This window comes from Desulfitobacterium elongatum, from assembly GCF_055378975.1.
In genome coordinates, this window is sequence record NZ_AP038772.1 from 4,670,587 (window position 1) to 4,728,257 (window position 57,671).

The 57,671-nt window shown below is 45.1% G+C and carries 39 protein-coding genes, 9 tRNA genes, 5 rRNA genes and 2 other annotated features (2 of these 55 only partly in view); of the genes, 2 read left to right on the forward strand and 51 right to left on the reverse strand.

The window, feature by feature from the left end:
* The 3 genes from ACZ42W_RS21960 to tyrS all read right to left on the reverse strand — a co-directional run.
* Positions 1–2,118, reverse strand: a 23S ribosomal RNA gene (locus tag ACZ42W_RS21960) (it extends 797 nt beyond the left edge of the window).
* 436 nt (positions 2,119–2,554) lie between these two features.
* Positions 2,555–4,218 (reverse strand): 16S ribosomal RNA (locus tag ACZ42W_RS21965).
* The 16S and 23S rRNA genes sit together here, the layout of an rRNA operon.
* A gap of 518 nt (positions 4,219–4,736) precedes the next feature.
* Positions 4,737–5,999 carry a tyrosine--tRNA ligase gene (tyrS, locus tag ACZ42W_RS21970; protein ID WP_464167379.1) on the reverse strand — a complete coding sequence of 421 codons (1,263 nt, stop codon included), beginning with the start codon at positions 5,997–5,999 and terminating at the stop codon, positions 4,737–4,739.
* Positions 6,000–6,384: 385 nt separating this feature from the next.
* On the opposite strand from tyrS, the gene ACZ42W_RS21975 reads away from it, so the two are divergent.
* Positions 6,385–9,009 (forward strand): transglycosylase domain-containing protein, encoded by a 2,625-nt coding sequence (locus tag ACZ42W_RS21975; RefSeq protein ID WP_464167380.1) that lies wholly within the window; start codon positions 6,385–6,387, stop codon positions 9,007–9,009.
* A 148-nt stretch (positions 9,010–9,157) separates the two neighbouring features.
* Here the strand turns inward: ACZ42W_RS21975 and ACZ42W_RS21980 are convergent, their stop codons facing one another.
* The 30 genes from ACZ42W_RS21980 to ACZ42W_RS22125 all read right to left on the reverse strand — a co-directional run bounded on the left by ACZ42W_RS21980 (position 9,158) and on the right by ACZ42W_RS22125 (position 38,274).
* On the reverse strand, positions 9,158–9,532 hold the full coding sequence (locus ACZ42W_RS21980; RefSeq protein ID WP_464167381.1) for a hypothetical protein: 375 nt from the start codon (positions 9,530–9,532) through the stop codon (positions 9,158–9,160).
* Between the two features lie 281 nt (positions 9,533–9,813).
* Entirely contained in the window at positions 9,814–12,183 is a 2,370-nt protein-coding gene (locus ACZ42W_RS21985) for an endonuclease MutS2 (protein ID WP_464167382.1), read from the reverse strand.
* Positions 12,184–12,299: 116 nt separating this feature from the next.
* Positions 12,300–14,933, reverse strand: coding sequence for a U32 family peptidase (locus ACZ42W_RS21990; protein ID WP_464167383.1), 2,634 nt, complete (start codon positions 14,931–14,933; stop codon positions 12,300–12,302).
* A 15-nt stretch (positions 14,934–14,948) separates the two neighbouring features.
* Positions 14,949–15,839 carry a metalloenzyme gene (locus tag ACZ42W_RS21995; protein ID WP_464167384.1) on the reverse strand — a complete coding sequence of 297 codons (891 nt, stop codon included), beginning with the start codon at positions 15,837–15,839 and terminating at the stop codon, positions 14,949–14,951.
* Between the two features lie 185 nt (positions 15,840–16,024).
* Entirely contained in the window at positions 16,025–16,282 is a 258-nt protein-coding gene (locus ACZ42W_RS22000; protein WP_464167385.1) for a cell division protein ZapA, read from the reverse strand.
* Between the two features lie 19 nt (positions 16,283–16,301).
* Entirely contained in the window at positions 16,302–18,707 is a 2,406-nt protein-coding gene (pheT, locus tag ACZ42W_RS22005) for a phenylalanine--tRNA ligase subunit beta (RefSeq protein ID WP_464167386.1), read from the reverse strand.
* Between the two features lie 12 nt (positions 18,708–18,719).
* The gene (gene pheS / locus ACZ42W_RS22010; RefSeq protein WP_464167387.1) at positions 18,720–19,742 is read right to left on the reverse strand and encodes a phenylalanine--tRNA ligase subunit alpha; all 1,023 of its coding nucleotides are present in this window, start codon (positions 19,740–19,742) and stop codon (positions 18,720–18,722) included.
* A gap of 538 nt (positions 19,743–20,280) precedes the next feature.
* A complete protein-coding gene (locus ACZ42W_RS22015; protein ID WP_464167388.1) occupies positions 20,281–21,075 on the reverse strand; it encodes a TrmH family RNA methyltransferase in 795 nt (264 codons plus the stop codon).
* 114 nt (positions 21,076–21,189) lie between these two features.
* Positions 21,190–21,552 (reverse strand): 50S ribosomal protein L20, encoded by a 363-nt coding sequence (gene rplT / locus ACZ42W_RS22020; RefSeq protein WP_464167389.1) that lies wholly within the window; start codon positions 21,550–21,552, stop codon positions 21,190–21,192.
* A 30-nt stretch (positions 21,553–21,582) separates the two neighbouring features.
* A complete protein-coding gene (gene rpmI / locus ACZ42W_RS22025) occupies positions 21,583–21,780 on the reverse strand; it encodes a 50S ribosomal protein L35 (RefSeq protein WP_464167390.1) in 198 nt (65 codons plus the stop codon).
* 20 nt (positions 21,781–21,800) lie between these two features.
* Entirely contained in the window at positions 21,801–22,316 is a 516-nt protein-coding gene (infC, locus tag ACZ42W_RS22030) for a translation initiation factor IF-3 (protein ID WP_464171137.1), read from the reverse strand.
* Positions 22,317–22,342: 26 nt separating this feature from the next.
* Positions 22,343–22,476: a sequence feature (ribosomal protein L20 leader region), on the reverse strand.
* 332 nt (positions 22,477–22,808) lie between these two features.
* Entirely contained in the window at positions 22,809–24,731 is a 1,923-nt protein-coding gene (gene thrS / locus ACZ42W_RS22035) for a threonine--tRNA ligase (RefSeq protein WP_464167391.1), read from the reverse strand.
* Positions 24,732–24,809: 78 nt separating this feature from the next.
* Positions 24,810–25,062: a binding site (T-box leader), on the reverse strand.
* A gap of 78 nt (positions 25,063–25,140) precedes the next feature.
* The gene (gene ytxC / locus ACZ42W_RS22040) at positions 25,141–26,016 is read right to left on the reverse strand and encodes a sporulation protein YtxC (protein WP_464167392.1); all 876 of its coding nucleotides are present in this window, start codon (positions 26,014–26,016) and stop codon (positions 25,141–25,143) included.
* 256 nt (positions 26,017–26,272) lie between these two features.
* Entirely contained in the window at positions 26,273–27,127 is an 855-nt protein-coding gene (gene speE / locus ACZ42W_RS22045) for a polyamine aminopropyltransferase (RefSeq protein WP_464167393.1), read from the reverse strand.
* 3 nt (positions 27,128–27,130) lie between these two features.
* Positions 27,131–28,582 carry an aminotransferase class I/II-fold pyridoxal phosphate-dependent enzyme gene (locus ACZ42W_RS22050; protein WP_464167394.1) on the reverse strand — a complete coding sequence of 484 codons (1,452 nt, stop codon included), beginning with the start codon at positions 28,580–28,582 and terminating at the stop codon, positions 27,131–27,133.
* A gap of 408 nt (positions 28,583–28,990) precedes the next feature.
* Positions 28,991–29,605, reverse strand: coding sequence for a nitroreductase family protein (locus ACZ42W_RS22055; protein WP_464167395.1), 615 nt, complete (start codon positions 29,603–29,605; stop codon positions 28,991–28,993).
* A 362-nt stretch (positions 29,606–29,967) separates the two neighbouring features.
* On the reverse strand, positions 29,968–30,807 hold the full coding sequence (locus tag ACZ42W_RS22060) for a hypothetical protein (RefSeq protein ID WP_464167396.1): 840 nt from the start codon (positions 30,805–30,807) through the stop codon (positions 29,968–29,970).
* Positions 30,804–32,504: a hypothetical protein gene (locus ACZ42W_RS22065; protein ID WP_464167397.1), complete on the reverse strand. Its 1,701-nt coding sequence runs from the start codon at positions 32,502–32,504 to the stop codon at positions 30,804–30,806. The genes ACZ42W_RS22060 and ACZ42W_RS22065 overlap by 4 nt, the downstream gene beginning before the upstream one ends.
* Before the next feature lie 246 nt (positions 32,505–32,750).
* Positions 32,751–33,038, reverse strand: a complete 288-nt coding sequence (locus ACZ42W_RS22070; RefSeq protein WP_464167398.1) for a hypothetical protein — start codon at positions 33,036–33,038, stop codon at positions 32,751–32,753.
* A gap of 26 nt (positions 33,039–33,064) precedes the next feature.
* Entirely contained in the window at positions 33,065–34,138 is a 1,074-nt protein-coding gene (locus ACZ42W_RS22075) for a tyrosine-type recombinase/integrase (protein WP_464167399.1), read from the reverse strand.
* Between the two features lie 624 nt (positions 34,139–34,762).
* Positions 34,763–34,839 (reverse strand) — tRNA-Val (locus ACZ42W_RS22080).
* 5 nt (positions 34,840–34,844) lie between these two features.
* Positions 34,845–34,933, reverse strand: a tRNA-Leu gene (locus tag ACZ42W_RS22085).
* Between the two features lie 15 nt (positions 34,934–34,948).
* Positions 34,949–35,022 (reverse strand) — tRNA-Cys (locus tag ACZ42W_RS22090).
* A gap of 8 nt (positions 35,023–35,030) precedes the next feature.
* A tRNA-Gly gene (locus ACZ42W_RS22095) sits at positions 35,031–35,105 on the reverse strand.
* 1 nt (position 35,106) lies between these two features.
* Positions 35,107–35,182: transfer RNA gene (locus ACZ42W_RS22100), tRNA-Phe, on the reverse strand.
* Positions 35,183–35,187: 5 nt separating this feature from the next.
* Positions 35,188–35,263, reverse strand: a tRNA-Asp gene (locus ACZ42W_RS22105).
* A 17-nt stretch (positions 35,264–35,280) separates the two neighbouring features.
* Positions 35,281–35,356 (reverse strand) — tRNA-Val (locus tag ACZ42W_RS22110).
* 201 nt (positions 35,357–35,557) lie between these two features.
* Entirely contained in the window at positions 35,558–36,433 is an 876-nt protein-coding gene (speB, locus tag ACZ42W_RS22115) for an agmatinase (RefSeq protein WP_464167400.1), read from the reverse strand.
* A gap of 108 nt (positions 36,434–36,541) precedes the next feature.
* A complete protein-coding gene (locus ACZ42W_RS22120; RefSeq protein ID WP_464171139.1) occupies positions 36,542–37,777 on the reverse strand; it encodes a glycosyltransferase family 2 protein in 1,236 nt (411 codons plus the stop codon).
* Positions 37,778–37,956: 179 nt separating this feature from the next.
* Complete coding sequence (locus tag ACZ42W_RS22125) at positions 37,957–38,274, reverse strand: hypothetical protein (RefSeq protein ID WP_464167401.1); 318 nt, start codon at positions 38,272–38,274, stop codon at positions 37,957–37,959.
* Between the two features lie 1,120 nt (positions 38,275–39,394).
* Here ACZ42W_RS22125 and ACZ42W_RS22130 point away from each other — a divergent pair.
* Positions 39,395–39,700 (forward strand): zinc-ribbon domain containing protein, encoded by a 306-nt coding sequence (locus ACZ42W_RS22130; RefSeq protein WP_464167402.1) that lies wholly within the window; start codon positions 39,395–39,397, stop codon positions 39,698–39,700.
* Between the two features lie 209 nt (positions 39,701–39,909).
* On the opposite strand, the gene ACZ42W_RS22135 is transcribed toward ACZ42W_RS22130, so the two are convergent.
* From ACZ42W_RS22135 to folK, 18 genes are all read right to left on the reverse strand, one after another.
* A complete protein-coding gene (locus ACZ42W_RS22135) occupies positions 39,910–40,452 on the reverse strand; it encodes a GNAT family N-acetyltransferase (protein ID WP_464167403.1) in 543 nt (180 codons plus the stop codon).
* Positions 40,453–40,963: 511 nt separating this feature from the next.
* Positions 40,964–41,080, reverse strand: a 5S ribosomal RNA gene (gene rrf, locus ACZ42W_RS22140).
* Between the two features lie 137 nt (positions 41,081–41,217).
* Positions 41,218–44,132: ribosomal RNA gene (locus ACZ42W_RS22145) — 23S ribosomal RNA — on the reverse strand.
* 118 nt (positions 44,133–44,250) lie between these two features.
* Positions 44,251–44,326, reverse strand: a tRNA-Ala gene (locus ACZ42W_RS22150).
* Positions 44,327–44,342: 16 nt separating this feature from the next.
* Positions 44,343–44,419 (reverse strand) — tRNA-Ile (locus ACZ42W_RS22155).
* A 202-nt stretch (positions 44,420–44,621) separates the two neighbouring features.
* Positions 44,622–46,187, reverse strand: a 16S ribosomal RNA gene (locus ACZ42W_RS22160).
* Positions 46,188–46,667: 480 nt separating this feature from the next.
* Positions 46,668–48,134, reverse strand: coding sequence for a lysine--tRNA ligase (gene lysS, locus ACZ42W_RS22165; protein WP_464167404.1), 1,467 nt, complete (start codon positions 48,132–48,134; stop codon positions 46,668–46,670).
* 297 nt (positions 48,135–48,431) lie between these two features.
* The gene (gene greA / locus ACZ42W_RS22170; RefSeq protein WP_464167405.1) at positions 48,432–48,902 is read right to left on the reverse strand and encodes a transcription elongation factor GreA; all 471 of its coding nucleotides are present in this window, start codon (positions 48,900–48,902) and stop codon (positions 48,432–48,434) included.
* 220 nt (positions 48,903–49,122) lie between these two features.
* Positions 49,123–50,088: a tRNA dihydrouridine synthase DusB gene (gene dusB, locus ACZ42W_RS22175; protein WP_464167406.1), complete on the reverse strand. Its 966-nt coding sequence runs from the start codon at positions 50,086–50,088 to the stop codon at positions 49,123–49,125.
* A gap of 26 nt (positions 50,089–50,114) precedes the next feature.
* Positions 50,115–50,891 carry a type III pantothenate kinase gene (locus ACZ42W_RS22180; protein ID WP_464167407.1) on the reverse strand — a complete coding sequence of 259 codons (777 nt, stop codon included), beginning with the start codon at positions 50,889–50,891 and terminating at the stop codon, positions 50,115–50,117.
* 109 nt (positions 50,892–51,000) lie between these two features.
* Positions 51,001–51,978 (reverse strand): biotin--[acetyl-CoA-carboxylase] ligase, encoded by a 978-nt coding sequence (locus tag ACZ42W_RS22185; protein ID WP_464167408.1) that lies wholly within the window; start codon positions 51,976–51,978, stop codon positions 51,001–51,003.
* 3 nt (positions 51,979–51,981) lie between these two features.
* Entirely contained in the window at positions 51,982–52,857 is an 876-nt protein-coding gene (gene nadC / locus ACZ42W_RS22190; protein ID WP_464167409.1) for a carboxylating nicotinate-nucleotide diphosphorylase, read from the reverse strand.
* Positions 52,823–54,460 carry an L-aspartate oxidase gene (nadB, locus tag ACZ42W_RS22195; RefSeq protein WP_464167410.1) on the reverse strand — a complete coding sequence of 546 codons (1,638 nt, stop codon included), beginning with the start codon at positions 54,458–54,460 and terminating at the stop codon, positions 52,823–52,825. Before nadB ends, nadC begins: the two co-directional genes overlap by 35 nt.
* Positions 54,461–54,567: 107 nt before the next feature.
* Complete coding sequence (gene panD / locus ACZ42W_RS22200; protein WP_464167411.1) at positions 54,568–54,951, reverse strand: aspartate 1-decarboxylase; 384 nt, start codon at positions 54,949–54,951, stop codon at positions 54,568–54,570.
* Positions 54,952–55,803 (reverse strand): pantoate--beta-alanine ligase, encoded by an 852-nt coding sequence (gene panC / locus ACZ42W_RS22205; protein ID WP_464167412.1) that lies wholly within the window; start codon positions 55,801–55,803, stop codon positions 54,952–54,954. It lies immediately after the preceding gene.
* Positions 55,804–55,833: 30 nt separating this feature from the next.
* Complete coding sequence (locus ACZ42W_RS22210; protein WP_464167413.1) at positions 55,834–56,073, reverse strand: hypothetical protein; 240 nt, start codon at positions 56,071–56,073, stop codon at positions 55,834–55,836.
* 139 nt (positions 56,074–56,212) lie between these two features.
* Positions 56,213–57,070 carry a Rossmann-like and DUF2520 domain-containing protein gene (locus tag ACZ42W_RS22215; RefSeq protein WP_464167414.1) on the reverse strand — a complete coding sequence of 286 codons (858 nt, stop codon included), beginning with the start codon at positions 57,068–57,070 and terminating at the stop codon, positions 56,213–56,215.
* Positions 57,071–57,328: 258 nt separating this feature from the next.
* Positions 57,329–57,671: the 3' portion of a 2-amino-4-hydroxy-6-hydroxymethyldihydropteridine diphosphokinase gene (folK, locus tag ACZ42W_RS22220; protein ID WP_464167415.1), read on the reverse strand. 128 nt of this gene lie beyond the right edge of the window; only the last 343 of its 471 coding nucleotides appear in the window; its start codon lies beyond the right edge, outside the window; it ends in the stop codon at positions 57,329–57,331.

The window sequence follows — 57,671 nt, forward strand, 5'->3', positions numbered from 1 at the left end:
TACCAAAATCCAATGTCAAGCTACAGTAAAGCTCCATGGGGTCTTTCTGTCCTGTCGCAGGTAACCCGCATCTTCACGGGTATTACAATTTCGCCGAGTCCCTCGTTGAGACAGTGTCCAGATCGTTACGCCTTTCGTGCGGGTCAGAACTTACCTGACAAGGAATTTCGCTACCTTAGGACCGTTATAGTTACGGCCGCCGTTTACTGGGGCTTCAATTCAAAGCTTCGCCTTGCGGCTAACCTCTCCTCTTAACCTTCCAGCACCGGGCAGGCGTCAGCCCCTATACTTCTCTTTTCAGATTGGCAGGGACCTGTGTTTTTGTTAAACAGTCGCCTGGACCTCTTCTCTGCGGCTCCACTTGCATGGAGCACCCCTTCTCCCGAAGTTACGGGGTCATTTTGCCGAGTTCCTTAACGAGGGTTTTCTCGCGCGCCTTAGGATTCTCTCCTTACCTACCTGTGTCGGTTTGCGGTACGGGCACTCTCTTGCTCACTAGAGGCTTTTCTTGACAGCTTGGAGTCGGTTACTTCGCTACTTATTTTCGCTCCCCGTCACCTTTCAGGCTTCTCGCGAGACGGATTTACCTGTCTCACACCCTACGGGCTTGGGCGTGCTCAACCAACGGCACGCTTAACCTATCCTTCTGTGTCACCCCATTGCTCAAACGCTTAAGAGTGGTACTGGAATCTCAACCAGTTGTCCATCGCCTACGCTTTACGCCTCGGCTTAGGTCCCGACTTACCCTGGGCGGACGAGCCTTCCCCAGGAATCCTTAGGTTTACGGCGGGTGAGATTCTCACTCACCTTTTCGCATACTCATACCGGCATTCTCACTTCTAAACGCTCCACCATTCCTTACAGAACAACTTCGCTGCATTCAGAACGCTCCCCTACCCCTGTACACTGAGTGTACAAGCCATAGCTTCGGTGATACGCTTGAGCCCCGTTACATTTTCGGCGCAGAACCACTCGACCAGTGAGCTATTACGCACTCTTTAAATGGTGGCTGCTTCTGAGCCAACATCCTGGTTGTCTGTGCAATTCCACATCCTTTTCCACTTAGCGTATACTTTGGGACCTTAGCTGATGGTCTGGGCTGTTTCCCTTTCGACTATGAAGCTTATCCCCCACAGTCTGACTCCCGATCTAAATTATTGGCATTCAGAGTTTGATAAGGTTCGGTAACCCGGTAAGGCCCCTAGCCTATTCAGTGCTTTACCGCCAATAATCATCGATTCGAGGCTAGCCCTAAAGCTATTTCGGGGAGAACCAGCTATCTCCGTGTTCGATTGGCATTTCACCCCTACCCACAGCTCATCCCCTGCCTTTTCAACGACAGTGAGTTCGGGCCTCCAGTAGGTTTTACCCCACCTTCACCCTGTCCATGGGTAGATCACACGGTTTCGGGTCTACAGCATGTAACTTGTCGCCCTGTTCAGACTCGCTTTCGCTCCGGCTCCGGCTTCTCGCCTTAACCTCGCTACATACCGTAACTCGCCGGTTCATTCTACAAAAGGCACGCCATCACACCTCTAGGGTGCTTTGACTGCTTGTAAGCGTACGGTTTCAGGTTCTTTTTCACTCCCCTCCCGGGGTGCTTTTCACCTTTCCCTCACGGTACTAGTTCGCTATCGGTCGCTAAGGAGTATTTAGCCTTGGGAGGTGGTCCTCCCGGTTTCCCACGGGGTTTCTCGTGTCCCGCGGTACTCAGGATACCCTCACAGAATGTCTTTCTTTCGCCTACAGGAGTGTTACCTTCTTTGCTCGATCTTTCCAGATCACTTCGGCTAGAAATCCATTCCTAAAAGAGGGTCCTACAACCCCGATCCCCGAAGGGGTCGGTTTGGGCTCTTCCCGTTTCGCTCGCCGCTACTCAGGGAATCGATTATTCTTTCTCTTCCTCCGGGTACTTAGATGTTTCAGTTCCCCGGGTTGTCTTCGTTAACCTATGGATTCAGTTAACGATATCCAGATATGACTCTGGATGGGTTGCCCCATTCGGGTATCCACGGATCAATGCATGCTTACTGCTCCCCGTGGCGTTTCGCCGCTCGCCGCGCCCTTCTTCGACTCTTAGCGCCTAGGCATCCACCGTACGCCCTTAGTAGCTTGACCAAACGTCCCGCCACATTAGGTTCTCAGATGTTTATCCTAATTTACAGTTAATTACTTTCTCTGTGCAGTTTTCAAAGAACACTTTTGCTTCGAGACTTTCATCTCTTCAGCGGATTGTTAGTTTAGCATGTCTCAGCTAGACTTTCAATCTGTATTTTTTGCCAATTCTTTAGTTCATGGAACTCAATTCAAAAGAATTTAATTCCTTTAGAACCATAGTTTTGGTCAAAAAAATAGTGAGTTCCCATTTCTGGTCTCTCAAAACTAAACAACAAGTAGTTTGCACTCAAACAGCTCTTTACAGGTTTCCCTGTTTGCCTCTTCGGCATTTCGAGTCTTTCGACTCTTCACCTTTGAACTCTTAATGCTTTCGCATCATCCTTCAAAGGATCGACCATAGGATACGCTCACTACTAGAGTGAACATGTCTCCTTAGAAAGGAGGTGATCCAGCCGCACCTTCCGATACGGCTACCTTGTTACGACTTCACCCCAATCATCGGCCCCACCTTCGACGGCTAGCTCCCTTTCGGGTTACCTCACCGGCTTCGGGTGTTGCAGACTTTCGTGGTGTGACGGGCGGTGTGTACAAGGCCCGGGAACGTATTCACCGCAGTATGCTGACCTGCGATTACTAGCGATTCCGACTTCATGTTCTCGAGTTGCAGAGAACAATCCGAACTGAGACCGGCTTTCTCGGATTCGCTCCACCTCACGGCTTCGCTTCCGTCTGTACCGGCCATTGTATTACGTGTGTAGCCCAAGACATAAGGGGCATGATGATTTGACGTCATCCCCACCTTCCTCCGGTTTGTCACCGGCAGTCTATCTAGAGTGCTCGACCTTACTCGTTAGCAACTAAATATAGGGGTTGCGCTCGTTGCGGGACTTAACCCAACATCTCACGACACGAGCTGACGACAACCATGCACCACCTGTCTCACAGCTCCCCGAAGGGCACTCCTAAGTTTCCTCAGGATTCTGTGGATGTCAAGCCTTGGTAAGGTTCTTCGCGTTGCGTCGAATTAAACCACATAATCCACCGCTTGTGCGGGCCCCCGTCAATTCCTTTGAGTTTCAACCTTGCGGCCGTACTCCCCAGGCGGAGTGCTTATTGTGTTAACTGCGGCACAGAAGGGGTCGATACCCTCTACACCTAGCACTCATCGTTTACGGCGTGGACTACCAGGGTATCTAATCCTGTTTGCTCCCCACGCTTTCGCGCCTCAGCGTCAGTTACAGTCCAGAAAGTCGCCTTCGCCACTGGTGTTCCTCCACATATCTACGCATTTCACCGCTACACGTGGAATTCCACTTTCCTCTCCTGTCCTCAAGATACCCAGTTTCCGATGCACTCCCAGGGTTGAGCCCTAGGTTTTCACACCAGACTTAAATATCCGCCTACGCGCCCTTTACGCCCAATGATTCCGGACAACGCTTGCCCCCTACGTATTACCGCGGCTGCTGGCACGTAGTTAGCCGGGGCTTCCTCCTCAGGTACCGTCATGTACAGGCATTATTTACACCCGCACCGTTCGTCCCTGAAGACAGTACTTTACAACCCGAAGGCCTTCATCGTACACGCGGCGTTGCTCCGTCAGACTTTCGTCCATTGCGGAAGATTCCCCACTGCTGCCTCCCGTAGGAGTCTGGGCCGTGTCTCAGTCCCAGTGTGGCCGTTCACCCTCTCAGGCCGGCTACTGATCGTCGCCTTGGTAGGCCTTTACCCCACCAACTAGCTAATCAGACGCGGGTCCATCCATTATCGGTAGCATCTTCAGAGGCCACCTCTCCTTAAAAGCTGATGCCAGCTCTTAAGCGTATCCGGTATTAGCCCTCGTTTCCAAGGGTTGTCCCGATTTAATGGGTAGGTTACCCACGCGTTACTCACCCGTCCGCCACTATCCAGCATCTAACACCCAGTATTCTCTGCTTCGTGTTGGTACTTATTGAATGCGTGGAGCGCTCATTCTTCGCGCTCTCGCATGGCACCAACTTGCGAGCTCCAAAATACTCGGTGTTAGACACTGGACCGTTCGACTTGCATGTGTTAGGCACGCCGCCAGCGTTCGTCCTGAGCCAGGATCAAACTCTCCATAAAATTTATGAAGAAAATTTGATTGCTCAAATTATCTAAATCTTTAACTCTTGACGAGTCATTGGCTGTTCCTTGTTGTTTAGTTTTCAAAGACCATTTGTCGGCTTTCACCGTGTGTCGCACTTAGTGGCGACAGTTTTTAATTTTACCAGAGTGACTTCGGAAAGTCAACTCTTTTTTTCGTTCAAGTCTTTCGACTCTCGCGACGGAATCTTATATTAGCATGCTCACTTGCTTAAGTCAACACCCAATTTTAAGTTCCGTTGCGTCGCTTGGGCCTAGGCTTTATCCCTGTGGCCTGAGACGTTTCCGTCCTTGCGGCGCTTTGTTATAATAGCACTGCGCTAACCTCAAGTCAATACCTAATTTTTAGTTTTAGAAATAATTCTTATTCCTATTTCAAGTGCAAAATAATGGCCTCTCAATAACGGCCTCTCCTATAAAGCAAAACACGGTAACGTCTAAAGCGTCACCGTGCCCTACATATTCAGTACGTATATTTCTAGCTTCTTCTACTATAACTAAATCAGTCTTAATAGATAGTAGTTTTTCTTGCCACGACGAATAACGATAAACTTACCGCCAAGCTTGTCTAGTTGTGCTATCGATACTCCCGTATCGGTTTGTCGAACACCATTGACATAGACCGCGCCGCTCTCTATCGATTCCCGAGCTTGTCTCTTCGAAGAGACTGCCCCTAACTCTATCAAAGCATCCACAAGAATCATTTCAGCATCGTTAACTTCTGCGGAAGGGACATCACTAAAGCCTTCTTCAACCTCCGCACCCGTGAGATTCTCTAGCCCACCAGTAAACAGAGCATGCGAGATTTTCTCAGCACGTTCCCTAGCTTCTACACCATGCACAAGTTCGGTGACTTCTTTCGCTAGCATCCGTTGAGCGTTTCGTTTTTCTGGTTGAGTCTCAACGTCTTGAGCCAGTTGGCTAATTTCATCGATGGATAGGAACGTAAAGTATTTAAGATATTTCACAACATCCCGATCATCTGTGTTCATCCAGAACTGATAGAATTTATAGGGAGAAGTCTTTTCTGGGTCGAGCCATATCGCTCCCCCTTCTGTCTTCCCAAACTTCGTGCCATCACTCTTTGTCACTAAAGGCATCGTAAGTCCATGAACCTGGCGATCTTCACCAACGGACATCCGGCGAATAAGGTCAATCCCTGAAGTGATATTTCCCCATTGGTCACTTCCACCAATCTGCAATTCACAACCATAAAGTTCATTTAGCTTCATAAAATCATACGATTGTAAAATCATATAACTAAACTCAGTGAACGAAATTCCACGACTCATTCTGGATTCCACAGAGTCCTTGGCAAGCATCGTTCCTAAGGAAAAGTTCTTTCCGATATCTCTCAGAAACTCAATGACTTGTAATGAGCCCAACCAATCATAATTGTTAGCGAGAATTGCCGAGTTCTTACCTCCCTCAAAATCGAGGAAACGGCCCAGTTGTTCCTTGATGCGGTTCGCATACTCTTGCACGACCTCTGTTGGATTAAGCGTCCGCTCGTTTACTTTTCCGCTGGGGTCTCCAATTAATCCTGTTCCACCGCCAACTAAAGCAATGGGTCGGTGTCCCGCAAGCTGGAAACGCCTTAAAATAAGGATGGGTAGTAGATGCCCAATATGTAAACTATCTGCGGTAGGATCATAGCCGCAATAAAGTGTTATAGGGGATTCAAGGCGCTTATACAAAGCCTCTTCGTCCGTGTTTTGATATACCAATCCCCTAGCCTTTAAATCATCGAGAATATGCATTGTTATTTCCCCCTTATGAATCCCACTTAATTCAATACTATTAAAATCAAATCCCCCAACCTGTAGTTAAGGGATCAATCTTTACTATGTTTATGTGCCTAGGTCAAAAAGCTATAAATATGCACTCTATGCTATTCAGACATCATTGTTACATACAATCTATAATATTATACTGTTTTGAATGACTGATATCAACTCGAAAGCTCATTTTATGCACCATCTTGGGCTCATTTTATGTAGCACAGCTAGCAAAAGTTTTATGGATAGAAAAAGTATGGTATAATTCTGCTGTGACAAAGTACACTTTTAAGTGTACTTTGTTATTAGTCCCTTCGATACGTAAACGAAAAATAATAAATTCGACGAAAACTAGGAGGTACGAGAGATGGCATCTCCCCCGAAAAGGACGCCACGAAAAAAACGCCTTTCGAAGTGGCGTGTCTTTTTACTGGCTAGCGGTTCCATTTTTGCAGTGGCTTCAATCGCATTTTTGATTTACGTGATTTCTGCAGTAGCGCAAACCCCGAATTGGCATCCGGATATCTTAACAAATCAAGAACAGACTTCTATTATCTTCGATAAAGATGGAAACCAGATTGCCGCACTCCATGCAACCGAAAATCGCCAAGTGGCCAAGTCCTCAGAAATCCCAGAGCTTGTAAAGAAAACCTTTGTTGCTGTCGAGGATAAGCGCTTTTATGACCACTTTGGTGTTGACCCAATCCGAGTCATTGGTTCACTCGTTGCAGATATCAAATCTCAATCGATGAGAGAGGGCGCAAGTACGATTACAATGCAGCTTGCGCGTAACGCCTTTATCGAGAACCCCACCGCCAAGACCGGGTCGCGGAAACTTCAAGAAGTTGCTTTGGCTATCCAGCTCGAAAGAGAATACACGAAGGATGAGATTCTCACGTTCTATCTCAATCGGATTTTCTTCGGGGAATCTTCCTTTGGAATTCAAGCTGCCGCTAAAACGTACTTTGGTAAAGAGCTTAAGGATTTACAACCCGATGAAATCGCCATGCTTGCTGGATTGCCCCAGGCCCCTAGTGGTTATGACCCCTATGTCAAACCTGAACAAGCCAAAAACCGTCGCACGATCGTTCTCGGAGTAATGGAAGATGCGGGGCTCATTACCCAAGGTGAATTCAACCAATATAAAGATGCCCCCTTTACTCACGTAGACAACGTGAAAAAGAATCGTGCAGCTTCCCAAAAACCAATAATCGCTGGCACAGACTATCAGTTCCCCTACTTTATCGACTATGTCATTGACCAGCTTGTCAATGAATACAAGCTAGCCGAGGAACAGATCTTCAGCGGTGGATTAAAGATTTACACAACCGTCGATCCTAAAATTCAAGCAGCTGCCGAAAAGGAGTTTGCAGACGCAAATAATTTCCCAAAAAGCGTGGACAATACTAAGGTCCAAGGAGCGATGACGGTCATAGAACCCTCTACAGGTTCTATCCGAGCGCTGGTTGGTGGTCGAGACTATACCACGGCCCGTGGTTTGAATCGAGCTCAATCTACACGTCAACCCGGTTCGACAATAAAACCACTCGTCGTTTATGCCCCTGCACTTGAAAAAGGGGGATTCTTCCCGGGAACCGTCCTCGATGATATGCCTGTTAAGTACAATGGTGGAAACGGTCAAGTATGGGCTCCAACAGATTATGATACTGAAACTTCCGGCTGGAAAGGCCGTATTACGATGCGGTATGCCGTTGAAAACTCAGTCAACGTCTATGCAGTTAAACTCATGAATCTTATCGGCATAAATTACGCCTGGGACTTCGGTAAGAACCGTCTGGGCCTCCCCTTAGAAAATGATGATAAGGTATTAAGCTTATCCTTAGGTACTACTGATCATGTCTCCACAATAGATATGGCTTCAGCTTATGGTGTATTTGCCAACAACGGTGTTCGTATTACGCCGCACGCCATAGAGAAAGTTCTTGATTCACAAGGTAAGGATGTCCTTTCCCCGAAAATAACCAAGGAACGGACTATGAAGGAAACTACGGCTTACCTAATCAATAGCATGCTCCGAAGCGTTGTAACCAACGGTACGGGTACGCGTGCTCAATTCGGCAACTGGGCTGTGGCCGGGAAAACAGGAACCACTTCTCTTGAGCCAGCTAAGTATGGAAATAAATCAGGGAACCCAGATGCTTGGTTTGCTGGATATACCCCCAATTATGTTGGGGTTGTCTGGATGGGATATGATCAAGACCCTGACGGTAACCATTATTTACGTCAAGTTTATGGTGGAAGTTATCCCGCTCAAATCTGGAAAAAAGTTATGACTGTTGCCCATGAAGGACAAACCGTACAAAGCGAATTTAAGCAACCCTCAGGGATTGTTAGTGGCTCCTTTGATGCTAAGTCAGGCCTATTACCTAGCAGTTTAACTCCTAGCCAATTTATACGGACAGAAATCGCAGCTCAAGGAGACTTCCCTACAAGTGTTAGTGATGTGTGGGTCGAGAAAGAGATCGATGCCGATCATCCTACCTATCTCGTAGGTACAGGAACAAGAAATAAACTCCCCAAGGTTTTCCTCAATATTACTGACCGTGATGCCACGATACCTTGGCCTAGTGATGAAGCTCCTTACAAAATGCCTACCGAGGCTTACAATGAATCAGCACCGCCATCGGCAATAAACGTCCCTCCTACTGGAGATCCTAAACTTCCTGTTCCTACACTGGGTCCTATAGCTTATGATGCGACACACGGCTCTGTAAGTATTCCTGTAGCTTACCCTGAAGCAAGTAAAAAACTATCCTTAGTCGTTTATGTGAAGCTCCCTGACCAAGCTAGTATTCAGACTTTTACTCCAGAAGCACAACCTGGCAAATCAGATAAAATTGTGATTCCCTTGAGCCTGGATGGGAAAGCCCCAACTCCTGGAGAATACGTCTTCTGGGCAGCGTTCAAGGATCCGAAAACTTCTGTCTCAGGGCAGCCCTCTCCTGCTGCTAAGCTGACAATTACCGACTAGACAATCATACCCCGTAGATAGCAAACTCCATTTGAATTAAAAGTAGAGAAACGAATAGAGGTAAGAGTAACTGTAACCCAGTTCTCTTACCTCTTCTTTTTGCATAATGTCTGGAGTTTATCTCCATTGATTATGAATCAGCATAAAGTTAGTGTTTCTTTTTGATAGCCGCTACATAAATGACTCCAAGCACAACTGCAACGAGTCCAATAACTAGAACAGGACTAGCTGGTTCTTTTGCTACAGGTGCCGGCGTTTGTTCAACCTGAGCAGCAGGTGCTTGCTCAGCAGGCTTCTGAGCCTCACCCGCAGGCTTTTGCTCTTGTCCTCCCCCTGTTGCCCCAGTTGCTCCCGTGCCTACCCTTCCATCAGTATGGCAGGGTGTACAGGTTTTACCATCTGGACTCATCGATTGAGTTGCGTTGGCGTTTGATGTCGCACTGAAGAAAATCCCGAAAGAAAGTCCTAAGAAAAGTGCCAGCAGTATCAAAGGACGACCATATCTACCCTTTTTCTCACTCATCTCTACAATCACCTCCCTTTAATTACATATTTCAGCATAAACGAGGTATACCACAGTGTCAATAAGGAAGAACTAAAATTCACATTAACAAGTATCTTATGTCAATATCCGTATTTCAAGGGCTCTCATGTATTACATATACAATACAAGGCAACTGAGTGAGAAAAACTTCCACTAAGCTCATTGTGGTTAATCCTAACACACGTTTTTTTGGAGATTAGAAAATGAAATGAGAACCAGGCCGTAACCTAGTTCTCAACCTGTCATCGCCTCATCCATTGCTACTTTAATTCAACGACTGTTACCCCTAAATCGCCTTCCCCATGTTGCCCAAGTCGGAAGGATTTCACGTGATGATGCCCTCTCAAAAAGTCCTGAATTCCGCTCCTCAGGGCACCCGTCCCTTTCCCGTGAATGATATAGACTTGCCCAATTCCTGTCAAAACCGCATTATCGAGATACTTATCTAATTCGTAGCTTGCCTCTTCGACCATCATTCCGCGCAGATCAATTTCGCTTCTGACGGTTTCTGCTTTACTCATCCCAAGCCGACCATGCCCTCCAGCACTTCGTGTGGGTTGCTTTGCCTTCTCTTCCTTGACGAGACGAATCTCGCTGATTGGGACATTAAGCTTAATCACTCCGGCCTGAACAAGGATTTCCCCGTTATCATTTGGTAGTTTTAGGACCTGTGCTTTCTGGCGCAGCTTGGTCATATACACCATTTGCCCGAGCTTTATCTCTTCGGAATCCACACCGACAGATCCCCGCGTAGGGCTATCATTGACCCCTACCTTCCCGGAAAGCTTGTGTAACCCTTGTCGCGCTCGTTCAATCGATTGTTGGTCTTTTCGTTCCTCTTTCAGAGCCTGTTTGAGCTCATCAATCAAGCGTTCCGCTTCCCGTCTTGCTTCTCGGACGAGTTCTATCGCTTGATCCTTGGCCTTCGCCATGAGTTCCTGATATTCCTCTTCAAGCTGTTGGGATTTCTCCTTAAGTCCTAGGCTTTCTCTTTCAATCGTTTGACGTTCTTCCCGAGCGCGGCGCTTCTCGAAGTCAATCTCCCTTTGGGTATCCTCGAGATTCTCAATAAGATCTGAGACCTGCATCTCTCGCTCCGTTACAAAGGTTTTCGCCCGATCAAGGACAGCTTCCGTCAGGCCAAGGCGCCCCGCGATATAGAAGGCATTACTCTTCCCCGGGATTCCGATGAGTAAGCGGTAGGTCGGTCTTAAGGTCTCAGAATCAAATTCTACCGAGGCATTCTCCACTCGAGGAGTATTATAAGCGAAGTTCTTTAAGGCCCCATAGTGTGTTGTCGCAACAATCTGTGCTCCTCGCTCGTGAAGCTCAGCAATAATTGCCATGGCTAGAGCCGCCCCTTCCGTGGGGTCTGTTCCCGCTCCGACTTCGTCGAGGAGAATCAAAGAGCGTCGATCAGCCTTCTGAACGATCTCAACGATATTCTTCATATGTCCGCTAAACGTACTCAAGGATTGCTCGACACTCTGCTCATCCCCGATATCTGCAAAGACCTGTGTAAACACCCCGACACGGGAATCACTTTCTGCCGGAATATGTAGTCCACATTGTGCCATAGCAGCAAGGAGACCGATCGTTTTTAAGGCGACAGTTTTTCCTCCCGTATTCGGCCCAGTAATAACCACCGTATCAAAACGAGTCCCTAGTTCAATGGTTAAGGGTACGACAGATCCAGTGAGCAGTGGGTGTCTTGCTTGAACCAACTTGATTTCTTGTTTATCAGAAAGTGCCGGTGCTCCTGCATTCATTCCCTCGCTTAAGCGGGCCTTGGCAAGGATAAAGTCTACTCGAGCCAGTGCCTCATGGGCATCAGCGATCAATTCAGCCTCTCCCTCCACCCGAAAGGAGAGCTGCATGAGGATTCTTTGAACTTCACGTTGTTCCTTAAGGACCACTTCACGCAATTCATTTCCTAGGTTCACGACAGCCATCGGTTCGATGAAGAGAGTCGCTCCGCTCGCCGATTGGTCATGAACAATCCCTGGAAAGGATTGACGATATTCTTGTTTTACAGGGATTACGTAACGGTCAGAACGCTGTGTAACAATCGGGTCCTGAAGTATTTTTTGATGAGAAGGGTTTCGAATGATTCCATCGAGGGTTTCCCGGATCCGACGCTGAAGGCGGGTAATCCCTCTCCGAAGGTCTGCAAGTTCTGCCGAGGCTTGATCAGCTACTTGTGCTTCCTCCGAAATACAGCGGGCGATCTCCTCCTCTAGACCTTTGGGAAGGACAATCCCCTCTATAATCTCCTTAAGATGTGGGACCTCAGTTTTCCCCTCAAGCACACTTTGCTTAATTTGCCGGGCAGTCTTTAAGGTATCCCGAATATGAAGGAGCTCCTCAGGTGTTAATACTCCGCCCCTTAAACACCGCTCCAAATAAGGACGAATTTCCTTTGCCCCTCGCACGGAGAAAAGTGGGTTGACCCGCAGAAGGGCCTTTCCTTCCCCAGTCTCTTCCAAGGCTTCCCGCACGAGATCATGGCTTACATAGGGTTTTAATTCCTCCGCGATTTCTCGGGCCCTTGGCAAAAGGCATTGATTTGCTAACCGCTCCAGAATCTTATCAAAGTCAAGCTTTCGGACGACTCGTTCGTCTAATACCATGTTTTCCTCCCTCTTAATTAAAGACCATCTATTTGAGTTGCTCTTCATCTCTCATCTTCCCACTAACTGCCGCAATAGCGGTGTCTTAGAGGCGGAAGACTTCTTATCGCACGTGCTTAAAGCACTCCACGGAAATAATGTCCTTTCGTAAATCCTTCTGGGAAACGTTCCTCCAGGTAGGCGCTCACTTCTTCCGCCTGTCCTTCAGATATTTTTTCTCCATGTAAAGCATGCTCCCATCCCTCGAGAAAAACCCTTACCGTATCCCTAATTTGCACAGGAGTGGCCCGATCGAGTTGTAATCGGATATTAGTGATCCCCATTTTGGCGATAGCTCCCAACTCTTTATAGAGATTCAATCGCTTCACGTTATAGAGATGCATTCGGCAATCCAAATCTGTCTCTATCGGAAAGTCATACTTTAAGCGGTCTCTGAGGTAATGTGGTTCCTTTACACAGGGCACGCTACACTTCGTCCCCTTCTTCCCGCCTAAGGTCGCTCCGACAGGACAATACTCACTGACCATCATCTCCAAATCACCGAAAGCGAGAAGTTCTGTCTTAGGCCACTTTGCTAGAGATTCAAGTTGACTGTGTTCTAACTCTGGAGATAGGGTGACCGTTCCCGCGCCCAAGCGCAAAAAGTGGGCGATTGCTGCTTCATTAAAGACATTCAGAGAGAAATCTGTCTCGAACGGCCACTCTGGATCAATGGCTTTCAAGATTTCTAATTCCCCAAGGTTTGATACCATCACAATCGGACGATTGTCCCAGATTTTAATCTTGAGCAAGGTATCATACCACCAGGAACTTTGTTCCTCGTTTAGAACCCTGGGTAAGCGTAATACACTCTCCGCACCCTGCTCCTTACATAGCTTAACTCCGACACGTAGGTCTTCAAGGTTCAGTCCTTTACGGGAACGCCAGCGCTCTCCCCCCATGGCAATTCGTTTAGCGCCAGCCTTTAGAGCGGCCTGAACCGACTCTAAATCACTCACGGCGACCGTAAGACGTTTCGCTGTGGAAGCCTGTTTCCAAGCTGCCCCATTCTTACGGACCATAGTGTTCTCTTCCCGCTCCTGGACAAGCTTTTTCTTCCATTCGCGAAGCCGTAGATTATACTCCGACCTCGTTACCCACTCATACTCATCTTGCTTACTTAGTAGGGCCTCCACAACCAATCGTCTCATCTCATTGATTTCACTCACTGGCACCATGAGCCCTTCTTCAACCTCAAGCTCTAATTCCTCCAGCCAAAAGGGAGTTGTACCTAAACGACCGAGCTGCTGAAAAGCATACTCTTGGGTTAAGGGCCGTTTCAAAGCCTTCTGAGCAGGATTTGTGGAATTCACCTTTGCATTACGCTCTCCATCCCAAGCCTCCAGAACTAAGAATTCGCCGATCGAACCCGATAGACGCATTCTCAAGGGTCGCTTGCGTTGTTCTTTTCCCTCTTGAAAGCTTTGCCGAGCCTTTTCCATTAAGAGCTCATCGTGTGTCTTAAATACTCTATCCCCTGGATGGGATTTCCCAGAGAACTCAATCTGGATGACATCTCCAGGTTTTCCTTCGAGCACTTCCGTCTTTCCTTGCCAGACTTTACTGACTGTAATCCCTTCCCGGCCGCGGCTGGTCCATATCTCAATTCCATCGCCTGGTCTCAGGTAGGCTTCAAGCTTAATCTCCAGTTGATTCCCAGTATTCTTGGTAATCCGTCCTAGGCGAATTCCCCGGTTATTGGGGCGAGCATAGCTCATGAGTTCTGCGCCCGGATGTCCATGAAAGTAAGCTTGTGAGAAATCTCGGTTAAAAATTTGTAAGAGCTCAGTTTTCTCTTCTTCCGTAACCCCACTCCCTGAGGACTCATGCTCTTCAGCTAAAACATGATCGAGAGCATGCCGGTATACCCTTATCACCGTCGCAACGTACTCCGGACGCTTCATCCGTCCTTCTACCTTAAGGGAGTAAACTCCACTTTTCCTCAGTTCCTCAATTTCTTCAACGAAGTTTAAATCTCGCGGGCTCAACAAATGGTCTCCTAGCTTCGCTTCAGCTAATAAATCCGTCTTCTTCTCATTCATCAGCTGATATGTAAGCCTGCAGGGTTGAGCGCACCTCCCCCGGTTTCCGCTCCGTCCTCCGATAAAACTAGACATCAGACATTGACCAGAATAGCAAATGCACAGTGCTCCATGCACAAAGACCTCTATATCGAGTACTGTCTTCTCAGAAATTTTCTTCATCTGTTCAGCAGTAACTTCCCGAGCGAAAACGACCCGCTGAAAGCCGAGCTTCTCCATATGCCGAACGCCCCAGCTATTATTAATCGTAATCTGGGTACTGGCATGGCGCTCCATCTCAGGTAAAATACTTTGAATCAATTCAGCTACTCCGATATCCTGGAGAATAAGGGCATCGACGCCAATCTCATACAGCTCATACAGATAATCAAAGAGCTCTGGGAACTCCTTATCAGCGATCAGGATATTGACCGTGACATAGACAAAGGTCTCCCGCTCATGAGCATACTGAACGACTCGACGGAGCTCCTCTAAGTCGAAGTTCGCTGCATTAGCCCGTGCATTAAAACTTCTCCCCCCAAGATAAACAGCATTCGCTCCATTTTCCACCGCTGCCTTAAAAGCTTCAAAACTCCCTGCTGGGGCAAGCAGCTCCATCGCGTCTTGGCCGTGCCTGTTTGGTTTTTTATTTTCTATTAACGATGAATTTGAATCTACAACGTTTGACATACTTATTCCTCGATCCTAACTTAACATCTTCATAATCCCCGGTGTCACCTCTTCAAGCCTTGTCCACTGAGGCCAAACGACCTCACGATTCGACCAGCCTAAAGCTGGAACCGGATTCTGAGTATGCCCCTTCACTTTAAAGTCCTCTATATTCCCATGATCGCTCGTTAAGAGCCAAGTGACATCTTCCTTCTGAATCACGGACAGAAATCCACCGATAAACTCATCGATTTTTTGCACAAGCCTGATCGACTCTTCCCAGTCTTGCTTGTGCCCGCGAACATCCGTCTGAAAGAACTCATAGAGAGTAAAGTCATAGTCCAGAGCCAAATGCCCGAGATTTTGGCCAGCTTGGTAGGGGGAAATCACAGATACCTCCTCACCGAGCTCCTTGAGAAGCTTATTCGTCATATCTTGGTAGACACCCTTGCCCTTTAGAAGATCGTCAAGCCGACGCAAGCGTACACCACCCGCTAATGCTGATAATGTAGACGCAGAGTATCGCTTCTTTCCTGATGCAATATCCTGGTCATAGTGATTCGTAAAGGTATTGGCAAACGTAACCCGTTTACCCTGCTCTGCCAATTGTCTGAAGATGGACTTATCTGCAATAATCTTAGCCAGCTTTTCATTGGGATAAGCATTGAGGTGAAAGCCTAGGGCCTTTGCTGCATTGCTTCCCGTCCATAAGGTGGTCTGCCCCGTCGCGCTTTGCGGAATTCCAGGCACATCCAAGGATGCATCCAGAGGAGTTAAAAACACCTTATCATTTTTTAAGGTTCGATCTCCCCAAAGGTGATGTCCCCCAAGTAGGGCGTCAATATTCGGTGTATTGGCAGCGATAATCGGGTTATCCTGCTCTCTTCCCAGCCCAAATCCATCCAGAAAAATCATAACAAAATGCATACGCCTTCACCACTATCTATCTCAATTCACACAAGTTATCTAAGCCTATCATCAAATTCTGTAGAAAGGAACGTTTCCTCTAGTTTATCCAAATTCCAGTGAAAAAGCCAGTTGTGTGATGCCTACATTCCTTCCATGCAAGAAAGGCGTAACCTCTATAAAGCTACGCCACTTCTTTACAATCACTAGTCCTCTGGATTCTCGATGAGCTGCATAAGGGTTTCTTGTTCTTCGCGAAGTTTTCTCAACTCATCGGCAAGGTTTAAAGCGGCCAAAATCGCCACTTGATGAACCCCTAGACGAGGCATCCGCTGGGCAATGAGCCGCATCTTTTTATCCACCTCATGGGCTACTTCTTGGATGTGCTCAGGGCTTTCCCCGCCGCGAATCACATGTTTCTCCCCATAAATCTCCACGATAACTTTGCCTCGTTCTTCCGACATATGACACCACCTAGAACATTTACTTTCTCCACGCAGCCCCGAATTCCCGCTCGATTCCTTCAAGCACTTGAGAATTCAAGCTATTAACCTCTTCATCCTTCAAGGTACGATCAAGGGATTGATATTTCAGAGTAAACGCTAAGCTCTTCCGATCTTCAGGGATGGGCTTCCCTGTGTAGACATCAAAGATATCCACCTGCTCTAAAAGCTCCCCTCCGAGCTCCTGAATTCGGCTCATTACAGCACGGGCTGGGACTTCCAGCGGTACTACGACTGCTAAATCTCTATGCATTGCTGGGAACTTCGGTATCGAAGTTGCCCGAATTCCCAAATGACTAGCCTCCATCATCGGATAAAGTTCAAATTCAAAGATAAGTGCGCGCTCTAAATCCCACTCCTTGCCAAGCCTAGGATGGATTTCACCCATAAACCCAATTCGCTCGCCCTTAAGATAGATTTCTGCTGAGCGTCCTGGATGGATCAGTTGGAGATTATTGGGCAGACGATAATCAAATTCCAGGCCAAACTCCTGAGCGATTTCTTCAACTATTCCTTTTAAGGTATAGAAGCTGTATTCAGCCACAGAAGTTAACCAATGGCGTGAACTCTTACCCATGATGACTCCCGCTAGTCGGAGATGTTCCTCTGGAAGACTTTGAAGCGGACGCTCCTTACTCCAGTAAACATTGCCGATTTCAAAAATTCGAATATCAAGATTCCTACGCGAAATATTTCGAGCTGCGACCTCTAATACTCCCGGAACTAAAGACGTGCGCATCACACTTAACTCCTCCCGTAGGGGATTCATTAGGGGAATTGCAAGGTCATCATGTCCGAATTGTTGGTCTGCCTCAGGACGTGTAAAGGAATAGGTAAGGACTTCGTTCAGTCCCAAACGAACGAGAAGGTGACGAAGTTTCCGACGGAATTCTTGTTCAGGGGTTCTCCGTCCCTGGGTTTGACTTCCTTGTGGAAGCGTCGTCGGAATACGATCGTAGCCTGTCAAACGGGCAACCTCTTCGATGAGATCGACCTCTATCTGAATATCTGAGCGATACGAGGGAATCTCAACCTCATATACCCCTTCTTTTTCTTGATAAGGGAAACTAAGACGATCAAGAATATGTGAAATTTCCTCTTTCACTAATGAGGTTCCTAGAAGAGAATTAGTATTCTCTACGGACAAGGTCACGAGGCTCGGTTCAAAGAGTTTTCCAACTTGATCGATAAACCCTATCGGGCGACCAGCACCAAGTTCTAACAAAAGTTCTGCCACGCGACCCAGTGTTGCAATCACTCCGTGAGCATTGACTCCTTTCTCAAAGCGGTTCGAAGCCTCAGAACGTAAGCCTAAACGACGACTTGTGCGACGAATACTTACTCCAGAGAAATGAGCCGATTCGATAAGCAAACGCTTTGTAGAGTCCGTAATCTCGCTATTTAGGCCTCCCATAACCCCAGCTAGACCTAGCGGTTTCTCATCATCTGCGATGAGAAGCATTTCCGGATCCAAGGCCCGCTCTACATTATCTAAGGTCACAAGATTCTCTCCTGTATGGGCACGTCGGACATGCACTGCACCGGAGATTGCATCACGATCAAAGGCATGCAAGGGCTGTCCCATCTCCAGCATGCAATAATTGGTTATATCTACAATGTTGCTGATGGGGCGAACTCCAGCTGCCTTCAAGCGCACTTGCATCCACTCAGGCGAGGGCTCAATTTTCACATCATCCACTAATAGCCCAGCATAACGGTGGCATAATTCGGGCTCATCAATGATGATCTTAGCAGAAGGATCTACAGGATAATCTGGTCCCTTCTCCGTCTCAGCCCAGGTAGGAAGATGTAAAGCTCCGCCAGTTAAGGAGGACACTTCCCGTGCCACGTTCACCATTGCGAGACAATCCGGACGATTCGGGTACAATTCCAGATCAAGTACGCTATCTCCCTGGCCAAGGATATTCGTTAAGCACGTGCCAAGCGGAGCGTCTGGGGATAAGATTAGAATTCCCCCTTCACTCCGCGGATCTCCGACTGCTGAATCCAGCAAGAGTTCTTCTGCCGAGCAAAGCATCCCCGCCGATTCGATCCCTCGAAGTTTAGAAACTTGGATTTCTAGCCCATTCGGTAGAGTCGTCCCCGGAAGAGCCACAGGAATCTTATCTCTTAAGAGCAGGTTCTGCGCTCCTGTGACGATGGATACGGTTTGGCTTCCTAGATTGACCTCACATATCCAGAGTTTTTCTGCATTAGGATGATGCTCCATCCGTGATATTTCCCCGATGACCACGGAGTCTAAACCTTTGTTGTGATCCTCGATTTCTCCGACTTCAATTCCACCCCGAGTTAAGGTCTCCCCCAATTCTTCAGCGGATTGATTTATATCAACGAGTTCGCTTAACCATTTTAGACTGACCTTCATACCCCTGCCTCCTTAAAACTGCTGCAAAAAGCGCAAGTCATTATCAAATAAAAGCCGCATATCTTCTATTCCATACTTCAGCATGGCAATCCGCTCGACTCCCATACCAAAAGCAAATCCTGTCACTTCACGTGGATCATAGCCACCCATCTCAAGGACCTTCGGATGAACCATCCCTGAACCAAGGATTTCAATCCAGCCCGTTCCCTTACAAATTCGACATCCCGCTCCTCCACACAACATGCAGGACACATCTACTTCTGCACTCGGTTCCGTAAAGGGGAAAAAGCTAGGACGCAGGCGAATCTCACGAGATTCCCCAAACATCTCACGCGAGAAGTTTAAGAGGATTCCTTTCAGATCCGACATCCGAATTCCTCGGTCAACAACTAAGCCTTCTACCTGATGGAACATTGGAGAATGGGTCGCATCATCATCCTTACGATATACTTTACCCGGACAAATAATCTTCACAGGCAAATGGGGATGTTGCTTTTCCATCGTCCGGACCTGTACTGGCGATGTCTGTGTCCGCAAAAGAATCTCTTCCGTAATATAGAACGAATCTTGCATTTCCCGAGCTGGATGTTCCTTAGGTAAATTCAAAGCTTCGAAGTTATAATAATCGGTCTCAATCTCTGGACCCTCAGCGATTTGAAAACCCATGCCGAGAAAGATCTCTTCCATCTCTTCAATGACCTTTGTCAGAGGATGCTGATGCCCTCGGGGTAGACTTATCCCCGGCAAGCTAATATCCAGTTTTTCTTCTTCGAGTTGTTTCTGCATTGCCGCATTAGAAAGTTCTTCAGTGCGACGAGTCCATGCTCCCTCGAGTATATCTCGGGCTTCATTCACAACTTGTCCAAAGATGGGGCGCTCTTCTGGGCTTAAGCTCCCCATCTGTCGCAAAAGTGCCGTAAGGGTCCCTTTCTTCCCAAGGACCTTGACCTTCAATTCCTGAAGTTCATCCAAGGTCGATAGTTTCTTAAGTTCAGATAAAGTTTCTTCTTGAATACGTTGAACGTCCTGCTTCAAGCGATAACCCTCCTAAGTTAGAATAATATAAGTAGCACCAAGTCTAAAAAAACTTAGACCTAAAAATAAAACAAAAATTCCCATCCCTAAAAAAAGGGACGAGAATCAACTCCCGCGGTACCACCCTGGTTCAGCTCAATGAGCCGCAGCTTTATTCCCCGTTAACGGTGGGGACCGGGCTTACCTACACTTTCAATAAGCCACTCTCAGGCGAAACTGAACATCTAATTCTAGATGAGGACTTCTCTTGGCTAAGCTCTCAGTCTTAGGCTCAACCTCCCTGCAAAGAAAAACTCCTTTTAACCTGATCATTGCGTTTTCTTATTGCTGTACGTATTGTTTATAAAGTAAATACGCATTTGGGGAACCGGTTACCTCAAAAATCTTCCAAAACCACTCTGCTGGCGACATAGCAAGTCCACCTTTCGGCCTGGATTTCCTGAAACCTGTTCACAGAAAATTATAACATTCCCCTCTGTGATTTACAAGGAAACCAGTCGTCAAAGCGTGTAAAGATAACTTACCTTAGGTGGAGTCATTAAATTTTATTAATCCTTCGCCGTACGATTTCATAAAGAATAATTCCAGAAGCCATCGCGACATTTAGAGATTCAACCTCATGATTCATGGGAATCGTAATTTGCTTCACCCCTTCTCCTCGGAAAATCGGAGAAGGACCGTTACCCTCATTGCCCACAACGAGCGCTAGAGGAAGGGATAAATCCGTATGATAGAGATTCTCTCCGTCGATATCCCCCGTAAGAACCTGAAGTTCGTGCTCCGAGCAGAAATCCATGATCTCCTCAGGTTGACAATGGGACAGGATCTTCAAGGAGAAAATAGCACCCATCGTACTTCTTAGGACTTTCAAATTATAAAGATCTACGGTTCCCTCTGTTAAGCAGACCTGATCTATACCCGCTGCTAACGCCGTCCTTAAAATCGTTCCGCAGTTGCCAGGGTCTTGAATCCCGTCTAATACCAAGAGCACCTGATCCGAGTGAACGCTCAAGTCTTTCCAAGTCCACTTAGGCTGAGTCACTACGGCAAGGATTCCTTGAGGATTTTCCGTGTCACTCATCTTGCGGATGACTTTCTCATCCACCAAAGTCACCGGAACCTTACTTTTAGCTAAAGCCTCGGCCAAGCTAGGCCAAGCCTCACTCTGCCGCTCTGGACACACAAAAACCCTGGTGATTTCTGCTCCCCGACGAATCGCCTCTTCGACGAAGCGCCAGCCCTCCACCAGAAACTCACCCGTTTCCTCGCGGAACTTCCTCTTATGTAGATTAACAACATATTTGACTTGCTCATTCTGTAGAGAGGTTAGCAAAAAAAATCACCCCGCGAATCCATCTACCCCATGTTATACCCATTTGGCCAATTATCCAAACGGATAGCTCGACTTAAGCAAAAAGGGTGCCTTAGCACCCTTTCACATCATTATTTACTTCGCTCCAACTTGAGCTTTGGCTACATTCACGAGTTCTGTGAAAGCAGCAGCATCGCGTACAGCGAGTTCAGCCAGGATCTTACGGTTAACGGATACACCGGCTTTTTTGAGACCATTCATCATGCGGCTGTAAGTTAACCCATTCATACGGGCAGCTGCATTGATTCTAGCGATCCACAGTTTGCGGAAATCACCCTTTTTATCTTTACGGTGAGCATAAGCATAGGCCAGAGATTTCATAACTTGCTCGTTTGCTGGGCGGAAGAGTTTACTCTTAGCTCCACGGAAACCTTTTGCAAGTTTTAATACTTTTTTATGACGCTGATGCTTCGTTACCCCTCTTTTAACACGGGCCATAGCGAAGACCTCCTTTTACTTCTTAAGGTATTATAGATAAGCAACCATACGAGCAATGCGCTTTGCATCGGTCTTGTGCATAACCGCAGACTTACGAAGGTTGCGTTTACGCTTCGGAGATTTTTTCTCTAGGATATGGCTTGTGAAAGCATGATAACGAACGATTTTACCAGTACCTGTTTTCTTAAAACGTTTCGCGGCACCGCGATGAGTTTTCATTTTTGGCATTGGGATATCCCCCTCTCGTGTTAGTCGTGTTTGATCGGCGCTAAGATCATAATCATATTGCGCCCTTCAAGTTTAGCTTCACGCTCTATATTAGCCTCCGCTTTACAAAACTCAGCCAGGCGTACGCACAATGTTTTTCCTAAGTCCGGATGAGTAATCTCCCGACCACGGAACATGATTGTTACCTTAACCTTGTCGCCATCTGTTAAGAAGCGTTGGGCGTTGCGTGCTTTCGTTTCGAAGTCATGATCCTCAATATTCGGACGAAGCTTGACTTCCTTAATTTCCATGGTCTTCTGCTTCTTGCGGGCATCTTTATCCCGTTTAGCCTGCTCATATTTGTACTTACCATAATCCATGATTTTACAAACAGGCGGCTTAGCAGTCGGTGCAATCTCCACTAAATCTAGAGATTTATCCATGGCTAAACTCTGAGCATCTCTCAGTTGCAAAATACCGAGTTGCTCTCCTTCTTCCCCGACAAGACGGACTTCTCGGGCCCGGATTTCGTCATTAATCCGTAAATCCTTGCTAATAACAAACCACCCCCATTTAAAATTATAGAAACAAAAAAAGACGGGCAGAGTTCCACCCGTCTTCCATACAAATCATGAGCAAGCAACTAAGCTCAGGACCCGAAGATACCTCATCGACTAGAGCCATGAGGTGAGAAGCGGATGGCTTCTACTTGAACATTAAATAGTATATTTGTTTTTAAGCCCTTTGTCAAGAAAATAAAATTTCAAGCTTTCAATTCGGGCATGTAGCTTCTCACGCAGCGTTCACTCAATAGCTCCGGGGCTCGAATGCGGCGGAGCATTCGGACGAAGGCCTCACTTGCTTCCGAGGGAGCACCTTCAGCGGATGAGTATCATTTGTGGAATGCCGCCTCGGGCGAAAATGTCCACTGGACACTTTCGTTGCCAAACCCTTCTGCTTTACTGCATGTAAACCGGTGGCGCCGCGCCAAGGCCGAAACCCTACCACGGGTTTCGTTCTGCACGAAAAGCTACAGTATTGGGTCTTTTTCAGGACTGAAAGAGTTTTTTCTTGCTCTCAATCTCTTCTTGGGCCAGAGCGATAAACTCGGCAACAGACATCTTCTCTCCGGAATTGCTCTGTCCATAACGGCGAACGGCAACAGCTTCTGTCTCTGCCTCCTGATCTCCGACGACAAGGGTAAAGGGTATTTTCTCTGTTTGAGCTTCGCGGATTTTGTAGTTGATTTTTTCGCGTCGGTCATCGACCTCAGCACGGATTTCTAGTTCATTCAAGCGACGAACGACTTCGTGTGCATACTCTTGATGACGCTCACTGATGGGGAGAATCCGTACTTGAACAGGTGCAAGCCAGGTCGGGAAGGCTCCGGCATAATGCTCAGTAAGGAGAGCAATGAAGCGTTCGATACTTCCATAGACGACCCGATGAACCATAACCGGGCGGTGCTTTTGACCATCTTCTCCGATATAGGTGAGATCAAACTTTTCAGGCATCTGGAAGTCCAGCTGAATCGTACCACACTGCCAGGTCCGTCCTAAGCAATCGCGCAGATGGAAGTCGATCTTCGGTCCGTAGAAAGCCCCATCGCCAGGATTGATCTTAAAGTCCATTCCTTTAGCTTCTAAGGCGTCCTTCAAAGCATTTGTAGCCATTTCCCAAGTCTCATCCGAGCCCATCGAATCTTCCGGACGTGTCGAAAGTTCTACGTTATACTCAAAACCAAACACCTTGTAGAAATAATCTACGAGTTCAATAACTCCGATGATTTCCTCCTTGATTTGAGAAGGAAGCATGAAGATATGCGCATCATCCTGGGTAAAATTACGTACCCGCAGGAGTCCATGTAAGGCTCCGGATAACTCATGACGATGGACTAACCCGAGTTCACCCATTCTCAGCGGGAGATCCCGATAGCTTCTCATTTTTTGTTTATACATGATCATTCCACCAGGACAGTTCATCGGTTTAACCGCAAAATCCTGATCGTCAATCTGAGTGAAGTACATATTATCTTTGTAATGGCCCCAGTGACCGGATTGTTCCCATAGGCTCCGACTCAAGATGACCGGAGTTTTGATTTCCTGGTAGCCTCTCTTGCGATGCTCACGACGCCAGAAATCTTCTAACTGATTGCGAAGAATCATGCCCTTTGGGTGAAAGAAGGGGAATCCCGGACCTTCATCATGTAGACTGAAGAGATCAAGCTCTAGTCCTAGTTTGCGGTGGTCACGTCGTTTGGCCTCTTCCAACTTAAAGAGATAATCATCGAGGTCTGCTTGCTTCGCCCATACCGTTCCATAAATCCGTTGAAGCATTTTATTCTTCTCGCTTCCACGCCAGTATGCTCCTGCAAGATTTAAAAGTTTAAATGCCTTAATTGGGCCCGTAGAGGAAATATGCGGTCCTGCGCAAAGATCGGTGAAGCTGCCTTGTGTGTACATAGAGATTGCCACACTTTCTGGCAAATCTTCAATCAGCTCAACCTTATACTTTTCCCCAAGTTCTGCAAAATAAGCTAAAGCCTCACTACGAGGTGCTTCTTTACGCACATAGGCGTTGTTTTCTTTAGCTAAGCGATGCATCTCTGCTTCAATCTTCTCTAAATCTTCTGGGGTAAAGACATGTTCTGAATCAAAATCATAATAAAAGCCATTGGCAATCGCCGGTCCGATCCCTAGCTTCGTTCCTGGGAATAAATTCTGCACAGCTTGTGCCATTAAGTGAGAGGTAGAATGACGGAGAACTTCCAAGCCTTCCTCACTATCTAGGGTGAGAATCTCAACTTCTGAATCTTCATTAAGAACATAAGCCAGATCCTTAGTCGCTCCATTTACTTTTCCAGCAACCGCTACTTTTGCAAGCCCTCTTGATATCGAGGCTGCAAGCCCTGCCAAGCTTGTCCCCTGTTCGACTTCGCGAACCGAGCCATCTTTTAATGTAATCTTTAGCATATTCGTCAACTCCCTTTACCATTCTTAGTATTCGATATCCGAGTTTTATAAAGAAAAATATAAAAAACCCTCATCCCAATATGGGACGAGAGTTAATTCCCGTGGTTCCACCCAAGTTAAAGCAAATGATACAGACTTTATATGCCTATTCTTCAAATGCCTTCTCTTTTAACCCTTAACGCGGGAAACGGCTTAGTCTACGCACCTATTATAGCTTCGACTCGGCACTCAGAGGTGGTCTTCGTCCGACCCTTGTGAGAAATGCTTCCAGCCCTTGACACTTCTTCTCTTGCACAAGAAAACAGAGTACTCTCCTCATCACTGTTTTTTACATTTTAAAAAATTTACTATTATCAGCTTTTACCCACTAGTAAAATTGAGATTATTATATCGGCCATTGACCTCTTTGTCAAATCTTACGGCAAATTGTACATCCGCCCTCACAATAACTCACTCGACCTTCAAAGACCTTAAAAATGGTCTGCAGAGTATTCTTATACCCTTCATAACGAATATGCATAACAATCTGTCGAGGAGCAACTGCGATCAAAGCACTGACAAGCATATCTTCATACGAGAGCTCACCATCCCCAAAGGTAATCTCATCCAAAAATTGATGGGTTATTTTCTTCCCTTCTTCATTGTAGAGATTGAACTTCCCTTGACTCGTGATTCCTACATGCAAGGTATGTAAACGTGGCTTCTGAGAGTCGACAAAGTGCTTTAGTAGCTCAATAAACTCCAAGTATTCCTTTTCTATTACATGTTCATTGACAATGTAAGCAACTGCTTTGTGTATTTCCGCTTTGTAGTCATGCGCCCGGAATCTCAAAAAACCTTCAATATCAAAAACCGATTGAGAATCTAAGCAGTTCAGAATCTGATTCACGAGGGAGGATTTTCGGCTGATTCGATAGCTCTTCCATTCTCTTAATTCCTGATTCAAGTATTGAAGGGCCTTTTCTAAGACAATCTCAGATTCCTCTCTCTTCATTTTATACTCTTTCTTAAGGAGCCAGCGGACATGATCCTTTTCCCAATGGAGTAAGATGATTTCAGCAAGTGCATTAGCCAGATAATAGCTATGAATCTTCTTTAGTGTATTTTGATCCTCTAGCTCATCCTGAGCAGAAATCTGGAACTCACAATCAATGAGCCAACGCTTTCCTTGCTGATACTCATGGATAACCACAGGTAGATCCTCTTGTACCTGAAGCTGCCTGAGACGCTGATAGATACTATCCCTATAATATCGAGTCCCAACCTGCACGGAGTGCTGTTCCACCTAGCATCCCCCCATAGTAGAGTATATGAGCAGAGCATGCTCATATTTCGGTTCCATTACGAAATGCACAAGCTTTTCGTATAACCATATATTCCCTACTATTGCCAGGTTCAAACGGGGTTATTCTTACCCCCGTTCTATATAAGCCACTCCGCATTTTTCACGTTATTGTACAGGGATGAAATCTAGACTTTCCCTGAGCAAAAATAAAACGCCAGATGGCCTCTACCATCTAGCGTCAAAATATAAGGATAAACTATTCCCCTGCACTTACTAAAAGCTCTTTTACGTAGTTAGGCAGAGCGAAGCACCCTTTATGAATATCCGTATTATAATACTTTGTTTTCAATCCAAGGCTGTTCCAAGCCTGCTCGTCAATGTCGGTCAAGGGATCGTACTTTTTAGAAGCAAAACCGAACAACCAGTGACCCGACGGATAGGTGGGGATGTGAGCCTGGTAAACCCTGCACACTGGGAAAAACTCTTTGATACGCTTATGGGCTCTTTGCATAGCCTGAGCATACTCCTCATAATAGGGGCTTTCATGTTGGTTTACAAGGATACCATCTTCCTTCAAGGCTTTAAAGCAGTTTCCATAAAATTCCTTTGTAAACAGCCCTTCTCCCGGTCCGAACGGATCAGTGGAGTCAACAATAATCAAATCATAGGTATTTTCCTTGGTGCGTACAAATTTCAATCCATCCTCAAAATACAGCTGTACTCTTGGATCATCCAACTTACAGGCTGTCTGAGGTAGGTATTCTCTACAGACGTCCACGACCAATTTGTCGATTTCCACCATGTCGATTTTTTCAATGGTGGCGTAGCGAGTCAATTCTCTAACGGTTCCGCCATCCCCTGCACCGATAACCAAGACATTCTTAATCTTCGGGTTCGTTGCCATCGGAATATGGACAATCATATCATGATAGATAAACTCATCCTTTTCAGTGACCATCATCAAGCCGTCTAGGGTAAAAAAGGTGCCAAATTCCTTGGATTTGAAAACGTCAATTCTCTGGAACTCGCTCTGACCAGTATAAAGAGGCTTATCTACCTTGATCGAAAAGCGAACGTTATCTGTGTGTTGTTCTGTATACCATAATTCCATGGTCTATTCCTCCACAACTCTGATATTTTCAATGGCCATGTCCTCTGTCCCTGTCAGGAAACAGCCCTTAACCTTGGCATAGGCGATATAATCAATAATCTCTTCAGTTATCCGTTCACCCGGCGCCAAGATAGGAATGCCTGGTGGATAAGCCATGACAAACTCTCCACTTATGAACCCTGCGCTGTCCTTGATCGCAACAGAATGCTGATTGGAATAGAAGGCCTGTTGTGGGGCTATCACCACCTCGGGATTGATATACTCATGATCAAACATACCCGCTTTGTCTCTCATGTAGAGTCTTTTTATCTCAGACAGAGAAGAGACAAGACGTTCTAAGGCCAAGGCGCGATCCCCCACGGAAATGATGGCCAAGATATTTCCGATATCTCCGAATTCAATCTGAATTCCGTAATCGTCACGGAGAATGTCGTAAACCTCAATTCCTGCTAGCCCTATTTCTCTTGTATGAATAGAAAGCTTGGTATGGTCAAAGGCGAACACCGAATCTCCATTAATAATTTCTGAGGAAAAAGCGTAATATCCGCCGATTTCATTAATCTCATCTCGCGCGTAGTTGGCAAGGGAAGAGACTTTTTCGAATATGCGTTTTCCGTCTAGAGCTAGGTTGCGTCTTGAAATATCCAGAGAGGACAGCAGCAGATAGGAGCCACTGGTCGTCTGGGTTAGATTAATCGTTTGCCGTACATGACCTGTGCTAAGACGGCTTCCAATGAGCAGGAACGAACTTTGGGTTAAGCTCCCACCTGTTTTATGCATGCTTACCGCAGACATATCAGCCCCTGCTGCCATCGCATTGACTGGCATATTCTCGCCAAAGTAGAAGTGGGTACCATGCGCCTCATCCACTAAGACATACATATTATGACGATGGGCAAGCTCAGTAATGGTCCTTAGGTCAGAGCAAATTCCATAATAAGTAGGGTTATTGATTAAAATTGCCTTAGCATCTGGATTCTCATCGATGGCCTTTTTTACTTCGGCAATCGACATACCCAGCGGTATCCCTAAATTTTTATCAACACCTGGGTTCACATAAACGGGAATTGCACCACTTATAATCAGGGCATTGATGGCACTTCTATGGACATTGCGTGGCATGATAATTTTATCGCCCTGTTTACATACGCTCATGATCATCGCCTGAACAGCGGAGGTGGTGCCATTAACCATAAAAAAGGCGTGATGTGCGCCAAAAGCATCTGCGGCCAACTCCTCGGCCTCTTTAATGACTGAGACAGGATGAACAAGATTATCGAGCGGCTTCATCGAATTGACATCCACTGAAAGGCACTTTTCGCCCAGAAATTCCGTGAGTTCGGGGTTTCCCTTACCTTGCTTATGTCCGGGTACGTCAAACGGTACGACCCGCATGGATTTATATTTTTGCAACGCCTCATAAATAGGCGCCTTCCCTTGCCAAAGTGATTGCAAGAAAACCACCACCTTTCCTAACCATAATCAGTAGATATCCCTGACACTTTGTATGTCGATTATCTTCTAGCAAAGATCAATCATAATAACAGGCCTATTTCACTTAGTATTGGCCTTTTGATTTTTCTTCTAAAAAATATTTACAAAATATAATAATACAAAATTTAACTCAAAAAGTCGATAACCTTAATAAATAGCAACAAAATTCTTATAAGACATTACCAATATATTAGGATGTACAAATTCTCATCTGGCCATTCTTTGGAATAAAGCAACGCATTAACCCTTATAAAAAGAGCTCCACCCTATCGCTTAAACAAAACCACCCATTGTAACATCAATGGGTGATAAACAACTTTCTACTTATTAGATGCTAACCATACCGCTAAGGAGTAGATACGAAAAACCCTAGATCTCTTTATATATGATTTCCTCTAAAGCTAGTCGTGGCCTGGGCATAGGGTTTTCGTCAGGAAACCCTACTGGCATTAACGCCGTAATGATTAAGTTCTCCGGCAGAGAAAGGATTTCGGCAATTTTCTTAGCCTTTATTAACTGGACTATGCAAGTTCCCAGACCTAAGGAAACGGCTCGCAACGCGATATTTTCCATTGCAATTGCTACATTGAGCGAAGCATGAGGAATATAACCTTTTAATGCCTCAAGATCCTTGGGTTTGTCTAAACCGGGATAATTGAGTAGAGCATCCGGTTCCATAGCGCCTGCTTCAATCAATTCCTGGACTCTCTTCTTTGTGTCTCTGGCATAGGTCATTAGGTCAGCGCAGCAAACCAGCAAAACCGGGGCTTGACTTAAATACTTTTGGTCAAACGCAGCAGCTTGAATACTTTGCTTGACATTCTGCTCCCTGACAACGATAAACCGCCATGGCTGGTGATTTGTTCCTGATGGTGCCAAGCGGGCTGCTTTCAGCAATTCATTCACTAATTCCTCAGAAACAGGATTTTGTTTATACCTCCGTATACTTCGCCTCTCTTGAATAGCAGTTACAACATCCATCATTAGACCCCCCATTCATTCGCTAGTTCTATTTAACTTGTGACTTCATTTGCCTAGTTCTTTAGCATTTCTACATTTGTTATTGCTTTCCTTCCGCAAAGCAGAGAATTCAAGAAATCTTCCATAATCGATCTCATTAAACAATCTATAAACTCAATGATTGAGCGCCGTCCAACCCTATCATCAAAAGAAAAAACCTCGAAGTCTCTTTTATTAAGAACTTCAAGGTTTTCTGAGTTTTTACATATGGTGGGTTTGAGAGGACTCGAAAGTATCAACACACCCTATAATTCGCATTATAACTGACACTAGAACTTTGTCTGCCTTTTTGTCGACTTATCTCTAGGTAAATTATATTTATGAAATCAAGGGATATTAAATGCCCTTTTAATTTTGTTTCTACATTTCATTGGTGTTAGTGGCTCAACAATTGTTCCATTTGCACTATCAATTGTAGAATGGAAAATAATCCACACCTTGTTAAACAACACATTTAGTTCTGTAGATGTATAGAGTGTATGCCAATCTACAGCCCATCTTTTACTTATTTCTTCAAACAACTCAGTGTTGAAACTTGTTACAAGAGTAGTGCAAATTAAGATACACTCTTGTAATTGTGGGTAGCCAATATGAACTTTTGTGACTTTTTTCGGAGTGGGATCAATTAAAAGTTTAATAGCATTTTTACCCGCTAGAACAGAGTTGGAATGCACAATCCCATGTCTTAGTTCACAAACATTTTCGTATTCTTTCAAAATAGAAGATGTTAAACCATGTTGTTTAATACAATAATCTATAAAATCCTTGGACGTACTTCTTATTGTCTCTGCACTAGCAAAAGATTTATGTTCAAAAGCTCCACGTTCTACATTCAAACCTGTATGCCATAGTACTGAGCCCATACTAATTGACTGACTTGCAGATTTTTTTTTTGCTTTTGGACAGACTTGAATAATCCTTGCAAAAATATCTCTGAAGTAATTTTCTGTAGCTGATATAACTCCCACTAGAAAAAGCGAACCCATAGAGGGATGGGCAGCTATAAAGTTAGGTTGTGCAACTCTTAGGATATCAAGGGTTGTCCTGTAGAAAGTATCAATGGGAGCTTCCTCATCCCAGTTTGTAGATACAACGTATTGAGAGATATCTGCTATTCTTACTAAACTCGGAAGTTGGTTAACCGATTTCGTCCAAACCTGTGTCATACCAAATATTCCTCAGCATATGAGAAAATTCGTTGAGCCCAAATTGGGCCTATTTGGCGAACTTTACGCAACTCACGATTCTCTGTATCCATTAAAATGTCTTTTACAGTCCTTATTTTTGAATACTTCTTAATTGCCTGAACCCTATTTTGTGTTAAGGGCAGAACATCAATTTCATTTGAAACTAAAGATTCAAAGATAGAAACTGTTTTGAGTTGAGTGCCACAGTTCGGACAAAACTTTGAGTGTTCTGAAATTCTAGGTTGTTTACATGATTGACATGGGGGAAGCGATAATGGAAATGCACTCGATATACTCTCATTACCTACTAATGCATCTGCTGACGTTCTAGTATAAGCATGAGCATTTCTCTTATTTAAAGCAATTAATAAATTGTTTACACTTATTGCCTGCTGACCAAGAAAGGCATTACGTTCAATAAGCGCACCATAATGAATCGAATACAAATCGAAAACACCTTTTTCCCCTTTACTTAAATCTCCCTTTGGCAATAACAGCCCCGCATATTGGAAAAACCCTATAACCTTTAATAGCTCTGCAGGGATAGGCTGATTTATTCCTATAGTCACACTTTGGTATGAAACCTCTTTTGCTTTATTCCACTCTTTTACAAGGTCAATCATTTTCGTAAAGATATGATTACCTGTATCGATAAACTTTTCATATGTCGGTAGTTGAGCCTTTAAGGATAAATATATATTTAATGTTTGTTTCAAGCTTTCGGCTATTGCTTTTGTAGCAATAGTCCTATTAAACGTAATTTCATAGGCATTATTGTTTTCTTCATCATCTGAACTCTCTTTATAAAACTTTCTAACCATGTTAAGTAGAGCTCTTGGCATTCCAAAAGATGCATAACAAATAACCTCTAAAAGTTCTCTTTTTTGTACTAATTGATTAAATACTTCTATTGGTAGTCTCCTTTCCAACAAACTAATCATAAATTCTATGTAATTTTGTGAATCAGGTCTTATCCATACATTAATTTCTTCTGCATCATGTCCTACGTGAAATGTAGACGAGTAAATTGTTACGCCAGGATAAACTGCCGCTTTTGGAGAGACAAATTTGCTTTTTATTTGTCGGAAAAATTCAAAAAAATCACGTTGCTGTTCAGTTGAAAATGCATGCGCAGCATCATCTAATAACAGAACGCAATGAGTCTTATTGGTTAACTGCAAAGTTTTTTTAATCTCATCTTCTAAATTCTCAATTGTTAGCGCGTTTTCTTCATTGATTAAATGAATATTACCAAATTCTATTTTACTTATTGTTTCGTCTACATATCCTTTTTTCACCCTTGAATCATTTTGAATGACCATTCCAATATCTTTTAGTGTATTAAACATTCCTTGATACACTTTAAGTATAATCCACTGGTTAAACCAATAAACTGCATTAACGTCAGATTTATAAAGCGGCTCGACTTTGAGAGATGATTTAAAGTTAACATAAATCGGCAGAGCTGTTCGTCCATTTGAATTACAAAGTCTATAGTAAGTTTTAAGTAATAAAGTTGTTTTTCCACATCCTCTTGGTCCAATAATTAATTTAGCACCCCATTGTGATAATTTCTTAATGATAACTCCTTCTTCTGGATGTTCAATATTCCATTTCTCAAATGCTTCAGTAGTTATATATTCAGCTTGTTCAACAAAAATATCATGAGTACTCAAGAAGAAACCTCCATTCAGTTTTTCAGGTTATCATTTTTAAAAAACAATTCTTATAATTAAGTTGAGATTCGATATTATTCCAAAAAAACCTTTTAATTAAATAAAAAAATAGACTTATAATTCTTTAAATAACCTAACTCTAAGATATTTGAATCATACAAATCAATCAATCTGTCTTCCCTTAAAACTTAAAAGAACTCGAAGCATTTATGTTATGCACCGAGTTCTCGAGATTAAATAATACCTTTAAGACTCACTAACTGCTTGCCAACAAGCTTTTAACCAGTTTTGTTCAGATAGATTAAGTATCAAGTTCTGGGCAATCCCATTCTTGACCTCAAATTCATTTTTCCATCCAGCATCCCCACCACGAATCACTGCATTTTTCGTATTTGAATCGTAAACAAATACCCATTGTTCCCCCATCTGGTTTTCAAAATAACCAAAGTAATTATTGAATTTATCATTTGTGATAAGTGGTGGCAATCCACAGCTCTCGACATGTCTATTTACCATTTTAAAGAATGGTTCCATTTAGAAATACCTCCTTTAATAAATGCTCAAAAGATATTATTGCCCAAAGTTGAGGAATATTTTCCAAGAAGGTGTGAAATACTCTCCCCCCTTCTCCATGCAAAATTAGGCTTATTCGATAAATTCTTTCCCAAAAAATCGGCAACTACAGTAATTGGCTCTCCCTTACTAAGTAACAACATCTCAAGACTATTACGAAAATCATTCGTATTCATTGGATAAATTCCACTGTACTTCAAGGCCCGCTTGAAAGCCCTAAATATTGTATGATATTTAAACCGCAATCCATTTTCAAAACAAAATATAAAACTATCAGAATCAGTACATTTATGACCCTCTTTTAATACTTGAAACTCATTAAGTGTTTCCCAATCAACTTGTAATACTCTTAGACTTGCTAGTCTAGGATTAGTATTTATTTGGTTGTTTTTAATGTCGATGATTCTTGTAATAGTAAGCTCAGCTTCTTTAAAATCAATGTCTTTCCATTTTATTCCTAATACTTCACCGATTCTTAAGCCAAATAGCGTAAGTAAGCGTAATATTAAGTAATATTTGGTGTTTTCCGCATTTTTAATGAATAATTTAAGTTCGTCTTCAGTAAAATACCGTTTTCTTTTATATCGCAACTTCGGATGCTTAACTGACCGTAAATAAATTTTATGATTTTCGTACTCAGCGCCTAACGAAGAAAAAGAAGTTTTTAAAACCCAAAGAAGTTCTTTATAAACTACCATTTTTTTTAGCGGCCTTAAACGCTCGATAATCTCAAAAGGCTTAACTTCATCTACAACTATATCACCTACCAATGGTTTGAGTTTCTTTAAATACCACTGGTATTTTTTTAGAGTGTTTGAATTAACCTCATCTCTTTTAAACTCTATCCACTTTTCGAGTAGATGACCTATTGTAATTATTTTTTTCTTCGGTCCAGTTTTTTTCGGTTTCAATGAAGCCTCTAATCTACGCGAAAACCTTATTGCCCCCTTTTCTGTACCGTGAAAAGTCCTATAAACATTATTCCTTGAGCCATCTTCCTTCTTCCCCATGTAAATAGTAATAGTAAAAGAATCTTTGCTCCGTTTCCTAACTTGAGCCATTTAATGCAATTCCCCCTAGCACATCCTAAGAGCAGTAATGTAGGGTTATTTTTTCCTCCCTGGATATATATATATACACTAACATATACCCACTTATAAACCATATAAAAGGGGTTACGTTATAAAATAGAGAAGGGATACCTCCATCAAAAACACTTAATGGAGGTATCCCTTCTAACTTGTCTCATATTATTTATATGCTTCACTTTGTAGTTCTGCCATTCTTCATAAAGCTCTATAAATCCTTGGAATGCTTAAGTAATACCTTATAGAAAATTTTGCCCATGCTTTCACTCCTTGTCCCTTTTATAAAAAGTCTTTGGAGAAAACAACCACGTTTACGAACTAAATTCGCTATTTATCTCATATAGAAAATATTTCCTAGTCTACCATAAAATAAAACCTTAGAAATTTAAGTTTTCTAAGGTTTTTAGGCTTTTTCAATTAACGTTCTCGGTCTTGTCGGAATTCTGTCGGAATCCTTATTGTTATTTAGCGGTCTTTAGAAGTATCTAGCTTCGAAAGCGTCCAACCTCCATATTTTACTAGTTGCTTCAAATCCGCTTGCAACAAGACTTTCAAGGTTTCTTAGAATCATTCTCTTTTTAAAAAAGGGTATACATATGGTGGGTTTGAGAGGACTCGAACCTCCGACCCCCGCGATGTCAACGCGATACTCTAACCAGCTGAGCTACAAACCCATATGTGGTGCCGATGACCGGAATCGAACCGGTACGGGCTTTAAGGCCCGCGGGATTTTAAGTCCCGTGCGTCTGCCAGTTCCGCCACATCGGCAAAATTAATGAAATTTGGAGGCGGCACCCAGATTTGAACTGGGGATAAAGGTTTTGCAGACCTCTGCCTTACCACTTGGCTATGCCGCCAAATAAAATGGAGCGGGTGACGAGATTCGAACTCGCGACTTTCACCTTGGCAAGGTGACACTCTACCACTGAGTTACACCCGCGTGGTGCCTTAGGACGGAATCGAACCGCCGACACGAGGATTTTCAGTCCTCTGCTCTACCGACTGAGCTACCAAGGCAAATATGGCGACCCCGATCGGACTTGAACCGACGATCTCCTGCGTGACAGGCAGGCATGTTAACCACTACACCACGGGGCCATGATTGTGGTTTAAGTTGGTGGGCGATGACGGGATCGAACCGCCGACATCCTGCTTGTAAGGCAGGCGCTCTCCCAGCTGAGCTAATCGCCCATTTCAACTGACGAATTTTAGTATACACAAAAATCGAATTTATGTCAAAGGCTTTTTCAAAGATTTAGAGAAAATTAGAGCTAAAAGTAGTGTAAATTTCTCTCTATTTTACTACTATCTGATAATTCCTTTTTGACACTAAACAAGGCACCTTAGCGAATAGGCTGAGAGTACCCTAAATGGATGAAGCCACAACAGTTATCATCGGACGAAGCTCAAGAGGGCCTCCCGCACAATCTTAGCCGCTAGAAGAGCAGTACGCTCACTCGTGTCCGTAGCTGGAGATACTTCCACAAGATCAAATCCAACCACGTCGAGTTCCCCAAGAGCGTGAATCGCCCTGATGATCTCTCTCGATGTACACCCGCCTGCTTCTTGAGTGCCGGTACCTGGTGCATACGCCGGATCGACGACATCAATATCTAAAGTTACATAAATAGGTTTCCCTTTCAACTCAGGGAGCACAGCCTTTAAGGGTTCAAGAACCTCTTCAATGACAAGATGGTTATGCTCCTTCGCAAAGAGGAATTCTTCACGTATCCCTGAACGAATTCCAAATTGGTAGACCCGTTTCGGGCCGAGCATTTCCGAAATCTTCCGCATCACCGTTGCATGAGAGTTAATTTCACCGGAGTAATCCGTTCTCAGATCTGCATGAGCATCGAAATGAATGACTCGAAGCTCTGGGTACTTCTCGATAAAGGGTTTAATCAAAGGATAGGTAACCAGATGTTCTCCTCCAAGAAATATCGGGAATTTACCGTCTTCAACAACCTGGCGGGATGCACTCTCGATCACCTCAAGGGACTTTTCAACATTACCAAAAGGCAGGGTTAAATCACCCAAATCACAATAGGCATAATCACTCAAGTCACGGTCCAAGTACACACTATATTCTTCAATCCCAATAGAGACGTTTCGGATACTCAGAGGCCCCATTCGAGTTCCTGGGCGGAAGCTTACCGTATAATCCATCGGGATCCCAAGGATGACTGCATCAGCCTCCTCATAGGGCGTATCTGCCCCCATATAGACTCCAGGGTTCTCAATCATCTTCTCCAGATCTTCTCTAGGCATGTTTTACGATCCCTCTGCTTTCTAAAATATGAGAAGAGGGAATCTCTCACTCAAAAGAGATTCCCTCCAAAGATGACTTTACTTCAAGAGATTACTCTCTACCTTTAATCAGTTCGTCGAAACCTTCTTTTCCTTGACCACATCGTCAATCTTAATTGACCGAGTATGCTTCGTATGTGACCACTCTTTATCCTTACGATTAACAAACCCAAGGAATACAATCGGGATCCAACTATAAATAAAGATAGGATAGAGAATCAACCCAATATAGGCCCGCCATGGCAAGCGGTCAAGAGCCAACGCTGCTACAGGATATAGATACTGAATAGCAGATAGTATCTGCCATCCTGACCAAGGCATGACAAGACTAAACACGTGGGTATAATGAGGTTGGAAAGCGGAAATTACATTGGTAAGCATAAAAAAAGTTGCAATCATAACAAGAGCCGGTTGGAATAGGTGAACTGCTGCATCAAAATACATGATCTTACGTTCACGGAAAGCTTTAAAGACAAGAGGAATGAGGTATCGTCCAGCGACATCCACTTGTCCCTGTGCCCAGCGTTTTCTCTGGCGCCATGCTTGAGCAAAGGTTAACGCCTTTTCATCATAGACAACTGCATCATGTGCCCAGGTTGTTTTGATTCCACACATTAACGCCTTCATAGTAAACTCAAGATCCTCGACCAGGGAAGTCGCTCCCCATCCTAAATCCTTAAGCACTTTAGTGGATATACACATACCGGTTCCACCCAAAATATTGGTCAATCTCCCGGTATTATAGCGTGCAAGCTGAAGTAGACGATTGGATAACCAGAATGTGATCGAGAAGGTATTCGTTACCCATGTATCAAAGGGATTTTTAGAATCTAAATAGCACTGAACAATTTGGTGACCTTGGCATAATTTACTGTTCATCTCAATCAGAAAGCTCTCGTTTGCCAAATTATCAGCATCAAAGATAATCACTGCATCATATTGGCGTTCCATCTTGAAAAGACGATGGAACATCCATTCCAAAGCAAAACCCTTTCCGCGCTTTTCGTTATTGAAGCGTTGATGAACAAGAGCTCCTGAGGTTTTAGAGATTAACGCTGTCTTGTCAGTACAGTTGTCCGCTACAACAAATACATCATAGAGCTCCTTCGGATAATCTAGACTTAAGAGATTCTCCACGAGAGGCCCGATTACCGCTTCTTCATTATGTGCGGCTACGACAAGTGCAAAACTTTTCTCAGGCGTTAATATCTTCTCTTCACGTTTCCTATATAAGCCAAACATTGAAAGAACAAAGTAATAGAATGTAAAGAATATGATAATCACCTGGACAGGGATCATAATCATATTAAACAAGTGAGAACCGGTAACTCCGGATATGTCCACGTTCTCAGCCTCCTTTTAACCCTAACAATTTTATCACAGCCTAATATTAGAAGCAAGGCGAATCTTGACTAATAATAGGAGGTTTGTCCACTTCATAGATATGTAGTGTTTACTGACATTATGCCTATCATAATATACTTTTAACGACGATAATACATCTTAAGAAGGAAGAAAAAAATCAGAGAACTGCAAAAGAGGAGAAATATAAAACTTGCTTTAAGTGCAAAGCCTATTGACGCCCAATATACTGCTCCTACAGTAGAACCTGCAACCCAAGGAATTGCTCCTCGAATGACTTTTGCTATGCCTTGTCCAATGAGCATAAAGAGTGCAATTCCAGATAATAGAGCTATTATACCCATAACTCCAACAGGTGTATCCAAATGCCAGCGCCGTACCATTTCCTTCTTCATCCAATAGAACTCTATCCTTAGTTCTCGTATTAAGCGATGCAACATTATAATTCACCTCTTTATTATAGAATATGATTAGACTGTCGCAGAAAGAATTTGCCCTAAGCTGTATAAAATAGGCAAATTTTGTCTATAATCATGGTCAAGGAGGTGTGTACCTATGCCAAGAACCTCAGATGATGGCAAGTTCGTCCATTGCTCTATTTGCAATCAAAAATTTCGCTTCGAGTATGATGCTGTAAAGCATGAAAAAGAGAACCACTCAGACAAGCTATAATTCATTGACCTTCAAGTACAGCCAATCAATGAAATTACGTAATTTTAAAAAAGTCGCCTATGACATGCTATGCAGATCATAGGCGACTTTTTCTTGGATTGAATTATTAAGTTTAGGTTGCAAATCCAATGATAATAGCGACTCCGATGCCTAAGATTACGAGAATAAATAGAGCTGATTTGGCAGTTAAATTAGAATTTCCCAGCACGAGTAATCCCTCCTTTTCAAGCCACATGGCTTGGAGATACCCGCTGCGCAGCTTAATGTACTTGTTAGTACTAACAGTAAATTATATTCACGAGCTTTGACTTTAGTAACGGAAATTTACAATTCTTTAAGGGTTTTTATCCCTTTTTGTTGTTATTTATCCGAGCCAAAAGCCCAAATAGCACACCGATTATTATCCAAATAGCGCCCGATGCAAAACTATTCGACATCATTATATATGTACCAGCCACAACGAAGCCTATGCCAACAAGTAGATACCATAGATTCATTTTTTCTCTCCTCTCAAAAGTAACATTTACTCTTATTCTACCATTATTTCTAAGTTTCGATAATCCCCCGATCTATTACCGAGCTCCTTTTCTTTGTCTTCACTCGTGTATTACTTCATATACCTATCAAATGCCTATCAAAAAATGCCCTAGCTCTAACTTGTATTGCAAAATAAAACGTAAATTATGCTTCATGATCGTTATTATCGTCTTATCGTCTTATTTTGAAATAGTTATTTAAAAGTTTGACTTATATCCACATTAAGGTTATACTTATCAAAGCTCGTTAGTTTTTGTGGATTTACGAAAAACCTTCCCTATTGCCTAAAGCTGTAGGAAGACTGAGGACTTCCCATGTAGCGGGTAATACAATTTTGGAGGTTTTTTTATTATGTATGAAGACAAAATTTTAACCTGTAAGGACTGCGGCGCTGAGTTTACTTTCTCCGCTTCCGAACAAGAATTCTACGCAGAAAAAGGATTCACCAACGAACCTGGTCGTTGCCCATCCTGCCGTGCTGCTAGAAAACAACAAACCAGAGGCAATGGCGGATACTCTTCACGTCCACAACGTGAAATGTTCCCTGCTATCTGTGCTACTTGTGGAAAAGAAACCACAGTACCTTTCCAACCTTCTGGTGACAAGCCAGTATATTGCCGTGATTGCTACCAACCACGCACACGCAACAATTGGTAAGATAGTAAACGAAGCCTTTCCGGGTTTAATCCCTGGAAAGGCTTTTTTTATTTTGGAGGATCGACACTTACTTTTCCAGTGATTTCGTTTATGGATATTTCTACAACATTTACAGTATCCATATCATCAAGTGAAAGTGGTTAAGAGTGGAATCAATTTTAAACGTACATATACTGTTTTTTTCGTTTGCCGTTTGCTTCTCCTTAATCTCATTCCTTATCCGATATAATTGCGAATATCTGATGATCCTCCCATCTCCCATTGATCTTAATATTTTTTTGCGATATACCTTCCTTTTGAAAACCCACTTTTTCTAGCACGCGCATTGAAGCAATATTCCTTGGCATCACACCTGCCTCGATACGATGTAATCGCAAATGATCAAATGCAAACTGAACGGCCAAGAGAACTGCTTCTGTCATATACCCTTTACTATTATGTTGTTCATCCACAGAATAGCCTATAAGACAACTTTGAGACGGACCCCGTAATACCTCATTTAAATTAATATTTCCAATTAACTCGTTAGTATCATTCATAAAGATGCCGAAAGCATACCTTTCGTCGCATTCCCTCTGTCTTATGCAATCGTCTATATACTTATATTTTGACCTAAGGGTATAGAAATCATTGTTACGTGTCGGTGAATACTCTTGGAGGAACTCTTTATTTCTTAAATGGAAATTGTACAAAGCTTCCGCATCTTTTTCTTCGAAGAAGCGGAGAAAAACCTTACTTCCAGCTAGCTTCATAAATACTCCCACTCTCCTTTCTTAATCGACTCTATATTCTTTTCTATCTTAACAGAATTCTCATGCACTTCAAATGACTTCAGAAATCTCTTCAGGGACGCTATGACACCAAGGGGACGTTTTTTCTGGCGCGAAGTGTAGCATTGCAAAAAACGGCCCTTGTCTGTGTCGAGTACTATTACGGATAGTTACGTCTGCAGTCCAAGTAGGGTGGTGCCTCTTAGAATGCGTCTGCAGCCTTGCCACTGGTGGTTTTAGCTTCCGTGTTCGAGATACGAAATGATATGGGATATCATTTCGGCCAAGCCGCTGTGCTGGAGAGAAACACTACGCGGCGCCACGAAACAGTCCGGTGGACTGTTTCGGCCACACGGCAAACTGTCAAAGGAATACTATCGCCGTGTGAGCCGAACGGGTGGAACCGACCCCAAAGAATCATGCACACTCCCGTCGTTCTTTACGCCGTAAAAAAGCAAAAAGACCATCTAAAATAGACGGTCTCTTTACGCTTACCTGGCAACGACTTACTTTCCCAGGACCCTGCGGTCCAAGTATCATCAGCCCTGGAGGTCTTAACTTCCGTGTTCGAGATGGGAACGGGTGGAACCCCTCCGGAATAATCACCAGATCTTTGAAGTTTCAAGTTCCTTTCGGAACCCTATTCCCTCAAAACTGCACAGATGTAATGTCTTAACTGTAATTAAGATAATCTCTTCCTCACTTAAGATTGAGCCCGAAGTGAGTGAACCGCTTGCCTGCGTTTGTTAGGTCAAGCCCTCGACCGATTAGTACCCGTCAGCTCCACGCGTCACCGCGCTTCCACACCGGGCCTATCAACCTGATCATCATTCAGGGGTCTTACCAGCTTATGCTGTGGGAAATCTCATCTTGAGGTCGGTTTCGCGCTTAGATGCTTTCAGCGCTTATCCGCTCCGGATATAGCTACCCAGCTGTGCCTCTGGCGAGACAACTGGTACACCAGTGATCCGTCCAACCCGGTCCTCTCGTACTAGGGTCAGATCCTCTCAAATTTCCTGCGCCTGCGACGGATAGGGACCGAACTGTCTCACGACGTTCTGAACCCAGCTCACGTACCGCTTTAATGGGCGAACAGCCCAACCCTTGGGACCTACTACAGCCCCAGGATGCGATGAGCCGACATCGAGGTGCCAAACCTCCCCGTCGATATGGACTCTTGGGGGAGATAAGCCTGTTATCCCCAGGGTAGCTTTTATCCGTTGAGCGATGGCCCTTCCACTCGGTACCACCGGATCACTAAGCCCGACTTTCGTCCCTGCTCGACTTGTTGGTCTCGCAGTCAAGCTCCCTTTTGCCTTTACACTCTACGCGCGATTTCCAACCGCGCTGAGGGAACCTTTGGGCGCCTCCGTTACTCTTTAGGAGGCGACCGCCCCAGTCAAACTGCCCACCTGACACGGTCCTCAACCCCGATTCAGGGGTCTAAGTTAGAACTTCAGTACAAAAAGAGTGGTATCCCACCGGCGACTCCACCAAGGCTGGCGCCCTAGCTTCTTTGTCTCCCACCTATCCTGTACATTTTATACCAAAATCCAATGTCAAGCTACAGTAAAGCTCCATGGGGTCTTTCTGTCCTGTCGCAGGTAACCCGCATCTTCACGGGTATTACAATTTCGCCGAGTCCCTCGTTGAGACAGTGTCCAGATCGTTACGCCTTTCGTGCGGGTCAGAACTTACCTGACAAGGAATTTCGCTACCTTAGGACCGTTATAGTTACGGCCGCCGTTTACTGGGGCTTCAATTCAAAGCTTCGCCTTGCGGCTAACCTCTCCTCTTAACCTTCCAGCACCGGGCAGGCGTCAGCCCCTATACTTCTCTTTTCAGATTGGCAGGGACCTGTGTTTTTGTTAAACAGTCGCCTGGACCTCTTCTCTGCGGCTCCACTTGCATGGAGCACCCCTTCTCCCGAAGTTACGGGGTCATTTTGCCGAGTTCCTTAACGAGGGTTTTCTCGCGCGCCTTAGGATTCTCTCCTTACCTACCTGTGTCGGTTTGCGGTACGGGCACTCTCTTGCTCACTAGAGGCTTTTCTTGACAGCTTGGAGTCGGTTACTTCGCTACTTATTTTCGCTCCCCGTCACCTTTCAGGCTTCTCGCGAGACGGATTTACCTGTCTCACACCCTACGGGCTTGGGCGTGCTCAACCAACGGCACGCTTAACCTATCCTTCTGTGTCACCCCATTGCTCAAACGCTTAAGAGTGGTACTGGAATCTCAACCAGTTGTCCATCGCCTACGCTTTACGCCTCGGCTTAGGTCCCGACTTACCCTGGGCGGACGAGCCTTCCCCAGGAATCCTTAGGTTTACGGCGGGTGAGATTCTCACTCACCTTTTCGCATACTCATACCGGCATTCTCACTTCTAAACGCTCCACCATTCCTTACAGAACAACTTCGCTGCATTCAGAACGCTCCCCTACCCCTGTACACTGAGTGTACAAGCCATAGCTTCGGTGATACGCTTGAGCCCCGTTACATTTTCGGCGCAGAACCACTCGACCAGTGAGCTATTACGCACTCTTTAAATGGTGGCTGCTTCTGAGCCAACATCCTGGTTGTCTGTGCAATTCCACATCCTTTTCCACTTAGCGTATACTTTGGGACCTTAGCTGATGGTCTGGGCTGTTTCCCTTTCGACTATGAAGCTTATCCCCCACAGTCTGACTCCCGATCTAAATTATTGGCATTCAGAGTTTGATAAGGTTCGGTAACCCGGTAAGGCCCCTAGCCTATTCAGTGCTTTACCGCCAATAATCATCGATTCGAGGCTAGCCCTAAAGCTATTTCGGGGAGAACCAGCTATCTCCGTGTTCGATTGGCATTTCACCCCTACCCACAGCTCATCCCCTGCCTTTTCAACGACAGTGAGTTCGGGCCTCCAGTAGGTTTTACCCCACCTTCACCCTGTCCATGGGTAGATCACACGGTTTCGGGTCTACAGCATGTAACTTGTCGCCCTGTTCAGACTCGCTTTCGCTCCGGCTCCGGCTTCTCGCCTTAACCTCGCTACATACCGTAACTCGCCGGTTCATTCTACAAAAGGCACGCCATCACACCTCTAGGGTGCTTTGACTGCTTGTAAGCGTACGGTTTCAGGTTCTTTTTCACTCCCCTCCCGGGGTGCTTTTCACCTTTCCCTCACGGTACTAGTTCGCTATCGGTCGCTAAGGAGTATTTAGCCTTGGGAGGTGGTCCTCCCGGTTTCCCACGGGGTTTCTCGTGTCCCGCGGTACTCAGGATACCCTCACAGAATGTCTTTCTTTCGCCTACAGGAGTGTTACCTTCTTTGCTCGATCTTTCCAGATCACTTCGGCTAGAAATCCATTCTTAAAAGAGGGTCCTACAACCCCGATCCCCGAAGGGGTCGGTTTGGGCTCTTCCCGTTTCGCTCGCCGCTACTCAGGGAATCGATTATTCTTTCTCTTCCTCCGGGTACTTAGATGTTTCAGTTCCCCGGGTTGTCTTCGTTAACCTATGGATTCAGTTAACGATATCCAGATATGACTCTGGATGGGTTGCCCCATTCGGGTATCCACGGATCAATGCATGCTTACTGCTCCCCGTGGCGTTTCGCCGCTCGCCGCGCCCTTCTTCGACTCTTAGCGCCTAGGCATCCACCGTACGCCCTTAGTAGCTTGACCAAACGTCCCGCCACATTAGGTTCTCAGATGTTTATCCTAATTTACAGTTAATTTCTTTTTCTCTGTGCAGTTTTCAAAGAACATGTTTAGAAACCAAAAAACCATTCAAATTTTATTATGGTGGAGGTAAGCGGGATCGAACCGCTGACCCCCTGCTTGCAAGGCAGGTGCTCTCCCAGCTGAGCTATACCCCCACAATATCAACTTAAATGGTGGGCCTAGGTGGACTCGAACCACCGACCTCACGCTTATCAGGCGTGCGCTCTAACCAACTGAGCTATAAGCCCAATCAGAGAGATTTTTGGTCTCTCAAAACTAAACAACAAGTAGTTTGCACTCAAACAGCTCTTTACAGGTTTCCCTGTTTTGCCTCTTCGGCATTTCGAGTCTTTCGACTCTTCACCTTTGAACTCTTAATGCTTTCGCATCAGTCCTTCAAAGGATCGACCATAGGATACGCTCACTACTAGAGTGAACCGTTCTCCTTAGAAAGGAGGTGATCCAGCCGCACCTTCCGATACGGCTACCTTGTTACGACTTCACCCCAATCATCGGCCCCACCTTCGACGGCTAGCTCCCTTTCGGGTTACCTCACCGGCTTCGGGTGTTGCAGACTTTCGTGGTGTGACGGGCGGTGTGTACAAGGCCCGGGAACGTATTCACCGCAGTATGCTGACCTGCGATTACTAGCGATTCCGACTTCATGTTCTCGAGTTGCAGAGAACAATCCGAACTGAGACCGGCTTTCTCGGATTCGCTCCACCTCACGGCTTCGCTTCCGTCTGTACCAGCCATTGTATTACGTGTGTAGCCCAAGACATAAGGGGCATGATGATTTGACGTCATCCCCACCTTCCTCCGGTTTGTCACCGGCAGTCTATCTAGAGTGCTCGACCTTACTCGTTAGCAACTAAATATAGGGGTTGCGCTCGTTGCGGGACTTAACCCAACATCTCACGACACGAGCTGACGACAACCATGCACCACCTGTCTCACAGCTCCCCGAAGGGCACTCCTAAGTTTCCTCAGGATTCTGTGGATGTCAAGCCTTGGTAAGGTTCTTCGCGTTGCGTCGAATTAAACCACATAATCCACCGCTTGTGCGGGCCCCCGTCAATTCCTTTGAGTTTCAACCTTGCGGCCGTACTCCCCAGGCGGAGTGCTTATTGTGTTAACTGCGGCACAGAAGGGGTCGATACCCTCTACACCTAGCACTCATCGTTTACGGCGTGGACTACCAGGGTATCTAATCCTGTTTGCTCCCCACGCTTTCGCGCCTCAGCGTCAGTTACAGTCCAGAAAGTCGCCTTCGCCACTGGTGTTCCTCCACATATCTACGCATTTCACCGCTACACGTGGAATTCCACTTTCCTCTCCTGTCCTCAAGATACCCAGTTTCCGATGCACTCCCAGGGTTGAGCCCTAGGTTTTCACACCAGACTTAAATATCCGCCTACGCGCCCTTTACGCCCAATGATTCCGGACAACGCTTGCCCCCTACGTATTACCGCGGCTGCTGGCACGTAGTTAGCCGGGGCTTCCTCCTCAGGTACCGTCATGTACAGGCATTATTTACACCCGCACCGTTCGTCCCTGAAGACAGTACTTTACAACCCGAAGGCCTTCGTCGTACACGCGGCGTTGCTCCGTCAGACTTTCGTCCATTGCGGAAGATTCCCCACTGCTGCCTCCCGTAGGAGTCTGGGCCGTGTCTCAGTCCCAGTGTGGCCGTTCACCCTCTCAGGCCGGCTACTGATCGTCGCCTTGGTAGGCCTTTACCCCACCAACTAGCTAATCAGACGCGGGTCCATCCATTATCGGTAGCATTTTCAGAGGCCACCTCTCCTTAAAAGCTGATGCCAGCTCTTAAGCGTATCCGGTATTAGCCCTCGTTTCCAAGGGTTGTCCCGATTTAATGGGTAGGTTACCCACGCGTTACTCACCCGTCCGCCACTAAGAACTCTCTAAGCAAGCTTATTGAGTTCTCCGTTCGACTTGCATGTGTTAGGCACGCCGCCAGCGTTCGTCCTGAGCCAGGATCAAACTCTCCATAAAATTTATGAAGAAAATTTGATTGCTCAAATTATCTAAATCTTTAACTCTTGACGAGTCATTGGCTGTTCCTTGTTGTTTAGTTTTCAAAGACCATTTTACGGCTTTCACCGTGTGTCGCACTTAGTGGCGACATTTATAAATGATATCAGGAAGAACCTGATTTGTCAACTGCTGTATTTACTTTTTCGGTAACTTTTCGACAGTCGATGTTCGGTAGTGCTTACCGCGCGACCGACCTTTGATACTATACCATAGGCCTAACTATCTTCTCAATCACCGTATTTCCTCATCATAGATGTTTACTCCTAATTAGATTCTTGCTTACGCTAGATATCTCGCGTATTTGCTATATTTCATCTTACTCGATCATATCTATGTTCAAGCCGAATTAAAGATATGACGAAGGGAGACGTTGATCCCGTCTCCCTTGAGTAAGTTTAGCTAATGGACTTAATCCCTCTAAACATGTAGATCAGAGCTCTAATCCTCATCCCTAGGACGCATCGTGGGAAATAGGATAACATCACGGATCGAAGGAGAATCCGTCATTAGCATAACGAGCCTGTCTATTCCAATCCCCAAGCCACCCGTCGGTGGAAGCCCGTATTCTAACGCTTGGACAAAGTCCTCATCCATCATATGCGCTTCGTCGTCCCCTTTCACACGTTCAGCAACTTGGGCCTCAAAGCGTTGTCTCTGATCGATCGGATCATTTAACTCGGAAAATGCATTCCCTAATTCCCTACCATAGGCAAACGCTTCAAAGCGATCCGTATATTCCGGATGCTCGGCATTTCTCTTGGCTAGTGGGGAAATTTCTACGGGATGCCCAGTTACGAAGGTTGGTTGTATTAGATTGGGCTCAACAAATTCTTCGAAGAACTCATTGATAATCTTCCCACGTGAACTCCCCGCTTCTACATGGAGGCCTTTTTCTTTAGCGACTTGCTGAGCTTGTTCATCGGTCAAGATTGTTCGGAAATCCACTCCAGCATACTCTAAGATCCCGTCCAGCATCGGCAAACGGCGCCAGGGTGTCTTAAAGTCTATAGCTTGTCCTTGATACGTAACCTCAGTTGTCCCATGAACTTCTTTGGCAATCGCCGAAATCATGTTCTCTGTCAATTCCATGATGTCTTCGAAATTCGCATACGCTTGGTAAAGCTCCATCATGGTAAACTCAGGGTTATGCTTGATAGAGATACCTTCGTTACGGAAATTACGGCCGATCTCAAAGACCTTATCAAAGCCTCCAACAATTAGGCGTTTAAGAGGCAGCTCTAAAGCGATCCTCAGATAGAGATCCATATCCAAGGTATTGTGATGAGTTATAAAGGGGCGAGCCGCTGCTCCACCAGGTATGGTATGCAACGTCGGTGTCTCAACTTCAAGAAATCCTTGACTCTCCAAATAGTTCCGCATCGTTCGGATAATTTTACTTCTCATGACAAATACGTTTCTTACTTCTGGATTCATAATTAAATCCACATAACGTTGGCGATAACGCAATTCCACATTCGTTAAACCATGGAATTTCTCTGGCAGAGGACGCATGGCCTTGGACAAGAGCTGAACTTCAGTCGCGTGAACCGATATTTCTCCGCGTCTTGTACGAAATACCATTCCTTTTACCCCGATAATATCACCGATGTCGAATTTAGATATCAGCTCGAACCATTCCTCGCCAACATCATCCTTCCGGATATAGGCTTGTACCTGACCGCTAAAGTCCTGAATGTGGACAAAAATGACCTTTCCTTGGTCTCTTTTGGACATGATCCGACCCGCAATCTTCACTTCTTGCCCCTCAAGAGCATCAAAACCATCTAATACCTCTTGTGCCATATGTGTTCTCTGATACCGATCTGCATAGGGCTCGATTCCTTGCTGTCTAAAAAGATCAAGCTTTTCTAATCGAACTCGCCAGAGATCATTCATCTCATCCATTTAATATACCCCCAAACCTTTGTTCTTTTACAATTTTACCAAATCTCGACTCGCTTAAACAATATTCATCGTTAATTAAAGCAGCTAAACAAAACTTGGCTTTCGCCCCCGAAAACACTGTTTTCGCACTTGTTAAAACACTGTTTTCGCACTTGTCAGTCTTATTAAGGCGAAAGCCCTAGTTGTGTTATGTAATCCTAAAAGATACTTTAGTATAGCTAAAACAAAGTGTCGGCAAGAACTCTTGCCGACTTTTTTGTCGTGTAAACCCAAAATCGTGTTTAAGTCTTATAATGACTATTTTATATCGATAATTTCGTAATGTAAAACCCCAGCAGGAACATTGACTTCGACGACTGTTCCTTTCGGTTTCCCTAAGACTGCTTTTCCTACAGGAGATTCATTTGAAATCTTGTTTACTCCAGGATCCGCTTCTGCTGAACCAACAATCGTATATTCTTCCTCATCCCCAAAGTCTTGGTCCTTTAAAACGACTGTGGTACCTAGAGCTGCTACTTCTCTATCTTCTGTATCGTCAATCACTCGAGCATTTCTTAACATTTTTTCGAGAGTAATAATTCGTCCCTCGATAAAGGCTTGCTCATTTTTTGCATCATCATATTCTGAGTTCTCACTAATATCTCCAAAGTCGATGGCCTGCTTGATTCGCTCTGCCACTTCACGACGTTTGACCGTCTTTAAAGTTTCTAGTTCATCCTCGTGTTTCTTCAATCCTTCAACGGTTAGAATAACTTCCTTTTCGGCCATATTAGTATCCGCTCCCTTTTCTCGTCCTACATATTGCACGTCTTCTAACTGCGCGCTTTCACTTTAATCCAACAGACTAAATTTCCCTTGATGTAAGAATATGTAAGTTCATTCTTTTGCATTACTGGTATTATATGTTGGCTTCAAAATATTGTCAAGGATTCCGCTATGTCCCTTTCTAAGAACTAATGTCCTCCTATTCTTCCAAAAATGGCTAAGGTTATGCGTTCTCCTCTAAAATCTTTTGGAATAAACTTCTCATCTCATCAGGGGTTTTTGTCTGCATAATCTGGTCCCTCAATTGGGCTGCGCCCCTTATTCCTTTGATATACCACACTGCGTGTTTGCGCATTTCGTTCAGCCCAATGCGTTCTCCCTTATAGTGAAGTACTCTTTCGAAGTGCTCCAAGGCTACTTTTATTTTTTCCTGGTGAGATGGCTCCGGAAGCAAAATTTTCTCTGCTAAATATTTTTCAATCCGAGGGAGGAGCCAAGGATTCCCGAGAGATCCCCTGCCAACCATCACTCCATCGCAACCTGTTTCCTCAAGAACTCTCTTAGCTTCTTGGGGAGAAAAAATATCCCCATTTGCAATCACAGGGATTTGAACCGCTTCTTTAACTTTCTTGATCCAAGCTCGATCTGCAGTTCCTGAGTAAAACTGCTCCCGAGTTCGCCCGTGAACACTTACCATCTGCACTCCTACCGCTTCCACGCGTTTAGCGAGTTCAGGTGCAACCATCGCCTCATGGGTCCATCCCAAGCGCATTTTCACCGTAACTGGAACCTGTACTGCCTTGACAACTGCTTCAGCAATGCGCTCAGCTAAGAAAAGGTTCTGTAACAAAGCAGAACCCTCTCCATTCTTCACGATCTTCGGGGTAGGGCAACCCATATTGATGTCAATAACTTCTGCGTCTTTAGTGACAGCCAAGCATGCAGCTTTTGCCATCACCTCCGGCTCCGATCCGAATAGCTGAACAATTCGTGGAGATTTTTCTCCAGTTAAGTCAAGCATTTCCAAGGTTCTAGAATTCAAGTACGTCAAGGCCTTGTCACTAATCATTTCTGTCCAGACATAGCGTCCTCCAACGGATCGAACAGTTTCACGAAAAGCCTTATCTGTTACCCCTGCCATCGGAGCAAGAAATACTGGAACGCCTAAGTCAAATTTCCCTAATCTCATGATATTAGTAATTCCCTTCCAGAATGTTAGGAATGCTGGTCATGGTTTTTCTCATAGATCAACAGCAACCCCTCTAAGGTGAGAAATGGATCGACTGAATTGATCTCCCGAGATTCTTCTGAAATGAGTTCAGCCAACCCTCCAGTGGCAATGACTTTCGTTTCGGCCCCCAACTCTTGCTTCATAAGTCGAACGATACCATCAACCTGGCCTATAAAGCCATAATATATTCCCGATTGCATTCCAGCTACGGTGTTCTTAGCAATGACACTCTTCGGCTTGACAATCTCAATCCTAGGAAGCTTAGAGGCGCGTTGAAATAAGGCTTCCGTCGAGATTCCTATCCCTGGAGCAATAGCCCCCCCGAGATATTCACCACGCCTGGATATGGCACAAAAGGTTGTTGCTGTCCCAAAATCTACGATAACAAGAGGACCTCCATACCTATGATAAGCAGCCACAGCATTTACAATACGGTCGGCGCCTACTTCGCGCGGATTATCATAGACTATAGGCATGCCGGTCTTTATCCCAGGCCCGACAACGAGTGGCTCTACGTCAAAATATTTTCGTGCTAAGTTTTCTAGGGTCGGCATAACCGGCGGGACGACAGAGGACATGACTACTGCCTTAATATCTTTAAAGGTTAATCCACTGAAATCAAAAAGGCTTTTTATCACAACAGCATATTCATCGACTGTCCTTGATTTGTCCGTAGAAACCCTCCAATGATGGGTAAGTTTTCTTTGGTTATAAACTCCAAGCACAATGTTCGTATTCCCAACATCAAATACAAGGATCATCTTCATTCTCCTTAATCCGAATTCACTTTTCGTCAACGAATTTTCTTTCGCTCCAGATTCCCGCGTCAAACATTTACCCGAAAGTGCTCTTCCCGATGACTAACCGCCATTAAGGACAATATTGTCCCTCAGTTCTTAATTTGACTTCTCCAGAGGAAAAGGAAATTTCCTTGCCTTCTTGATTTAGGACAAGTTCCCCATTTTCCTGAATTCCTTGGAAAATCCCTGTAAAAGTCTCCCCTGCTCGCTCCACAACGACAGGGCTTCCTAACCCAACAGCGAAAGAGGTCCAACGTTCTCTTAGCCCCTGAGCATCTCCTTGTTCCAAGGCCAGCACTTCTCTTTCCAATTCAAGAAGAATCATCGCCGCCAATTGATTTAGATTGACTTCATGTCCTAATAGCTCCCTTAGGGTTGTTGCCGGTAATTCAGGGCTCAAATTCTGTCGCGCAAAATTCGCATTGACCCCAATCCCAAGGATCAGGGTTTGTACAGTATTCCATTCTCCTGCGACTTCTCCCAGAATTCCCGCTATCTTCTTCCCTTCATACACTAAGTCATTGGGCCATTTAATCCCTACCTTTAAGTCATAAAGAGTTCTAAAGGTTCTCGCTAGGGCAACCCCCGCACTTAAGGTGAGCTTTGCTGCATCGGCTAGGTTAAGCTTTGGCTTAAGTAGGACACTCATCCAAAGTCCGCCCAGAGGGGACTCCCAAACCCTTTGCATACGACCATGGCCAGTCATTTGACGCTTAGCTAAAACAACCGTGCCATGATCCCCACCTTGCCGAACTAAGTCTTTGCCCGAATCATTCGTCGAGGATAATTCATCGAAAAGACATAGTTGTCTGCCTAAAGCGGCTGTTCTTAATTCCCGCTTAAGAGCCCATTCGTCTAAAGAAGCTGGCGCTTTAACAAGACGATAACCTCTTTTTGTCTGAGCTTCAATCTCGTAGCCCACTTTTCTAAGGGCCTGAATTTGTTTCCAGACTGCAGCCCGAGTGATATTCAGGCTCAGACTGATGCTTTCGCCCGATAAAAACTCTCCCTGCTGATTCCCCAGCAGATCTAGGATTTTTTCACGCACGCCCTAAAATTCTCCCTTTTGCCACCGCTCACGGGTGGCTTCTTTGATGTCCCCTATATCTAATGAGAAATCCAATGCCTTCACTGAATGCGTCAGAGCCCCTAGGGAAATTACATCGACACCCGTCTCAGCCACGGCTCTTAGAGAATCCTTCGTTATCCCACCGGAAGCCTCGACGATTGCTTTCTTATCGATGAGTTTGACGGCCTCTTTCATCGCTTGGATATCCATATTATCAAGCATAATGACATCCGCTCCAGCTTCTAAGGCTTCTTCGACTTGCCTAAGACTTTCGCACTCGACTTCGATCTTTACCATTTGTCCAACATGACGTCGTGCCTCTTCTACTGCACGAGCTAAACTGCCTGCCGCGGCTATATGGTTATCCTTAAGCATTACTGCATCATAGAGCCCAAAGCGATGATTTTGACCGCCACCCATGCGCACTGCATATTTTTGTAGCATCCTCATCCCGGGTAACGTTTTCCTTGTATCGGTTATTCTAACCGGTAATCCCGAAACATCCTCAACGGCCTGATGGGTTTTTGTCGCGACTCCCGAGAGGTGCTGTAAAAAGTTGAGTGCCACACGCTCGGCCATCAGAATAGAGCGTACCGACCCAAAAAGTTCGAGAACAACGGTTCCAGTTTTCACCGATTCTCCATCTTCCCTTAACCTCTTAATCTCCATTTGCGAATCAATCGTCTTAAACACCTGCTCTACAACCTCTAATCCACAGACAATACCCTTTTGTTTAGAGTATATCTTCGCGCGTGTCATAGCACTCTTCGGAAAAATAGCAGAGCTTAAATCTCCCGTCCCTAAATCTTCTTGTAAAGCCCTTTCAATCAACTCTTGATATTGGAACACAGCGAACATCTTCAGTCTCCCTCTCTTGTATCGAATGATTCTGCCAACGAAGGTCATCAATGACTGGATAATCTGAGCGGAAATGTCCACCTCGGCTTTCGATCCGAGCTCGAGCCGCTCGGGCAACACAACGGCCAACGGTCAACAGGTTCTCAAGCTCTAATTCATCTACGGAACGGCTAGGTTTGAATGAAATATCCCAATCCCCAATGAGAGTTAAAGCTTTTTCCAAGCCTTCTTCCTCACGTTCAATCCCAACGTACTCCCACATGAGCTCTTGAAGTTCCTTACGTTCCAGCTTACGTTTTGGCTTCTCATCTTTATATCCTTGAACTACCGATTCAGACATGACCTCTTTATCAAGAGAGATGATATCACTCAATTGGGGCATAGGTCGGGAGATACCCATGATATCCTCAACGATGCGTCCCCCGAAGACTAATCCATCCAACAAAGAGTTGCTCGCCAGGCGATTTGCTCCGTGAACGCCGTTACACGCACATTCTCCACTGGCATAAAGATAGGGTAAATTCGTTCTTCCCTGAGTATTCGTTCGAACTCCCCCCATCATATAATGGGCGGCGGGCGCCACTGGGAGTGGGTTTACTAATACATCCACTCCATATTCCAGACAGGTTTGATAAATCATGGGGAAACGATTCAATACCTTTTCTCTACCAAGTGGCCGGAAATCCAAAAAGACTTGACCCTTCATTTGTTCCTTCCAAATCGCCCGTGCCACGACATCTCGAGGGGCTAACTCTTTTCCTGGAATACTTTCCATAAATCGTTCCCCTTGGGAATTCAGAAGCTGCGCTCCTTCTCCTCGTACTGCTTCAGAAATTAAAAAGCGAGGGGCACCCGGAATAAAAAGAGCGGTGGGATGGAATTGAACAAATTCCATATCCATCAATTCTGCACCCGCCCGAAAGGCTGCAGCTATCCCATCTCCTGTAGCGACCTCAGGATTTGTGGTATAGCAATAAAGCTGGCCTAGTCCGCCAGTAGCTAATACGACCGCACGTGCTAAATAAATCTCAAGGTTCTGATCTTTTTCATTAAGACTTAAAACCCCAATGATCTCGCCTTGGGCATTTTTTAATAGATCGAGAACAAAGCGTTCTTCCTTAACTGATATTTTGGAATTCAAGAGAGTCTGTGCAACTAACGTTCGCTCGATTTCTCCTCCGGTTGCATCCCCGTGAGCATGAAGGATTCTCCGCCGACTATGAGCTGCTTCCCGTGTAAAGGCAAGGTGGCCATTAAGTTGATCAAAATTAGCCCCCATACCAATCAGCTCTTCAACCCTGCGCGGGCCGTCCACAACGAGTGCCCGAACAGACTCTGGGTCACATAATCCGGCTCCAGCATAAAGTGTATCCTCATAATGCAGAGAGGGAGAATCATCCTCGTCCAAAGCAACTGCAATCCCGCCCTGAGCATGCTTCGTATTACCCTCAGGGATTTCTTTTTTGGTGAGCACCGTAACTTCTAAACTTTCACTCGCTTTCAGAGCCGTATACAACCCAGCGATTCCACTACCTAAAACCAGAACCTCCGTTGAATAGACGGACACTTCCTCCGGGTGCCAAGGCACTATATAACGTCGCATTTCATCCTCCCATCCGGCAAAATGCCCACCTGTATGACAGGTTCCCTTACTCCAATTTATGGATGACATAATCTTCTCTTAATTCTAGGACTGCTTGTCACTATGTGTCAAGACTCGCTCCCATGAACCTCTTCATCCGTTAACTTCACAGGATTATTCTCTGTATCCACAAAAACAATCTTCGGCCGATACGTCCGTGCTGCCTCATCTGTAAAAATCCCATAGGAAATGATAATCACTTCATCCCCTACTTGTACTAACCGCGCGGCTGCCCCATTAAGACAGATCGTCCCCGATCCCCGTTCTCCAGGAATAACATACGTCTCTAAACGAGCTCCATTATTGTTATTCACAACCTGCACCTTTTCATTAGGGAGAATATCTGCTATCTCAAGCAACTCTTCGTCGATTGTGATACTCCCTACATACTTCAAATTCGCTTCTGTCACCACTGCACGGTGAATCTTTGACTTCATTATCGTTCGAAACATCTATATCTTCCCCTCTACAATTTTGTTATCAATCAGGCGTGTAGCTCCAAAACGAACAGCTAGCGCAATCACAACCAATTCGTTGATATCTATAGCTTTCCCCAAAGTCTCGGCCGAACGAATCTCTACATAATCAATCTCCCCAGAGCTTTCACTTCTTATTTTTTCTTTAATTCGCTCCTCAATCACCTCAGCCCGTCGCTCCCCATCTCGAATCCACTCTTCCGCTGCCTGTAAGCTCCGATTAAGGACCAGAGCTTCAATGCGTTGCTCTGGACTCAGATATACATTTCTCGAACTCAAGGCCAGACCGTCTTCTTCCCTTACGATAGGTACAGCAATGATCTCAATTGAAAAATTCAAATCTCGTACCATCCGGCGAATAATCAAATACTGTTGAAAATCCTTCTGCCCAAAATAAGCGCGATCCGGTTGCACGATATGGAATAGCTTACTGACGACAGTTGTCACTCCCCTAAAGTGTCCCGGTCTGGAGGCTCCGCAAAGGCTATCTCCAAGCTCCCCTACCTCGACATGCGTTAGATTCTTACTCGGATACATTTCCTCGACCTCTGGATTAAAGAGAATATCCACCCCCGCCTCTTCAGCTAGCTTAGCATCCCGCTCTAAATCCCTAGGGTAACTCGAGAAATCTTCCTTCGGACCAAATTGAAGCGGATTCACAAAAATACTCATAACAACGAATGCTCCATCCCGCTTCGCCTCTTCAACTAAAGTGAGATGTCCCCGATGCAAATACCCCATCGTCGGCACTAGAGAGACGCGACTCCCTTTCTCCCGCTGCCCTTTTAAGATTTCCCTGACTTCAGAAATTCGCTTACAAATGATCATCTATCTATCATTCCTTTCTAGAATCTTTTATCACCAAAAAACTTTTAGAAAGACCAAAAGACCCGATAACGTAGCTTTTCGCGCAGAACGAAAGCCGTGGTAGGCTTTCGGCCTTAGCTGAACGACTTCTAGCGGAAGGGCGTCAAATCGAACTATGCTTTTAATGGATAGTGGCGCCACCGGTTCACATGCAGTTAGCAGAAGGGTTTGGCAACGAAAGTGTCCAGTGGACATTTTCTCCCGAGGCGGCATTCCACAAATGATACTCATCCGCTGAAGGTACTCCCTCGGAAGCAAGTGAGGCCTTCGTCCGAATGCTCCGCCGCATTCGAGCCCTGGAGCTATTGAGTGAACGCTGTGTGAAAAGCTACTTACCCGAGACTTTCCTCTATCTATAGGTACTGTGACTCTACTTTAGAAGTCGATTCAACTCCGCCCACACGTCCTTCGGATACTCTCCTCCATTCATTTCCTTCTTCGCTTGCCCTATTTCTAATGTATACAATCCAAGAGCCCGATAAACTGACTCAATCTTTACAGGCATTTGTTCAAGATGAGATTGGAGCACTTCCACATCCCCCCGAGCGATGGGACCTGTTAATGCCTGCGGAAGCCCGACTTGCCCGAGATTTTGTAGCGCTCCTTTCATTAGAGGAAGCAAAGACTCAAGCGCTTCTTCCTTGGCAATGCCCGCCTGTTCAAACAATCGTACAGCTAGGTCTGCTAGAGTGACGAGATAATTTGAGGCGATGACTGCCCCTGCATGATAAAGAGGCTTTTTCTCTGGATCCAGACGGTGTGGAATTCCTCCCAGTTGGCTTACTATTTCTAACCCAACATCCTCTGCATCCCCTTCAATCCCAAAGTGTGTCCCTCTTAACAATTCCACTGCTTGATCAATTCCTGCAAAAGCTTGAAGAGGATGAAGGGATAAGTACTTAATCGGTAAGCTCTGATCGACTTGCAAAGCTCTGGAGCTCATAGAACCAGAGCAATGAATCCATATTTGACCCGGCCTAAATAGCTTTCTCCTCGACAATTCTTCAGCCGCAGAGCGAATCATTCCATCCTGGGTTGTAATAAACAAAACGTCTGTCTCTACAATCCACTCCTCAATGGTGCATTTCTCCCAATGAAGATATCGACAAAATCGGTCATAGGAATCTTCACTTCGTGTATGTACCCCGACCAAGCGATGACCTGCTTGCTCTAACCGAATTGCAATAGCGGTTCCCACGATTCCGGCCCCAATAATCCCGAAATTCATAATACCCCTCCATCAATACAAAAAGCACCCCCACAAACGTGAAGGTGCCCTATTCTCTGGTTTCCTTCACCGTCTCGGTCTAACATGATCCAAGCGGCTTCGTAAGGAACGGCCTGACCGTTCCAATCTTAATATAAGAATATAGTTATAGCGTAACGGCTAAGACCGTACTTAGGAAACATATAGCAAGTACATTGTGAATAGTCTTCTATTGAACCCTCAGCAGTACAACTCGTATCCGATATTGTCTGTCTTTTTCTAGGATTCGATGCGCGAGACCTCTCCTTCTCCTCGAACCTCTGATACGGTTCGCCCGGTAAGAAGGATGTAATCTGGGGCGATTTCCCGTAAGGGAGCAAGTACAAATTCTCGCTGTTCCATGCGGGGATGGGGAAGAATGAGTCGCTCATGCTTCCATTCTTTATTATCATAACTTAAGAGGTCAATGTCAATAGTACGCGGGCCCCAACGAATCTTTCGGACCCGTCCCAAGGAATTCTCGATGTCCTGGCAAACGTCTAGCAAGCTAAGGGGAGATAAACTCGTCTCAAGCTCGATCACTTGATTCCAAAAATCGGGCTGGTCTGTTAGCCCCCATGGT

What these genes read in the sequence shown, in the direction of transcription:
- tyrS (WP_464167379.1), bottom strand. Translation starts at nt 5,999, where the DNA reads ATGCATATTCTCGATGATTTAAAGGCTAGGGGATTGGTATATCAAAAC.
- ACZ42W_RS21975 (WP_464167380.1), top strand. Translation starts at nt 6,385, where the DNA reads ATGGCATCTCCCCCGAAAAGGACGCCACGAAAAAAACGCCTTTCGAAG.
- ACZ42W_RS21980 (WP_464167381.1), bottom strand. Translation starts at nt 9,532, where the DNA reads ATGAGTGAGAAAAAGGGTAGATATGGTCGTCCTTTGATACTGCTGGCA.
- ACZ42W_RS21985 (WP_464167382.1), bottom strand. Translation starts at nt 12,183, where the DNA reads ATGGTATTAGACGAACGAGTCGTCCGAAAGCTTGACTTTGATAAGATT.
- ACZ42W_RS21990 (WP_464167383.1), bottom strand. Translation starts at nt 14,933, where the DNA reads ATGTCAAACGTTGTAGATTCAAATTCATCGTTAATAGAAAATAAAAAA.
- ACZ42W_RS21995 (WP_464167384.1), bottom strand. Translation starts at nt 15,839, where the DNA reads ATGCATTTTGTTATGATTTTTCTGGATGGATTTGGGCTGGGAAGAGAG.
- ACZ42W_RS22000 (WP_464167385.1), bottom strand. Translation starts at nt 16,282, where the DNA reads ATGTCGGAAGAACGAGGCAAAGTTATCGTGGAGATTTATGGGGAGAAA.
- pheT (WP_464167386.1), bottom strand. Translation starts at nt 18,707, where the DNA reads ATGAAGGTCAGTCTAAAATGGTTAAGCGAACTCGTTGATATAAATCAA.
- rplT (WP_464167389.1), bottom strand. Translation starts at nt 21,552, where the DNA reads ATGGCCCGTGTTAAAAGAGGGGTAACGAAGCATCAGCGTCATAAAAAA.
- rpmI (WP_464167390.1), bottom strand. Translation starts at nt 21,780, where the DNA reads ATGCCAAAAATGAAAACTCATCGCGGTGCCGCGAAACGTTTTAAGAAA.
- thrS (WP_464167391.1), bottom strand. Translation starts at nt 24,731, where the DNA reads ATGCTAAAGATTACATTAAAAGATGGCTCGGTTCGCGAAGTCGAACAG.
- speE (WP_464167393.1), bottom strand. Translation starts at nt 27,127, where the DNA reads ATGGAATTATGGTATACAGAACAACACACAGATAACGTTCGCTTTTCG.
- ACZ42W_RS22055 (WP_464167395.1), bottom strand. Translation starts at nt 29,605, where the DNA reads ATGATGGATGTTGTAACTGCTATTCAAGAGAGGCGAAGTATACGGAGG.
- ACZ42W_RS22060 (WP_464167396.1), bottom strand. Translation starts at nt 30,807, where the DNA reads ATGACACAGGTTTGGACGAAATCGGTTAACCAACTTCCGAGTTTAGTA.
- ACZ42W_RS22070 (WP_464167398.1), bottom strand. Translation starts at nt 33,038, where the DNA reads ATGGAACCATTCTTTAAAATGGTAAATAGACATGTCGAGAGCTGTGGA.
- ACZ42W_RS22075 (WP_464167399.1), bottom strand. Translation starts at nt 34,138, where the DNA reads ATGGCTCAAGTTAGGAAACGGAGCAAAGATTCTTTTACTATTACTATT.
- speB (WP_464167400.1), bottom strand. Translation starts at nt 36,433, where the DNA reads ATGCCTAGAGAAGATCTGGAGAAGATGATTGAGAACCCTGGAGTCTAT.
- ACZ42W_RS22120 (WP_464171139.1), bottom strand. Translation starts at nt 37,777, where the DNA reads ATGATTATGATCCCTGTCCAGGTGATTATCATATTCTTTACATTCTAT.
- ACZ42W_RS22125 (WP_464167401.1), bottom strand. Translation starts at nt 38,274, where the DNA reads ATGTTGCATCGCTTAATACGAGAACTAAGGATAGAGTTCTATTGGATG.
- ACZ42W_RS22130 (WP_464167402.1), top strand. Translation starts at nt 39,395, where the DNA reads ATGTATGAAGACAAAATTTTAACCTGTAAGGACTGCGGCGCTGAGTTT.
- ACZ42W_RS22135 (WP_464167403.1), bottom strand. Translation starts at nt 40,452, where the DNA reads ATGAAGCTAGCTGGAAGTAAGGTTTTTCTCCGCTTCTTCGAAGAAAAA.
- lysS (WP_464167404.1), bottom strand. Translation starts at nt 48,134, where the DNA reads ATGGATGAGATGAATGATCTCTGGCGAGTTCGATTAGAAAAGCTTGAT.
- greA (WP_464167405.1), bottom strand. Translation starts at nt 48,902, where the DNA reads ATGGCCGAAAAGGAAGTTATTCTAACCGTTGAAGGATTGAAGAAACAC.
- dusB (WP_464167406.1), bottom strand. Translation starts at nt 50,088, where the DNA reads ATGAGATTAGGGAAATTTGACTTAGGCGTTCCAGTATTTCTTGCTCCG.
- ACZ42W_RS22180 (WP_464167407.1), bottom strand. Translation starts at nt 50,891, where the DNA reads ATGATCCTTGTATTTGATGTTGGGAATACGAACATTGTGCTTGGAGTT.
- nadC (WP_464167409.1), bottom strand. Translation starts at nt 52,857, where the DNA reads ATGTTCGCTGTGTTCCAATATCAAGAGTTGATTGAAAGGGCTTTACAA.
- nadB (WP_464167410.1), bottom strand. Translation starts at nt 54,460, where the DNA reads ATGCGACGTTATATAGTGCCTTGGCACCCGGAGGAAGTGTCCGTCTAT.
- panD (WP_464167411.1), bottom strand. Translation starts at nt 54,951, where the DNA reads ATGTTTCGAACGATAATGAAGTCAAAGATTCACCGTGCAGTGGTGACA.
- panC (WP_464167412.1), bottom strand. Translation starts at nt 55,803, where the DNA reads ATGATCATTTGTAAGCGAATTTCTGAAGTCAGGGAAATCTTAAAAGGG.
- ACZ42W_RS22210 (WP_464167413.1), bottom strand. Translation starts at nt 56,073, where the DNA reads ATGAGTATCATTTGTGGAATGCCGCCTCGGGAGAAAATGTCCACTGGA.
- ACZ42W_RS22215 (WP_464167414.1), bottom strand. Translation starts at nt 57,070, where the DNA reads ATGAATTTCGGGATTATTGGGGCCGGAATCGTGGGAACCGCTATTGCA.